The organism is Pseudomonas sp. NY15354, assembly GCF_048068075.1.
In the GTDB taxonomy this organism is placed as follows: domain Bacteria; phylum Pseudomonadota; class Gammaproteobacteria; order Pseudomonadales; family Pseudomonadaceae; genus Aquipseudomonas; species Aquipseudomonas guariconensis_C.
Map to the genome: position 1 here is coordinate 171818 of NZ_JBLUPV010000006.1, position 56443 is coordinate 228260.

The 56443-nt window shown below is 63.6% G+C and carries 51 protein-coding genes, 1 other RNA gene and 2 pseudogenes (2 of these 54 cut by a window edge); 26 read left to right on the forward strand and 28 right to left on the reverse strand.

The window, feature by feature from the left end:
- Positions 1–4: the end of a cupin domain-containing protein gene (locus tag ACNFCH_RS08890; protein ID WP_337157069.1), read on the forward strand. The gene continues 338 nt to the left of window position 1, outside the view; 4 of the gene's 342 nt are visible here — the last part of the coding sequence; the start codon falls outside the window, past its left edge; its stop codon occupies positions 2–4.
- 3 nt (positions 5–7) lie between these two features.
- On the opposite strand, the gene ACNFCH_RS08895 is transcribed toward ACNFCH_RS08890, so the two are convergent.
- Together ACNFCH_RS08895 and ACNFCH_RS08900 are read right to left on the reverse strand one after the other, a co-directional pair.
- Complete coding sequence (locus ACNFCH_RS08895) at positions 8–373, reverse strand: YbaN family protein (protein WP_043214361.1); 366 nt, start codon at positions 371–373, stop codon at positions 8–10.
- A 7-nt stretch (positions 374–380) separates the two neighbouring features.
- The gene (locus ACNFCH_RS08900; RefSeq protein ID WP_196163542.1) at positions 381–968 is read right to left on the reverse strand and encodes a YecA family protein; all 588 of its coding nucleotides are present in this window, start codon (positions 966–968) and stop codon (positions 381–383) included.
- A gap of 257 nt (positions 969–1225) precedes the next feature.
- Between ACNFCH_RS08900 and recQ the strand changes: the two genes are divergently transcribed.
- On the forward strand, positions 1226–3364 hold the full coding sequence (gene recQ, locus ACNFCH_RS08905; RefSeq protein WP_416742640.1) for a DNA helicase RecQ: 2139 nt from the start codon (positions 1226–1228) through the stop codon (positions 3362–3364).
- A 116-nt stretch (positions 3365–3480) separates the two neighbouring features.
- On the forward strand, positions 3481–3918 hold the full coding sequence (locus ACNFCH_RS08910) for a MarR family transcriptional regulator (RefSeq protein ID WP_337157067.1): 438 nt from the start codon (positions 3481–3483) through the stop codon (positions 3916–3918).
- 89 nt (positions 3919–4007) lie between these two features.
- Here ACNFCH_RS08910 and ACNFCH_RS08915 read toward each other — a convergent pair whose 3' ends face one another.
- A complete protein-coding gene (locus tag ACNFCH_RS08915) occupies positions 4008–6194 on the reverse strand; it encodes a patatin-like phospholipase family protein (RefSeq protein ID WP_416742641.1) in 2187 nt (728 codons plus the stop codon).
- A gap of 69 nt (positions 6195–6263) precedes the next feature.
- Between ACNFCH_RS08915 and ACNFCH_RS08920 the strand changes: the two genes are divergently transcribed.
- Entirely contained in the window at positions 6264–6545 is a 282-nt protein-coding gene (locus ACNFCH_RS08920; RefSeq protein ID WP_337157065.1) for a SelT/SelW/SelH family protein, read from the forward strand.
- On the opposite strand, the gene ACNFCH_RS08925 is transcribed toward ACNFCH_RS08920, so the two are convergent.
- Together ACNFCH_RS08925 and ACNFCH_RS08930 are read right to left on the reverse strand one after the other, a co-directional pair.
- Positions 6546–7436 (reverse strand): DMT family transporter, encoded by an 891-nt coding sequence (locus tag ACNFCH_RS08925; protein WP_416742642.1) that lies wholly within the window; start codon positions 7434–7436, stop codon positions 6546–6548.
- A 158-nt stretch (positions 7437–7594) separates the two neighbouring features.
- Positions 7595–8359, reverse strand: a complete 765-nt coding sequence (locus tag ACNFCH_RS08930) for an AraC family transcriptional regulator (RefSeq protein WP_337157063.1) — start codon at positions 8357–8359, stop codon at positions 7595–7597.
- Positions 8360–8568: 209 nt separating this feature from the next.
- Between ACNFCH_RS08930 and ACNFCH_RS08935 the strand changes: the two genes are divergently transcribed.
- Positions 8569–9381: a UDP-2,3-diacylglucosamine diphosphatase gene (locus tag ACNFCH_RS08935; protein WP_070092123.1), complete on the forward strand. Its 813-nt coding sequence runs from the start codon at positions 8569–8571 to the stop codon at positions 9379–9381.
- A gap of 15 nt (positions 9382–9396) precedes the next feature.
- Here the strand turns inward: ACNFCH_RS08935 and ACNFCH_RS08940 are convergent, their stop codons facing one another.
- Positions 9397–9708: a DUF962 domain-containing protein gene (locus tag ACNFCH_RS08940; RefSeq protein WP_337157062.1), complete on the reverse strand. Its 312-nt coding sequence runs from the start codon at positions 9706–9708 to the stop codon at positions 9397–9399.
- A gap of 155 nt (positions 9709–9863) precedes the next feature.
- On the opposite strand from ACNFCH_RS08940, the gene ACNFCH_RS08945 reads away from it, so the two are divergent.
- Positions 9864–10919, forward strand: coding sequence for an AraC family transcriptional regulator (locus tag ACNFCH_RS08945; protein ID WP_337157061.1), 1056 nt, complete (start codon positions 9864–9866; stop codon positions 10917–10919).
- On the opposite strand, the gene ACNFCH_RS08950 is transcribed toward ACNFCH_RS08945, so the two are convergent.
- On the reverse strand, positions 10876–12330 hold the full coding sequence (locus ACNFCH_RS08950; RefSeq protein ID WP_337157060.1) for a TrkH family potassium uptake protein: 1455 nt from the start codon (positions 12328–12330) through the stop codon (positions 10876–10878). The genes ACNFCH_RS08945 and ACNFCH_RS08950 overlap by 44 nt on opposite strands.
- A 158-nt stretch (positions 12331–12488) precedes the next feature.
- On the opposite strand from ACNFCH_RS08950, the gene ACNFCH_RS08955 reads away from it, so the two are divergent.
- On the forward strand, positions 12489–13046 hold the full coding sequence (locus ACNFCH_RS08955; protein WP_337157059.1) for a nitroreductase family protein: 558 nt from the start codon (positions 12489–12491) through the stop codon (positions 13044–13046).
- Between the two features lie 92 nt (positions 13047–13138).
- Here the strand turns inward: ACNFCH_RS08955 and ACNFCH_RS08960 are convergent, their stop codons facing one another.
- The 6 genes from ACNFCH_RS08960 to ACNFCH_RS08985 form a co-directional block, all read right to left on the reverse strand.
- Positions 13139–14476 carry a HAMP domain-containing sensor histidine kinase gene (locus tag ACNFCH_RS08960; RefSeq protein WP_337157058.1) on the reverse strand — a complete coding sequence of 446 codons (1338 nt, stop codon included), beginning with the start codon at positions 14474–14476 and terminating at the stop codon, positions 13139–13141.
- Between the two features lie 60 nt (positions 14477–14536).
- Positions 14537–14953, reverse strand: coding sequence for an LTXXQ domain protein (locus ACNFCH_RS08965; RefSeq protein WP_337157057.1), 417 nt, complete (start codon positions 14951–14953; stop codon positions 14537–14539).
- 167 nt (positions 14954–15120) lie between these two features.
- Positions 15121–15798, reverse strand: a complete 678-nt coding sequence (locus ACNFCH_RS08970) for a response regulator transcription factor (protein ID WP_337157056.1) — start codon at positions 15796–15798, stop codon at positions 15121–15123.
- A gap of 7 nt (positions 15799–15805) precedes the next feature.
- Positions 15806–16192 carry a translation initiation factor 2 gene (locus ACNFCH_RS08975; RefSeq protein ID WP_337157055.1) on the reverse strand — a complete coding sequence of 129 codons (387 nt, stop codon included), beginning with the start codon at positions 16190–16192 and terminating at the stop codon, positions 15806–15808.
- Between the two features lie 97 nt (positions 16193–16289).
- Positions 16290–16589 carry a YciI family protein gene (locus ACNFCH_RS08980; RefSeq protein WP_070092114.1) on the reverse strand — a complete coding sequence of 100 codons (300 nt, stop codon included), beginning with the start codon at positions 16587–16589 and terminating at the stop codon, positions 16290–16292.
- A 1-nt stretch (position 16590) separates the two neighbouring features.
- Complete coding sequence (locus ACNFCH_RS08985) at positions 16591–17187, reverse strand: septation protein A (protein WP_196163557.1); 597 nt, start codon at positions 17185–17187, stop codon at positions 16591–16593.
- Between the two features lie 67 nt (positions 17188–17254).
- Between ACNFCH_RS08985 and ACNFCH_RS08990 the strand changes: the two genes are divergently transcribed.
- The 6 genes from ACNFCH_RS08990 to ACNFCH_RS09015 all read left to right on the forward strand — a co-directional run bounded on the left by ACNFCH_RS08990 (position 17255) and on the right by ACNFCH_RS09015 (position 23702).
- The gene (locus ACNFCH_RS08990; protein WP_416742643.1) at positions 17255–18115 is read left to right on the forward strand and encodes a PHP domain-containing protein; all 861 of its coding nucleotides are present in this window, start codon (positions 17255–17257) and stop codon (positions 18113–18115) included.
- A gap of 13 nt (positions 18116–18128) precedes the next feature.
- Positions 18129–18758 carry an L-threonylcarbamoyladenylate synthase gene (locus ACNFCH_RS08995; RefSeq protein WP_070092138.1) on the forward strand — a complete coding sequence of 210 codons (630 nt, stop codon included), beginning with the start codon at positions 18129–18131 and terminating at the stop codon, positions 18756–18758.
- 125 nt (positions 18759–18883) lie between these two features.
- A complete protein-coding gene (locus ACNFCH_RS09000) occupies positions 18884–19582 on the forward strand; it encodes a segregation and condensation protein A (protein WP_170831758.1) in 699 nt (232 codons plus the stop codon).
- 23 nt (positions 19583–19605) lie between these two features.
- Positions 19606–20367, forward strand: a complete 762-nt coding sequence (gene scpB, locus ACNFCH_RS09005; protein WP_416742644.1) for an SMC-Scp complex subunit ScpB — start codon at positions 19606–19608, stop codon at positions 20365–20367.
- Positions 20368–20579: 212 nt separating this feature from the next.
- Positions 20580–21656: a 23S rRNA pseudouridine(2605) synthase RluB gene (rluB, locus tag ACNFCH_RS09010; protein ID WP_337157052.1), complete on the forward strand. Its 1077-nt coding sequence runs from the start codon at positions 20580–20582 to the stop codon at positions 21654–21656.
- Positions 21657–22283: 627 nt separating this feature from the next.
- Complete coding sequence (locus ACNFCH_RS09015) at positions 22284–23702, forward strand: amino acid permease (protein ID WP_196163561.1); 1419 nt, start codon at positions 22284–22286, stop codon at positions 23700–23702.
- Positions 23703–23797: 95 nt separating this feature from the next.
- Here the strand turns inward: ACNFCH_RS09015 and ACNFCH_RS09020 are convergent, their stop codons facing one another.
- Positions 23798–25147, reverse strand: coding sequence for an NCS2 family permease (locus ACNFCH_RS09020; protein ID WP_070092106.1), 1350 nt, complete (start codon positions 25145–25147; stop codon positions 23798–23800).
- A 358-nt stretch (positions 25148–25505) separates the two neighbouring features.
- On the opposite strand from ACNFCH_RS09020, the gene ACNFCH_RS09025 reads away from it, so the two are divergent.
- Together ACNFCH_RS09025 and aqpZ are read left to right on the forward strand one after the other, a co-directional pair.
- The gene (locus tag ACNFCH_RS09025; RefSeq protein WP_070092105.1) at positions 25506–26261 is read left to right on the forward strand and encodes a GntR family transcriptional regulator; all 756 of its coding nucleotides are present in this window, start codon (positions 25506–25508) and stop codon (positions 26259–26261) included.
- Between the two features lie 239 nt (positions 26262–26500).
- Positions 26501–27200: pseudogene (gene aqpZ, locus ACNFCH_RS09030) on the forward strand (aquaporin Z).
- 115 nt (positions 27201–27315) lie between these two features.
- On the opposite strand, the gene guaD reads toward aqpZ, so the two are convergent.
- The 4 genes from guaD to xdhA all read right to left on the reverse strand — a co-directional run bounded on the left by guaD (position 27316) and on the right by xdhA (position 33396).
- Complete coding sequence (guaD, locus tag ACNFCH_RS09035) at positions 27316–28620, reverse strand: guanine deaminase (protein ID WP_070092103.1); 1305 nt, start codon at positions 28618–28620, stop codon at positions 27316–27318.
- A gap of 10 nt (positions 28621–28630) precedes the next feature.
- Complete coding sequence (xdhC, locus tag ACNFCH_RS09040) at positions 28631–29476, reverse strand: xanthine dehydrogenase accessory protein XdhC (RefSeq protein WP_337157050.1); 846 nt, start codon at positions 29474–29476, stop codon at positions 28631–28633.
- Between the two features lie 73 nt (positions 29477–29549).
- Entirely contained in the window at positions 29550–31949 is a 2400-nt protein-coding gene (gene xdhB, locus ACNFCH_RS09045; protein ID WP_337157049.1) for a xanthine dehydrogenase molybdopterin binding subunit, read from the reverse strand.
- On the reverse strand, positions 31942–33396 hold the full coding sequence (gene xdhA, locus ACNFCH_RS09050; RefSeq protein WP_416742645.1) for a xanthine dehydrogenase small subunit: 1455 nt from the start codon (positions 33394–33396) through the stop codon (positions 31942–31944). Before xdhA ends, xdhB begins: the two co-directional genes overlap by 8 nt.
- Before the next feature lie 266 nt (positions 33397–33662).
- Here xdhA and ACNFCH_RS09055 point away from each other — a divergent pair, with 266 nt between their 5' ends.
- The 7 genes from ACNFCH_RS09055 to ACNFCH_RS09085 all read left to right on the forward strand — a co-directional run bounded on the left by ACNFCH_RS09055 (position 33663) and on the right by ACNFCH_RS09085 (position 44083).
- Positions 33663–34322 carry a GntR family transcriptional regulator gene (locus ACNFCH_RS09055; protein WP_070092099.1) on the forward strand — a complete coding sequence of 220 codons (660 nt, stop codon included), beginning with the start codon at positions 33663–33665 and terminating at the stop codon, positions 34320–34322.
- A gap of 3 nt (positions 34323–34325) precedes the next feature.
- Positions 34326–37814 carry a chromosome segregation protein SMC gene (smc, locus tag ACNFCH_RS09060; RefSeq protein ID WP_337157047.1) on the forward strand — a complete coding sequence of 1163 codons (3489 nt, stop codon included), beginning with the start codon at positions 34326–34328 and terminating at the stop codon, positions 37812–37814.
- 202 nt (positions 37815–38016) lie between these two features.
- The gene (gene zipA, locus ACNFCH_RS09065) at positions 38017–38886 is read left to right on the forward strand and encodes a cell division protein ZipA (protein WP_337157046.1); all 870 of its coding nucleotides are present in this window, start codon (positions 38017–38019) and stop codon (positions 38884–38886) included.
- A 99-nt stretch (positions 38887–38985) separates the two neighbouring features.
- Entirely contained in the window at positions 38986–41340 is a 2355-nt protein-coding gene (ligA, locus tag ACNFCH_RS09070) for an NAD-dependent DNA ligase LigA (protein ID WP_416742646.1), read from the forward strand.
- 119 nt (positions 41341–41459) lie between these two features.
- Positions 41460–41556: signal recognition particle sRNA small type (ffs, locus tag ACNFCH_RS09075), an RNA gene on the forward strand.
- A gap of 164 nt (positions 41557–41720) precedes the next feature.
- Positions 41721–42131: a hypothetical protein gene (locus ACNFCH_RS09080; protein ID WP_337157044.1), complete on the forward strand. Its 411-nt coding sequence runs from the start codon at positions 41721–41723 to the stop codon at positions 42129–42131.
- 17 nt (positions 42132–42148) lie between these two features.
- Positions 42149–44083, forward strand: a complete 1935-nt coding sequence (locus tag ACNFCH_RS09085) for a hypothetical protein (protein ID WP_416742647.1) — start codon at positions 42149–42151, stop codon at positions 44081–44083.
- On the opposite strand, the pseudogene ACNFCH_RS09090 reads toward ACNFCH_RS09085, so the two are convergent.
- Both ACNFCH_RS09090 and ACNFCH_RS09095 read right to left on the reverse strand, forming a co-directional pair.
- Positions 44077–44331 (reverse strand): annotated as a pseudogene (locus ACNFCH_RS09090) (MerR family DNA-binding protein); the annotation flags it as partial. The gene ACNFCH_RS09085 and the pseudogene ACNFCH_RS09090 overlap by 7 nt on opposite strands.
- A 100-nt stretch (positions 44332–44431) precedes the next feature.
- Complete coding sequence (locus ACNFCH_RS09095) at positions 44432–45220, reverse strand: substrate-binding periplasmic protein (protein WP_337157042.1); 789 nt, start codon at positions 45218–45220, stop codon at positions 44432–44434.
- A gap of 131 nt (positions 45221–45351) precedes the next feature.
- On the opposite strand from ACNFCH_RS09095, the gene dnaX reads away from it, so the two are divergent.
- The 4 genes from dnaX (at position 45352) to recR (ending at position 49433) form a co-directional block, all read left to right on the forward strand.
- Positions 45352–47427, forward strand: a complete 2076-nt coding sequence (gene dnaX / locus ACNFCH_RS09100) for a DNA polymerase III subunit gamma/tau (RefSeq protein WP_337157041.1) — start codon at positions 45352–45354, stop codon at positions 47425–47427.
- A 64-nt stretch (positions 47428–47491) separates the two neighbouring features.
- Positions 47492–47818: a YbaB/EbfC family nucleoid-associated protein gene (locus ACNFCH_RS09105; protein ID WP_043212277.1), complete on the forward strand. Its 327-nt coding sequence runs from the start codon at positions 47492–47494 to the stop codon at positions 47816–47818.
- A gap of 776 nt (positions 47819–48594) precedes the next feature.
- Positions 48595–48735 carry a hypothetical protein gene (locus ACNFCH_RS09110; RefSeq protein WP_416742648.1) on the forward strand — a complete coding sequence of 47 codons (141 nt, stop codon included), beginning with the start codon at positions 48595–48597 and terminating at the stop codon, positions 48733–48735.
- Between the two features lie 95 nt (positions 48736–48830).
- On the forward strand, positions 48831–49433 hold the full coding sequence (gene recR / locus ACNFCH_RS09115; RefSeq protein WP_070574258.1) for a recombination mediator RecR: 603 nt from the start codon (positions 48831–48833) through the stop codon (positions 49431–49433).
- Between the two features lie 43 nt (positions 49434–49476).
- Here the strand turns inward: recR and ACNFCH_RS09120 are convergent, their stop codons facing one another.
- The 8 genes from ACNFCH_RS09120 to ccoG form a co-directional block, all read right to left on the reverse strand.
- Complete coding sequence (locus tag ACNFCH_RS09120; RefSeq protein ID WP_070092090.1) at positions 49477–50025, reverse strand: adenine phosphoribosyltransferase; 549 nt, start codon at positions 50023–50025, stop codon at positions 49477–49479.
- A 49-nt stretch (positions 50026–50074) separates the two neighbouring features.
- The gene (gene fnrA, locus ACNFCH_RS09125; protein WP_070574256.1) at positions 50075–50809 is read right to left on the reverse strand and encodes a Crp/Fnr family transcriptional regulator FnrA; all 735 of its coding nucleotides are present in this window, start codon (positions 50807–50809) and stop codon (positions 50075–50077) included.
- Between the two features lie 187 nt (positions 50810–50996).
- Positions 50997–52379: an oxygen-independent coproporphyrinogen III oxidase gene (gene hemN / locus ACNFCH_RS09130; RefSeq protein ID WP_196163585.1), complete on the reverse strand. Its 1383-nt coding sequence runs from the start codon at positions 52377–52379 to the stop codon at positions 50997–50999.
- A 107-nt stretch (positions 52380–52486) separates the two neighbouring features.
- Complete coding sequence (locus ACNFCH_RS09135) at positions 52487–53170, reverse strand: sulfite exporter TauE/SafE family protein (protein WP_416742649.1); 684 nt, start codon at positions 53168–53170, stop codon at positions 52487–52489.
- A complete protein-coding gene (ccoS, locus tag ACNFCH_RS09140; RefSeq protein WP_416742650.1) occupies positions 53163–53375 on the reverse strand; it encodes a cbb3-type cytochrome oxidase assembly protein CcoS in 213 nt (70 codons plus the stop codon). The genes ACNFCH_RS09135 and ccoS overlap by 8 nt, the downstream gene beginning before the upstream one ends.
- Positions 53354–55825, reverse strand: coding sequence for a heavy metal translocating P-type ATPase (locus ACNFCH_RS09145; RefSeq protein ID WP_416742651.1), 2472 nt, complete (start codon positions 55823–55825; stop codon positions 53354–53356). The genes ccoS and ACNFCH_RS09145 overlap by 22 nt, the downstream gene beginning before the upstream one ends.
- 65 nt (positions 55826–55890) lie before the next feature.
- Positions 55891–56421, reverse strand: a complete 531-nt coding sequence (locus tag ACNFCH_RS09150) for a FixH family protein (protein ID WP_337157035.1) — start codon at positions 56419–56421, stop codon at positions 55891–55893.
- A 14-nt stretch (positions 56422–56435) separates the two neighbouring features.
- Positions 56436–56443, reverse strand: partial view of a cytochrome c oxidase accessory protein CcoG gene (ccoG, locus tag ACNFCH_RS09155; protein ID WP_196163590.1) — the 3' end only. Its footprint extends 1408 nt past the window's final position; 8 of the gene's 1416 nt are visible here — the last part of the coding sequence; the start codon falls outside the window, past its right edge — the gene reads right to left on this strand; it ends in the stop codon at positions 56436–56438.

The window sequence follows — 56443 nt, forward strand, 5'->3', positions numbered from 1 at the left end:
TTGAGCGTCAACCAGGCCGGCGCAAGGTCTTTTGCTTGAGGATGTACAGGCTGACCAGCACGGCGCTGGTGAGCATGAAGGCCCGTGCCCAGAACAGAGGCACCAGGTAGCAGGACAGGCCGATGCTCGCCCACATCAGGCCGATGGCGTAGACCTTGCCCTTGAGCGGGATGCCTTCGCCGCTGAGGTAATCACGGATCCACGGACCTAGCTTGGGGTGGTTGATCAACCAATGGTGAAAGCGCGGCGAGCTGCGCGCGAAGCAGGCTGCGGCCAGGAGCAGGAAAGGGGTGGTGGGCAGTACCGGCAGGAAAATCCCCACCACCCCCAGCGCAACGCTGAGCCAGCCGATGGCCAGCAACAGGTAGCGCATGGCCACCTTAGTGGTGGCGCGGCTTGAGCAGGGCAGGCTTCTCGTCAGGGGCGTGCAGCAGCAGGAACAGCGCGGTCAGCGCCTCGGGGATCTGCACGATCATGTCGTCCTGCAGGCTGGCGTTGCGGGCGATGTCCTCGAACTCCGGCTGCTCGTCGAACAGGCCCGAGCCGACCATGATCGGCAGCAGCATTTCGCTGACTTCTTCCTCGGCGTTCTCGAACCAGGCTTCTTCGCGCAGGAAGACCCCTTCCATGAAGCCGATGCACCAGCCGCGCAGGTCGGAATCGTCCGGCTCGTCGGTCAGGTCCAGGTCGCAAGGCAGCTCGAACTCGTCGTCGCTGGCCAACTGACGGCCGATATGCGCCTTGAGAGCCACCAAGGTCGCCTCGATCTCGGTGCGCTGGGCGTCACTGGCATAGTGGGGTTCTTCAGCGAACAGGGCGTCGATCCATTCGCGCTCGGGAACGTCCTCGGAGCAGATCGACAGCGCGGTCAGGTAGCCATGGGCGGCGACGTAGTCCAGCGCTTCTTCGTGCAGCTCGTCGGCGTCGAGGAAGGCTTGCAGGCGGGTCAGTTGCTCGGCGAAGGACATTACAGGGCTACCTTGGGGAATAAACGATAACGAATTCTAGCACCTTGCGGCGGCTGGGGGGCAAAGGGAACGTCTGTCGCGGGGAAGCTGCCAAGGCATCCTGCATGAACGGGCAGTGGGGTATAATCCGCGATTTTTCATCCAGGGGTGCCGTTTCCCGGCACTCCGGCAAAAGCCGCTTACGGATTGGCAAGTGTGTCCGGCGGATTTTTCGTCCAGCCTGTGTCCAGGATGGTACGGCGATTTTGGAGTTTCCAATGCTCGAACAGGCTCAGCGCGTCCTCAAGGACATCTTCGGCTACGACAGTTTCCGGGGACGCCAGGCAGCGATCATCGAATGCGTGGCCAGTGGCGGCGATGCCCTGGTGCTGATGCCTACCGGCGGTGGCAAGTCCCTGTGCTTCCAGGTGCCGGCCTTGCTGCGCCCGGGCCTTGCGGTCGTGGTGTCACCGCTGATCGCGCTGATGGACGACCAGGTAGCTACCCTCGACGAATTGGGTGTGGCCGCCGCCGCACTGAATTCGACCCTGAGTGCCGAGCAACAGCGTGAGCTGGCCGGGCGCCTGCGTAGGGGCGAGGTGAAGATGCTGTACCTGGCGCCCGAGCGCCTGGTGCAGCCACGCATGCTGGAATTCCTGCGTACCCTGGACATCGCCCTGTTCGCCATCGACGAAGCCCACTGCGTCTCGCAGTGGGGCCACGACTTCCGTCCTGAGTATCTGCAACTGGGCCAACTGGCCGAGCTGTTCCCCCAGGTGCCACGCATCGCCCTGACCGCAACGGCCGACATGCGTACCCGCGAAGAGATCGTCCAGCGCCTGCACCTGCAGGGCGCCGAGCGATTCCTGTCGAGCTTCGACCGGCCCAACATCTTCTACCGCATCGTGCCCAAGGAGGCACCGCGCAAGCAGCTGATGGCGTTTCTCGGCGAGCGCCGGGGCAACGCCGGCATCGTCTATTGCCTGTCGCGCAAGAAAGTCGACGAGACCGCTGCGTTTCTCTGCGAGCAGGGTTTCCCGGCCCTGCCTTATCACGCCGGTCTTGCCGCCGAGACCCGTGCGGCCAACCAGCACCGCTTCCTCAACGAGGAGGGCTTGATCATGGTTGCCACCATTGCCTTCGGCATGGGCATCGACAAGCCCAACGTCCGCTTCGTCGCCCATCTCGACCTGCCCAAGTCGATGGAAGCCTACTACCAGGAAACCGGCCGTGCCGGTCGTGACGGCCTACCGTCGGACGCCTGGATGGCCTACGGCCTGCAAGACATGGTGATGCTCAAGCAGATGCTGCAGAACTCCGAGGGTGACGAGCGCCACAAGCGTGTCGAGCAGCACAAGCTCGACGCCATGCTGGCCCTGTGCGAAGAAACCCGCTGCCGCCGCCAGTCGCTGCTGGCCTACTTCGACGAAGTGCTCGAACAGCCCTGCGGCCATTGCGACAACTGCGTCGACCAGGTACAGACCTGGGATGCCACCGAGCCTGCCCGCCAGGCGCTGTCGGCGGTGTACCGCACCGGTCAGCGCTATGGCGTGGGCCACCTGGTCGATGTGCTGGTGGGCAAGGACACCGAAAAGGTGCGCAATTTCGGCCACGAAAAGCTTTCGGTGTTCGGTGTCGGCAAATCCTTGAGCGAGCACGAGTGGCGGTCGTTGTTCCGCCAACTGGTGGCACGCGCACTGGTTGATATCGACCTGGAAGGTTACGGCGGGCTGCGGTTGTCCGACAGTTGTCGCCCGTTGCTGCGGGGTGAAGTCACCCTGCAACTGCGTCGTGACCTCAAGCCACAGACCGTGGCCAAATCCTCTGGCGGCGGCAGCCCCGCCAGTCAGCTAGTGCGGGCCGAGGAGCGCGAGCTCTGGGAGGCGCTGCGAGCCCTGCGGCGCAAGCTGGCCGAGGAGCACAGCGTGCCGCCCTATGTCATCTTCCCCGATTCGACCCTGCTGGAAATGCTGCGCAGCCAACCGACCAGCCTCAGCGACATGGCCCAGGTCAGCGGCGTGGGTGCGCGCAAGCTGGAGCGTTATGGCGAGGCCTTCCTCGAGGTGCTCAATGGCGGCTCGGGGGATGAGGCGCCCAAGGTGGTGCTCGACCTGCGCCACGAGCTGGTCAGCCTGGCCCGGGCCGGCATGACCCCGGCGCAGATCGCCGGCCAGCTCAATTGCAGCGAAAAGAACGTCTACAGCCTGCTGGCCGAGGCCCTTGGCCGTCAGGAGTTGAGCCTGGAGCAAGCCTTGGACCTGCCCGAAGACCTGCTGATGGAAGTGCAGGATGCCTTCCTTGACGGCGAGGGCGAACTGCCGCCGGTATCGGTGGTGTCGCCGTTGTTCGGCCAGCGCGTACCGGAAGGCGTGCTGCATTGTGTGCGTGCGGCACTGGCCGCAGAGTTCGAGCTGTGACTGACCCTTGTCACGCTTTTTGACGAATATCGGAAATTCCCGCGCGCCGCAGCCTTGCCTGTTGGCGTCGGGCATGATTAGCTGGCTAATAATTAGTTCTGTTCATAGAGTCGCTTATGCCCCTGACCGATAACCAACACCGCTTCGGCATGCAGCTGGCCCAGATGTCCCGTGGCTGGCGCGCCGAACTGGACCGCCGCCTTGCCGGCCTCAACCTGTCCCAGGCGCGCTGGTTGGTGCTGTTGCACCTGGCCCGCTTCGAAGAGGCCCCGACCCAGCGTGAGCTGGCCCAGAGCGTAGGGGTCGAGGGACCGACGCTCGCGCGGTTGCTCGACAGTCTGGAGAGTCAGGGGTTAGTGCGGCGTCAGGCGGTGATGGAGGACCGGCGGGCGAAGAAAATTTTGCTGTGCCCGCCGGCCAAGCCGCTGATCGACCAGATCGAGACCATCGCCAACGCCCTGCGCCTGGAATTGTTCACGGGGGTCGACGAGGCCGACCTGGAAGTCTGCATGCGGGTGCATGCGAAGATTCTCGCCAACCTCGAAAAATCCTGAATTCATGCCACGTGGGGCTGCCCTGTGGCTCATCGCAGCGTTGCCAGCGTGTGGGAGCCTGCGATGGGCCGCAGGCGGTCCCACTGGCTTTAGAAGGTATGTCCCAGATTCAGGTACACCGCCTTCTGATGCTCATCGTTGGCTCCATAGCTGATGTTCAACGGCCCCAACGGTGTCTCCAAGCCCAGGAAGATGCTCGCTGCATTGATGTACCCGCTGTCGAATTCGTTGTCGTTGTTCCAGGCCCGGCCACGTTCGAGCGAGCCGCCCAGGTACAGCGGGAAGTCTAGCGGCAGGTAGGCGCGGGGCGTGAGGCGGCGGTAGTAAACCATACGCATCAGGCTGATGTTTTGCCCCGACACCGAGTCTTGGCGAAAGCCCGACAACTGCCTGGCCCCGCCGAACACGAAGCTTGAGGTCACTACCTGGGCGTCATCCAAGGTGCGCCCGTAGCGCCCGCCCAGCACCAGGCTGTGCGGCCCGCTGCTGAAGGCTTTGTCCAGCTTGAGCTCCCACTGACGGTAGTCGTCGTCCGAGTCCAGGGACTTGTCGTACTTGCGCAAGGCCAGCCCGATGTCTTCACCGCTGTGAGGGAAGTACACATTGTCGAAGGTATCGAATGAGTACTTCAGCTCATAGAAGCCTTCGTTGAAGCTGACGCTGGGCAGGTCCTGGTCGCCGATGCGCACCTCGGCCTCGCCCCAGGCTTTGCCAACCCCCACCCGTACTTCGCCGTAGGTGCCGATCTGTCGACCGAGGTTGAGGCCGAAACCGTAGCGCTCCAGGCGGTATTCTGCGACCGGATCGTTGTCCAGGGTCGCCTCGATGTTCTGTGAGCCGAAGTCCAGATAGGGCGCGACGAAGTAGCGTGAGCCCACATCCAGCGGCTGGTAGAACTCGCTGTAGAGCTCCTGCTGGTCGCCGATCTGGGCGCGGGTCAACCACTCGGCGCCCAGCCGGTTGATGCCATTGACCCGATAGCTGGCGCCGAGGTTGAAGGCACTGTCGCCACGCATGTCGTCCGACAGGTTCAGGCCCAGGCGCAGGTAATCGGTGCCGCCACGCTTGCCGCGGGCGTTGATCACCAGGGTGTTGTCGTCGCCCTTGTGCACCACGCGATACTGCACCCGGTCGAAGTAGTCCAGGCCGTAAAGGGTGCCCATGTCGGTCTGCAGGCGATCCAGTTCAAGGGGTTCGCCCAGGGGTTGGCGGATGTAATAGCGGATCACGTCGTCGCTGACCTTCGAATCGTTCTCCACCTTGATCGCGGTGATGATCGGCCGGCGCTGGCGTGGCGAACGGGCCACTGCAAGGCCTGTGTCGCCCTCGTCACGGCGCAGGCTGGCCAGGCGGTTGTCCATGGCCCGGGCGGCGCGATAGCCGGCATCGATCATGTCCTGGGCACGGCCGAAGTCGGTCACGCCGAAGGCGGCGAGCGAAGGCTGGATGAGGACGTCGTCCTGATGCAGGCTGGCCAGTTGCTCCTCGGAGTTGCGCCGGGTCATCAAGGTGATCGACTGGTTGAGCACGTCGACCACCGTGGCCAGCTGTTTGCGATCACGCAAGGGGGTGCCGATGTCGACCACGATGGCCAGGTCAACCCCCATGTCCCGCGCGACATCGACGGGAATGTTGTCGACCATGCCGCCATCCACCAAGAGACGGCCGTCGAGTTCGACCGGGGCGAACACGGCCGGGATCGACATGCTGGCGCGGATCACCTGTGGCAGGTGCCCGCGGCTGAACACCACCTTCTCGCCGCTGGCGATGTCGGTGGCCACGGCGCGGAAGGGGATCGGCAGTTTGTTGAAGTCGCGCGTGTCGGCAGTGTGGGCCAGCTTGCTTTCTAGCAGCAGGGAGAGGTTCTGGCCCTGGATCACGCCCAACGGCAGGCCGAGGCTGCCGTCGTCGCGAAAGCTGAGCTTTTGCTTGACCAGGAAATCGCGGTCGTCCTGCTTGCGGCGGAACGGCACGTCCTTGCGTGGCGGGGCATCGGACAGCGCCTGCTGCCAGTCGAGGGTGGTGGCGAGCTTTTCGAGCTCCTCGACACTGTAGCCGGAGGCATACAACCCACCGATCACCGCGCCCATGCTGGTGCCGGCGATGGCGTCGATGCGTACGCCTTGCTCCTCCAGGGCCTTGAGCACGCCGATATGGGCAAGGCCCCGGGCAGCGCCACCGGACAACACCAGGCCAACCTTGGGCCGGGCGACTTCAGTGGCCAGGGCGGTGAAGCTGGTGAGTGTCAGCAAAAGGCAGAACAGCAGGCGGCGCATCGTGAGTCTCAAAACCGTGGTCAAAGACCGCTAGTATAAGCGGCTCATCCCCGAAGGAGACGCATTGCCATGCCCCAGGCCAAGCCCGAAATCGTCATCACTTATTGCACGCAATGCCAGTGGCTGCTGCGTGCCGCCTGGCTGGCCCAGGAGCTGCTCAGCACCTTTGCCGACGACTTGGGCCGCGTGGCCCTGGAGCCGGGCACCGGTGGCGTGTTCCGTATCACCTGCGATGGCATGCAGCTTTGGGAGCGCAAGGCCGATGGTGGTTTTCCCGAGGCCAAGGTGCTCAAGCAGCGGCTGCGCGATCAGATCGACCCGCAGCGCGACCTGGGCCATAACGATCGCTGATCAGGCGCCTTCGGCCAGGGGGCGCTGCTTGGGCGGTTGCTCGGCGGCCATGCGGCTGGAGAGCACGATCGCGAAGATGATCAAGACACCGCCCGCCAGCATGCGCAGGGTCGGCGTTTCGGCGAACACCACCCAGGCGACGGCGATGCCATAGACCGGTTCCATGCCGAACACCACGGCGGCAGTGCGCGCCTTGATCACGCTCAGGCTGGCGACGAACAGGCTGTGGGCGACGCCCGTGCAGAAGATGCCGAGCAGGCCGATCCACAGCCAGTCCATCGTCGCTACCTGGTTCAGGCCTGGGCCGGCGAAGGGCAGCAGGCACAGGCCGACCACCAGGTTCTGCCACAGCGCCGCCTGTACCGCCGGCAGGCGCCCAGAACCGGCGCGATTGGTCAGCGACAGCAACGAGAACAGCAACCCTGAAAGCAATGCCCACAGCAGGCCACCTGTCGCTTCGCTTTGCAGGTCGAACGCAGGGGTGACCAAGACCAGACCGATGCTCACCAGCACCACCAGCACAGCCTCGTTGCGGCGGATGCGCTCGCGGAACAACACGCCTTCGAGGATCACCGTGAAAGCAGGGAAGCTGGCGAAGCCGAGGGTGGCGATGGCCACGCCGCCGACTTTGACTGCGATGAAGAAACTGACCCAGTGTCCGGCCAGGAGCACGCCGCCGAGCAGCAGCCTGCGCACGTCTTGCGCGCCGAGGCGTTGCCAGCCGGGGCCGGCGAGGCTGGCGAACAGCGCCAGGGCGAGCACGGCGAAGGCGGCGCGCCCGAAGACGATGATGGTGGGGCTTGCACTGGCCGCCAGCTTGCCGAAAACGCCGGTGAGGCCGAAGAAAAGGGCGCCGATGTGCAGGGCGCCAAGGGCAGTGCGGTGGTTCATGGTAGTCCTTGTGATGACAGTGGCCCACGCGCATTGGCGTACCGGTGGGCGCGAGCTTGCCGCGCGACAGGCCAGGGGGCCAGCGAGCATCCCGCAGGCTCGATATTCAAGGGTCAGTCTACGAGGGCTGTCGCGTGCTGTCTGTCGCCATCCTTGCGTCAGTTGTCGTCAGGCTCGCGTCGCACGGCCATGGGCGAGCGGCCAAAGTCACGGCGCATGGCGGCCGAAAACGCACTCTGGGAACTGTAGCCAACCTGCGCGGCGATTTCGCCGATCGGCAGGCCGGTCTGCTGCAGCAAACGTCGCGCCTTGAGCAAGCGCCGCTGGCGAATGTAATCCATCGGCGTCATGGCACATTCGCTGGCGAAGCGCGCATGCAGGCGGGCGCAGGACAGACCGGCCAGGCGCGCCAGGTCCGCCACCTGCAGCGGGTGGGCGGCATGCTGCTCGATGTGTGCGTCGAATGCCGCGTAGGGCAGGTGCCGCTGGAGGGGCGCCGGCACGGGTTGCGAATTGAGGCTGGCCAGCAGCAGGACCGCGCCTTGCTGGGCGATCAACGGGTCATCCACCGGGCTGCTGGCGAGCCAGTCGACCAATTGCTGCTGACGGTTGTCCAGGCTCAGGGGGCCAGGTCGATCGAGCAGGCGGCGGCTGGCATCGGCATGGCGACCCAATTGCTCGTGCAACCAGCCTGCGTCGGGAACATCCAGTACCAGGCAGTCGCTACCGGCTGGACTGCCACAGGTGTGATGGGCGCCGGCCGGCACCACCATCAGGCCCTGGCGCTGGACCTGCGCGCCATGGCCCTGAACCTCGAAATCCAGGCGTCCACCCAGGCCAAACACCAGCTGTGAATGGTCGTGACTGTGGGCGATCAGGTCATGGCGGTAGTGGCGCAGAGAGAGGATGGGGCCGGCGGTCATGGGTATTTCCTCGCGGGGCAGGGCGCCAGTGTACACATCTGTAGCCCGACTGCGGGACATGCCCGCTCTCGCAGTGCCGCGCCATTTTGTGGGCGGCTGCGATCGGCCCCTGATCGCCAAGGGCTGGCAGGCGATCAGCCGTCACGCCGCTGCCACCAACCTGTCATCCACAACTGCCAGTCTCCAGCAAACAGCGCAGGAGCCTGCCCATGACCCATGCCGAACTCGCCCGCCCATCGCGCAAGCAACGTGTGCGCACTTTATGGATTTCCGATGTGCACCTGGGCACCCGCGATTGCCAGGCCGAACACCTGTCGCAGTTCCTCAAGGGGTATCAGGCCGACCGCATCTATCTGGTCGGTGACATCATCGATGGCTGGAAGCTGCGCGGCGGCATCTATTGGCCCCAGGCCCACACCAATGTCATCCGTCGGTTGCTCACCCTGAGCAAGCGCGGCACCGAGGTGATCTACGTCACCGGCAACCACGACGAGTTCCTGCGCCGCTACTCCAAACTGATGCTGGGCAACATTCACCTGGTGGACGAAGCCGAGCACCTGACCGCCGATGGCCGGCGTCTACTGGTGATCCACGGTGACCAGTTCGATGTGATCACCCGCTACCACCGCTGGCTGGCGTTCCTGGGAGACCGGGCGTACGAATTCACCTTGGTGCTCAACCGCTGGCTCAACCATTGGCGAGCTCGCTACGGCTACGGCTATTGGTCGTTGTCGGCGTACCTCAAGCACAAGGTCAAGGGGGCAGTGAACTTCATCAGCGACTTCGAGGATGCCATCGCCCATGAATGCACCCGGCGGGGCTTCCAGGGGGTGGTCTGCGGGCATATCCATCACGCCGAGATCCGCCAGGTGGGGGAGGTGCAATACCTCAATTGCGGCGACTGGGTGGAGTCATGCACGGCGCTGATCGAGCACTGGGATGGGCAGATCGAGCTTTATCGTCTGGCCGAAGCCCAGGCCCGCGAGGCTGACCGCTTGGCTGCGCTGCGCGAACCGGCCTAATCGCCTCGGCGCTCCCTAGAGGCTGATCTTGCCGCGCAGGATGTCGCGGAACATGGCGAAGTCGCCCAGCAGGCTGTACAGCGGATAAGTGAAGGTGGCTGGGCGGTTTTTCTCGAAAAAGAAATGACCGACCCAGGCGAAGCCATAACCGGCGAACGGCACGGCCAGCAGCAATTGCCAGCGCCCGCTGGCGAAGGTGTAGGCGAGCAGGGCGATGACCAGGCTGGTACCGACGAAATGCAGGCGGCGGCAAGTGGGGTTGCTGTGTTCACCCAGGTAATAAGGATAGAACTCGGCAAAACTTCGAAACTGCGCGGCAGGGATCATGGCTGTACTCCCGTTAGGTTCGCGTTGTGAACAGATACACGGCGCGGAGCCTGAATCGAGTCTAGAGTCATTGTCGGGGCCGGCCAGTGACCAAAGGCGCCAATTGAATATCTTTTCGATTCGCCGCATGAAGCGGTCAGCACAAGAAGCCTGCCATGAGCGAGAGAACCACGTCAGCCAGCTGGGCATCAGGGATTGTCAAAGCGCTCGAGCTGGAAGGGCTCGACTGCCAGGCCATGTTCAAACAGCTCGGGCTGGATTTCTCAGCCCTCGACGATCCTGACGCGCGCTTTCCTCAGGACGCCATGACCCGTCTGTGGCAACTGGCGGTGGAGCTTTCGGGCAACGAGGCGATCGGGCTGAACATGGCCCGCGTGGTGCGCCCGGCGTCGTTCCATGTGGTGGGTTACGCGCTGATGTCCAGTCGCACCCTGGCCGAGGGCTTCGAACGCCTGGTGCGTTATCAGAGGATCATCGCCGAGAGCGCCGACCTCAGCTTCCGCCTGGGGCCGGAAGGCTATTCGCTGGTGCTGACCGTGCATGGCGACCACCTGCCGCCCACCCGCCATAGCGCCGAGGCGTCGCTGGCCTGTGCGTTGTCCTTGTGCACGTGGCTCAGCGGCCGCTCGATCCAGCCGCGCCGCGTGTTGATCCAGGGGCCTCAGCCGAAGAACATCGAGCCGTACAAGGCTGCGTTCCACTCACCTTTGGTGTTCGGTGCGCCCCATGACGCGCTGGTATTCGAGCGGGCTGACATGGAGGCCCCGCTGCCGACGGCCAACGAGGCCATGGCCGTGCTGCACGACCGCTTTGCCGGGGAATATCTGGCACGCTTCTCGGAAAGCCGGGTGACCCATAGGGTCCGCCAGGTGCTGTGCCGCGTTTTGCCCCAGGGCGAGCCCAAGCGCGAAACCCTCGCCCAGGCGCTGCACCTGTCACAGCGCACTTTGCAGCGTCGCTTACAGGAGGAGGGCACCAGCTTCCAGACCTTGCTCGACGACACCCGCCGGGAACTGGCCGAGCAGTACCTGGCCCAGCCTGGCATGACCTTGCTGGAAACCGCCTACCTGCTGGGGTTTGCCGACCCGAGCAACTTCTACCGGGCGTTCCGCCGCTGGTTCGATGTCACGCCCAGCGAGTACCGCGCCCGTCTGGAGGCAGAGCCGGTCAGTGACGCCAGAACGCCGGCATACACAACACCAGCACCGTGATGATCTCCAGTCGGCCGAGCAGCATGCCGCCTGAAAGGATCCACTTGGCCGCGTTCGGCAAGGTCGCATAGTTGCCGGCAGGGCCAATCACCTCGCCCAGGCCCGGCCCGACACCGGAGACGGTGCCCGCAGCGCCGGTGAGGGCGGTCATCCAGTCCACGCCCAGCAAGGACAGCAGCAGGGCGATGACACAGATGGTGACGGCGAAGAAGAACGAGAAGGTAAGGATCGAGCGCACGATCTCTTCGTCGAGACGGTGGCCGTTGTACTTTTGCTTGATCACCGCACGGGGGTGAATCAACTGGTTGAGGCTCGCCTTGAGCAGGATGTAGGCGACCTGGAAACGGAAGATCTTGATGCCGCCGGCGGTGGAGCCGGAGCAGCCACCGATGAAGCCCAGATAGAAAAACAGCATCAGCGAGAAATTACCCCACAAGCTGTAATCGCCCAGGGCGAAGCCGGTGGTGGTGACCACCGACGTGACGTTCAGTGCCACGTGGCGCAGGGCGTCCAGCCAGTGCAGGTTGGTGGTGGCCCAGTACCAGGTGCCCAGCACCAGCCAGGTGGCCACCAGCAAACCGAGCAGGCCCTGGACCTGCTGGTCGCGGAGCAACGCCTTGCGGTTGCCGCGCAGGGTGGCTACGTACAGGGTGAACGGCACGCTACCCAGGATCATCACCACCACCGCCACCCAGTGCACGGCCGGGATGTCCCACTTGGCCAGGGACTGATCGGAGGTGGAAAAGCCGCCGGTGGAAATCGCCGACATGGCATGGTTGATGGCATCGAACGGCCGCATGCCCGCCCACCAGAACGCCAGGCTGCCGAACACGGTGATGCCGACATACACCGCCACGATCGACTTGGCGACCATGTGCGAGCGCGGCATGACCTTTTCCGAACGGTCCGAGGATTCGGTCTGGAACAGGCGCATGCCACCGATGCGCAGCAGCGGCAGGATCGCCACCGCCATACCGATGAAGCCGATACCGCCGAGCCAGTGCAGCATCGAGCGCCACATCAGGATGCCGGGTGACATGGTGTCCAGCCCGCTGAGCACCGTGGCGCCGGTGGCGGTGATGCCGGACATGCTTTCGAAGAAGGCGTCGGTGTAGCTGATGTGCTGGGTCAGCAGGAACGGCAGGGCGGCGAACACGCACACGACCAGCCAACTGCTGACTGTCAGCAGGTACATGTCGCGAGGGCGCAAGTGGACGTGCTCGGGCCGTCCCTGGACGACCAGTGCCAGGCCGGCGATGAAGGTGATCAGGCTCGACCAGAGGAACGAAGGCATGTCGCCGGTGCGTTCGAAGACCACCAGGGTCGTCATGGGCACGACCATGCTGACCGCCAGGGTGATCAGGAAGATGCCGATGATGAAACCAATGATCCTTAAGGTCGGCAACGCCATGTGATCTGCTCTGACTCGAAACGGAAAGGGCGCCATTTTAAGCCGCAGGCGCCAAGCTGCAAGCGCTAAGCGTGAGAGGACGTTTTCTTGCGGCTTGCAGCTTGTGGCCGGCAGCTTGAGAATGGCCGCACTTTTTCAATCTGCCAGGAGGGTAGCCCATGGAGGCTCTCGACGCATTGCTCAACCGTGTTTCCGTGCCACGCCTGACCGACCCGGCGCCCAATGCCGCCCAGCGCGAAGCGCTGTTTCAGGCGGCCTTGCGCGCCCCGGACCACGGCCAGCTGCGCCCATGGCGCTTCCTGACCATCGAGGGCGCGGCCCGCGAAAAGCTCGGTGAGCTGTTCGCCGAAGCGGTCCAGAAAAAGGGTGATGCCAGCCAGGCGGCGCTGGACAAGGCGCGGGCCATGCCGCTGCGAGCGCCCTTGCTGATCGTGGTGGTGGCGCGCCTGCAGGAGCATTTCAAGGTGCCCAAATCCGAGCAGCGCCTGGCGGCCGGTTGCGCAGCCCATGGCATTCTCATCGCCGCCCACGCCCAGGGGATCGGTGCAGTCTGGCGCACCGGCGATATGGCATTCGATGCTCATGTGCATCAGGGGCTGGGGCTTGCCGAGAATGAAGAGCTGATTGGCTACCTGTATGTCGGTACGCCCATGACCGAGCCGCGTACCGCGCCTGTTCTGGAGACCGCCGACTTCGTCAGCGCCTGGGGCGAGTGATTCATTGGGGCCGCTGCGCGGCCCTTTCGCGGCACAAGGCCGCTCCTACAGACCGTGTAGGAGCGGCCTTGTGCCGCAAGGGGAAAGACCTGTCAGCCGGCAACGATCTCGCAGGGCAATTCCAGGGTCGCCACGAACCCGCCCTGCGGGTGATTGCCCAGCACCAGACGGCCGCCATGTCGCTCCGCCGCTCGCCGGGCGATGGCAAGGCCCAGCCCATGCCCGGGCGCTTCCTGCCCAGGCGCGCGGAAAAACGGCTCGCCCAGCTGCGCCAGGTGCTCTTCGGCCACGCCAGGGCCGTGGTCTCGCACACTCAAGACGATGCGCCCTTGCTCGCGCTCGGCATGAATCTCGATCGATTGACCGACCGGGTTGAAGCGCAAGGCATTGCGCACCAGGTTGTCCACCGCACGCTCGATCAGTGTGGGCCAGCCTTGCAAGGTCAGACCGGGTGCCGCCTGCAGACGTATCTCCTGCTCGGGGGCGCTGAGCTGGGCGTCCTTGCGCACGCTGCCGAGCAGCGCGTTGAGGTCCACCGGCTCGGCATGGGATTGCTCGGCGTCGACCCGGGCCAGGGCCAGGATCTCGCTGATCAGGTCTTCCAGGCGGTCGCACTCGCGGGTCAGGCGTGGCCACAGGGCCTGGCGTTGCTCGGGTTCGGCGCGCTCGGCCAAGGCCAGGGCGATGCGCAGCCGCGCCAACGGTGAGCGCAGTTCATGGGAAACGTCGCGCAGCAGTTGGCGCTGGCTGCCGATCAGGCTTTGCAGGCGCGCGCCCATCTTGTTGAAGTCATTGGCCAGTACGCCGAACTCGTCACGCCGGGACGCCAGCCGCGCCAGGCTGTTCTGCTGGTAGCTGGTCTGTCCCAAGTCGTGCACCGCACCGCGCAGCCGGCTCAGCGGGCGCGTAATGGACAGCGTGACGAACAGGCTGAACAGCGTCAGTACCACCAGGGCGATCCCCAAGGCGCTCAGCGGCCACAGCAGGCTCTCGCGGTGCCAGGCGTTGAGCGCCGGGTGTGGAATGCGGTAGATCAGCAGGTAGGTCTCGCCACTGTCAGGGCTGGTGTATTCCTGGGTCAGACGACGCCAGGGCAGGCGGCGCTGGTCGTTGTGCTGACGCGCCTCGAAGGCGGCGGCACGACGAGGGAAAGTGCCCGGCACCACGGCCTCGCCACTGTCGTTGAGCACCTGCACATCGATGCCGAAGCGGTGCTTGCGCCGCTCCAGAAAGCGCTGGGCGGACTCCAGGCCTTCCTGCTCATAGTGCTGGGTCCAGCGGCTGGCCAGGGTATTGAGGCCCGGATGGCGACTGAGGATCCAGGCATCCTGGTTGAGCATGTGGCCGAGCAGGATCGACAAACCTGCGACCAGGGCGATGGCCAGCCAGAAGCTGGCCAGGATGCGCCAGAACAATGACCGCAAGAGCACCTCCTGAAAACAAGAAAAGCCCGGCCCGCTGGGAGGCGGGTCGGGCGCGGGGCTGTCAGCTTACTGGGCCTTGGTGCCTTTTTCAGCTTTCCAGGCCTGGAACTCCTGCCACTCGGCCTTGCGGGCGGCGCGTTCCTTTTGCAGTTCGTCGAACTTCTTCTGCTGATCAGGCTTGAGCAGGGCGCGGATATCGGCCTGGGTCTTGTCGTGGCTGGCCTTGATCTCGTCTTTCATGGCCTTCTGGTCGGCAGCCGGCAGCTTGGCGATGTAACGCTCGGTGATGTCGCGGCGGTGCTTCATCTGCTCGCCCATCAGCTTGCCGATCTGCTGGCGCTGGTCGCGGCTCAGGTCCAGTTGGGCGAAAGGCGCGTCACCGCGATGATGCCAGCCACCGTGGTGCGGACCGCCTTCGGGCATGGCCATGGCCACGGTCGGCAGGGCGGCGGCGAACATCAGGGCGATAAGGGTCTTGCGCATGGTGTTTCTCCTTTCATGGGCCGGTGGTTACCGGATGAGCCCAGTCTAGGGAAAGCAAGGTCAAGGGCGGTCAGGTGAGCGTAAAGACTTGGTAAAGCTGTGAGCCTCAAGCAGCGAGCTAAAAGACAGAGCCGTGGTGGTGCGGCTGCCTTCTTGCCGCTTGGCGCTCAGAGGCTGTAGTAGTAACCGCGGCTGCGCAGGGCAACGATACGGGGACGGCCGTCAGGGTGTGGGCCGACCTTCTTGCGCAGGTTGCTGACATGCATGTCCAGGCTGCGGTCATAGAGGGTCAGCTTGCGGCCCAAGGCGATCTGCGCCAGCTCCTGTTTGTCCAGTGGATCGCCAGGTTGGCGCAGCAATGCTTCGAGAATGCGGCTTTCGGAAAGCGTGAGGGTCATTTCACGAGCATCGACACTGACCACGCCCCGCACAGGGCTGAAGGTCAGGTCGCCGACTTCGAGCTGGGTGCTGGCGGCTGCCGGGTGGCTACGGCGCAACACCGCGCGCAGTCGGGCGGTAAGCTCGCGCGGGTCGCAGGGCTTGGCCAGGTAGTCATCGGCGCCCAGCTCCAGGCCCAGGATGCGGTCCAGAGGCTCGCCGCGGGCCGAGAGCATCAGCACCGGCAACTCCGCATGCTCGGTTCGCAGTTGCTTGAGCAGCTCCAGGCCGCTGCCGTCAGGCAGCATCACATCCAGCACCACGGCCGCCGGCGCGTGGGCGGCCAGGGCCTGGCGCGCGCTCTGGCCGTCATGGCAGGCGCGTACGGCGAACCCTTCCTGGCTCAGCCAGCTGCCGAGCAGCTCGCAGAGTTCCTGGTCATCATCAATCAGTAACAGCTCGCTCATGACTCACTCAATTCAACCATTGACGGCGTCTTCTGTGTCCGCCACTGGCTAAGATACCGCAGACAGCCGAAAACAGTGCAACGGCCGAACCGATCACGAACCACAACTGCTGATCGCTGAGCAGCGGGACCGGGGCGCTGGCCTGCAACTCCTTGAGCGAAAGCTTCAGGCGCTGGTTTTCCTGGCGCAGCCGTGCGAGCTGGGCATTGTCCTGCTCGCTCTGGGTGTCTTGCAGTTGTTGGTTGAGCGCGGCACGTTGCTGTTCACTGTCCTGCAGACGTTGCTGCAGCTCGGTGATCTGCGCGGCAGCGGTCAGCGACAGTGGTTCTTCGGCAAGGGCAAAAGGGGACAGCGACAGCAGGCAAAGCAGCAGGGACATCGGACCTCGGCGCATTGGAACTCCTGATTCCTATCGGTTCAGAAGGTTGTCGGCCGCAGGTCGCAATAGATGAGCGCGGGCCTCATGATCACGCCATGAGGCCCGGCCTCAATCAAGGCAGGACTTGCTTGAAAGGCTTGACCACGACCTTGTCGTACACGCCGGCAGCGATGTACGGGTCGGCATCGGCCCAAGCCTGGGCGGCGGCCAGGGAGTCGAATTCGGCGACGATCAGGCTGCCGGTGAAGCCTGCGGCGCCCGGGTCGTTGCTGTCGATCGCCGGGTGCGGGCCGGCCAGGACCACGCGGCCTTCGGCCTTGAGCTGCTGCAGGCGCTCGATGTGCGCCGGACGGGCCGCCAGGCGTTTTTCCAGGGAACCTTCGACGTCGCTTGCGATGATGGCGTAGAGCATGTCAATCCTTAGGTTTGGAAGTGGAGGGGTCGCTGTCATGCAGGTGGCGCGACAGGTACACGCCCTGGGCCACCAGGAAGATCACGGTCATGCCCAGGCTGCCGAACACTTTGAAATCGACCCAGAAGTCCTGGAACGTGAACGCGACGAACAGGTTGGCGGCGCCGCACACCAGGAAGAACCCGATCCACGCCAGGTTCAGGCGCGTCCAGATGGCATCCGGCAGGCTCAGGGCGTGGCCCATGATGCGTTTGATCAGGACTCGGTCACCGACAAAGTGACTGCCGGCGAAGGCCAGGGCGAACAGCCAGTTCACCACCGGCGCTTTCCACTTGAGGAAGGTTTCGCTATGGAAGGCCAGGGTGAGGCCACCGAACACCAGGCAGGCGACCAGGGTCAGCAACTGACCTTTCTCGAGCTTGCCGTGGCGCAGGAACAGCGCGCCGTAGACCACCAGGGAGCTGAGGATCAGCACCGCCGTGGCGCTGTAGATGCCGCCGAATTCGAAGCCATGGCCAGCGATTTCGACCGCGCGCGGGTCGAGTTTGTAGACGATGAAGAACAGCAACAGCGGAATGAAATCGATGAATTGTTTCACAGTGGCAGCCAGAAGCGGGATGTGACGGCATAATAACAAACATCGATTCCAGCGAAAGCGCTCCTCCATGAATGTTGATCTGCACTGTCACAGCACGGCCTCCGACGGCGCCCTGTCGCCTTCGGCCCTGGTCGCCCGGGCCCATGAGCACGGGGTGCAGACATTGGCCCTGACCGACCACGACACCATCGAAGGCCTCATCGAGGCACGCCAGGCTTGCCACGCCAATGGCATGCGCTGGGTCAGTGGGGTGGAGCTGTCCTGCACCTGGGGCGGCGCCACGATCCATGTGCTGGGCTATGACTTCCCGCTCGATGCGCCGCCGCTGCTCGAGGCCATCGAGACCTTGCACCGTGGTCGTTGGCTGCGCTCCGAGGAAATCGACCGACGGCTCGCAGCCAAGGGTATGCCCGGTACGTTAGAGGGGGCTAGGGCGGTGCAACAGGAACTGGGTGACAGCGGCAACGCTCCGGCGCGTCCGCACTTTGCCGAGTTCCTGGTGCGTGCCGGTCACGTCAAGGACCGGGGGGAGGCGTTTCGCAAGTGGCTGGGTGCCGGCAAGCTGGGCGACGTCAAGCTGCATTGGCCAACCCTGGAAGAAACCGTCGCCACATTGCGCCGGTCCAACGCTTGGGTGAGCCTGGCCCATCCCATGCACTACGAGTTGACCCGCAGTAAGCGCAGACGGCTGATTGCAGACTATATTCAGGCAGGCGGGCAGGCGTTGGAGGTGGTCAACGGGATGATGCCGGCCGAGCAGGTGGGCACGATGTCCATCCTCACCCGTGAGTTCGGCCTGCTGGCGAGCGCTGGCAGTGACTTCCACGGCCCCGGCACCTGGGGCGAGATCGGTGCCTATCGGCCATTGCCCGAGGATCTGCCACCTTTGTGGCGCCGATTCAGCCATGAACAGCCTATGGCGGTATGAACAGGACGACTACGTGAGCCAATTTTTCCAGATTCATGCGGAAAACCCGCAGGCGCGCCTGATCAAACAGGCCGTCGAGATCATCCGCAAGGGCGGTGTCGTGGTCTATCCGACCGACTCGGCCTATGCGATGGGCTGTCAGATCGGTGACAAGACCGCTGTGGAGAGGGTCCGACGGCTGCGCCAGCTGGACAAGAACCACAATTTCACGCTGCTGTGCTGCGACCTGTCGCAGATGGGGTTGTTCGCCAAGATCGACACAGCCACCTTTCGTCTGCTCAAGGCGCACATTCCCGGGCCCTACACCTTCATCCTCAACGCCACGCGGGAAGTACCCAGGCTGTTGATGCATGAAAAACGTCGCACCATCGGCCTGCGGGTCCCTTCCAACCCCATTGCCCGGGCACTGCTCGAAGAGCTGGGCGAGCCCTTGATGAGCGTGAGCCTCATCCTGCCCGGTGACGAAGAGCCGATGACCGACCCCTACGAGATCCGTGCGCGCCTTGAACATCATGTGGACCTGATCATCGATGGCGGCTTCGGTGACCTCAAGGCCTCCACGGTGATCAGCCTGGAAGGCGATGAGCCGGAAGTCATCCGCGTTGGCTGTGGCGATCCTGCGCCCTTCCTGGCGCCCGCGTGAGCCAGGTGCAGGACGCCGAGGCCCCGGTTGCCGACAGCGAGGCGCCGCAACAGCTGCAATTGGCGCTGGTCTATGGCGAGGCCCTGACCGAGCTGCCGCTGGATCTGTACATTCCCCCCGATGCCCTGGAAGTGTTCCTCGAGGCCTTCGAAGGCCCGCTGGACCTGCTGCTGTACCTGATCCGCAAGCAGAACATCGACATCCTCGACATCCCCGTGGCGGAGATCACCCGCCAGTACATGTCCTACGTCGAGCTGATGAAGAGCGTGCGCCTGGAGCTGGCCGCCGAGTACCTGGTGATGGCCGCCATGCTTGCCGAGATCAAGTCGCGCATGTTGCTGCCACGCTCCAGCGAGGTCGAGGAGGAAGAGGGCGACCCGCGTGCCGAGCTGATCCGCAGACTGCAGGAGTACGAGCGCTTCAAGGCCGCCGCCGAAGGTCTCGACGAGCTGCCGCGGGTGGGTCGGGAGATCGTCGTGCCGCGCCTGGAAGCGCCGCAGGCCAAGGTCCGCAAGCTGCTGCCCGATGTTTCCCTGGAAGAAATCCTGCTGTCCATGGCCCAGGTAATGCGGCGCAATGACCTGTTCGAAAGCCATCAGATCACCCGCGAGACCTTGTCGACCCGCGAGCGCATGAGTGAAGTGCTCGAACGCCTCAAGGGTGGCGGCTTCGTGCCATTTATCGAGCTCTTTGCCGTCGAGGAAGGCAAGTTGGGGGTGGTGGTCACCTTCATGGCGATTCTCGAACTGGTGAAGGAATCGCTCATCGAACTGGTGCAGAATGAGCCTTTTGCCCCGATCCATGTCCGCGCCCGGGCCGAGTGACCACGAGCAAGCCTTTCCTACCGATGAACCTGAACGAACCCCGTGACCTGGCCTCGCTGATCGAAGCCTTCCTCCTGGCCTCTGGCAAGCCACAGTCGCTCGAGCGCCTGTACGAGCTGCTCGAAGAGGCCGAGCGCCCCGCGCCTGCGGTCTTCAAGAAGGCGCTGGAAATCCTGGCCAAGTCTTGCAATGGCCGCGCCTTCGAGCTCAAGGAGGTGGCGACTGGCTATCGTCTGCAGATCCGCGAGGATTTTGCGCCCTGGGTCGGCCGGCTGTGGGAAGAGCGTCCTCAGCGCTATTCCCGCGCGCTGCTGGAGACCCTGGCGCTGATCGCCTATCGCCAGCCGATCACCCGGGGCGAAATCGAGGATGTGCGCGGTGTGGCGGTGAACAGCAACATCATCAAGACCCTGATGGAGCGTGAGTGGATCCGTATCGTCGGTTATCGCGAGGTGCCCGGCCGGCCAGCGATGTTCGCCACCACCAAGGCATTGCTCGATCATTTCAACCTCAAGAGTCTTGACGAGTTGCCGGCCCTGGCCGAGCTGCGCGAGATGGACACCGAGCCGTTGCTGGATCCGGATGACGCGCCGGTGCCTGCGCACTTGCAGGCGCTGGCCGATGCGAGCCTGGGCGAGGACGAGGAGGGCGAGGCGCCGCCGCGGGAGGAGACCAGTTTCCGCACGCTGCTGGTGGAGCTCGATGCGATGGAGGAAGGGCTCAAGACCGATTTCGATGATGTGCGGGATGAGGCCGCCAATGTCGAGGATGAGCCTGAACCGTAGACCGTTCTGGCCCGTTCGCGGGTAAATCCGCACAGGTACAGCGAGATTAGTCGCGAATGGGATGCAGCACCTTCGGGCGGAAACTCACAGCCCCGTCGAGAAAACCCGCTAGTCTCCAGTGCGTTCGTCCACCGAACCGCGTATGATGCGCGCCCCTTTGGCGCATCCGTCGCCGAAAAACGATTTTCACTACTACACCGGGAGGTGCCCAGATGAGTGACCAAGACCTGCAAGAAACCCAACCCACCCCGCCGTCCGGCGAAAAGCTGCAGAAGGTGCTGGCGCGTATCGGCGTCGGCTCGCGCCGTGACGTCGAGGCCTGGATCAGCCAGGGTCGCATCAAGGTCAACGGCGTCGAGGCCACCCTTGGCCAGCGCGTCGACCTGCACGATGCCATTGCCGTCGACGGCAAGCTGATCAAGCGCGTGGAGGCCGCCGAGGCCACCCGCCGAGTGATCATGTACAACAAGCCCGACGGCGAGATCTGCACCCGCGACGACCCGGAAGGCCGTCCGACCGTGTTCGACCGCCTGCCGCGTCCGAAAGAAGGGCGCTGGATCAATATCGGTCGTCTGGACATCAACACCACCGGTTTGCTGCTGTTCACGACCGACGGTGAACTGGCCAACCGCCTGATGCACCCCTCCTACGAGATGGACCGTGAGTACGCGGTGCGTGTGCGCGGCGAGGTCGACGACGACATGGTCGATCGTCTCAAGGCGGGCGTGATGCTCGAGGATGGCCCGGCGAAGTTCACCGACATCCAGAAGGCCCCGGGCGGCGAAGGTTTCAACCACTGGTACCACTGCGTGGTGATGGAAGGTCGCAACCGTGAGGTGCGTCGCCTGTGGGAATCCCAGGGTGTGGTGGTCAGCCGCCTGAAGCGCGTGCGCTTCGGTCCGGTGTTCCTCAATTCCGACCTGCCGATGGGGCGCTGGCGTGAAATGACCCAGGGCGAGATCGACATCCTGGCAGCCGAAGTCGGCCTGCAGCCGGTGGCATTGCCAGCGCTGAACCTTAAGGCCAAGGACAAGCTCGAGCGCATGCAGCGCAAGTCCACCCGCCCGCTGGGTCGTGGCGAGCGCGTGCGGACCCTGCGTCCCGCCCAGGGTCAAGAGGGTCAGGCCGAACGTCCGGCACGTGAGCGTCCGGCGCGTGAAGACGCCGCGCCACGTAAAGGCGGACGCAGCAGCACGGTTGCCGAGCGTCCGAGCGAGATGCGCAAGCGCCCAGCCAAGCCTGAAGCGGAAAAACCGGCAGGCCGTGGCCGCGGTAAGCCGCGCGGCTGATTGCTCAGCGTCATCTACAAGGGGCCGCATCGCGGCCCCTTTTTTATGTCTTGAGAAATCTAACGTGTTGATCCGGCGTGATTTTCCTTGCGATATGGAAACCCTGTCGACCGGGTTGTAACAATTTCTTTACGAAATGTGGCCTTTTTGGCCGTTGCTTCTCTGGGTGTAAACAGATTTTGCCAAACACCCCGTTCCAGAGCGGCTCCCTCGCCACTTACCCCCTTGTCCAACCCTTCGCCGCACGCTGATATAGCGCCCATGCCGTGTGCAGGGCCTGGCCGCAGAGCTGGGCATCGAAAACAACAAATGGAGGCGCCATGTACGCCGATCACTCTGCCTTTTCAGGCCATCCCCCCAGGATCGCTGCGTTTTTTCATCAGGAAATGACGCAACGCGTTGACGCCTGCGCGTACGCAGGGGTATACAATGCGCCGCGTTTTACCTGTGACCCCAATGCGTACCGCGCACTCTTGCTGACGCCTGGTTGAGTCACCCGGGGCCTGCCCCTCGGTGTCATCACCCCCGTCCAAGAAACCCAAGGTAATCACCTTGCCCATTCCGCTGCGCCACGAGCGCGGTGGGTCCGATTCCGTCACAGATAAAAACAAGCAGGTGACTTCGTTCATGAGTGGACAAAACATGCCTTCAGGCGAGCTCAAGCGTGGCCTGAAGAACCGCCATATCCAGCTGATTGCCCTGGGTGGCGCAATTGGTACCGGATTGTTCCTGGGCTCGGCCGGCGTGATGAAGTCCGCTGGTCCGTCGATGATTCTCGGCTATGCGATCTGCGGCTTCATCGCCTTCATGATCATGCGCCAACTGGGCGAAATGATCGTCGAAGAACCGGTTGCCGGCTCCTTCAGCCACTTCGCCCACAAGTACTGGGGCGGTTTCGCGGGCTTCTTGTCCGGCTGGAACTGCTGGGTGCTGTACATCCTGGTTGGCATGTCGGAGCTGTCTGCGGTTGGCAAGTACATCCACTACTGGTGGCCGGAGATCCCGACCTGGGTTACTGCGGCGGGCTTCTTCATCCTGATCAACGCGATCAACCTGATGAACGTGAAGGTGTTCGGCGAGGCCGAGTTCTGGTTCGCGATCATCAAGGTGCTCGCCATCGTCGGCATGATTGGCCTGGGTGCCTATCTGCTCACCAGCGGCAGCGGTGGTCCTGAAGCCTCGGTGACCAACCTGTGGGCCCATGGCGGCTTCTTCCCCAATGGCGTGAGTGGTCTGGTGATGGCGCTTGCGATCATCATGTTCTCCTTCGGCGGCCTGGAAATGCTGGGCTTCACCGCGGCCGAGGCTGACAAGCCTAAGACCGTGATTCCGAAGGCGATCAACCAGGTCATCTACCGTATCCTGATCTTCTATATCGGCGCGCTGGTGATCCTGCTGTCGCTGACCCCGTGGGACAGCCTGGTCGCCAGCATCGACGCCTCCGGTGGCAGCTATGGCAGCAGCCCGTTCGTTCAGGTCTTCTCGCTGCTCGGCAGTGATGTGGCCGCCCACCTGCTGAACTTCGTGGTCCTGACCGCGGCGCTGTCGGTATACAACAGCGGCACCTACTGCAACGCCCGCATGCTCTACGGCATGGCTGAGCAAGGCGACGCTCCGGCGGGCCTGGCCAAGATCGACAAGCGCGGCGTGCCAGTGCGTTCGATCCTGGCTTCGGCTGCCGTGACCCTGGTCGCGGTGCTGCTGAACTACTTCATGCCGCAGCACGCGCTGGAGTTGCTGATGTCGCTGGTGGTGGCTGCCCTGGTGATCAACTGGGCGATGATCAGCTACTCGCACCTGAAGTTCCGTCAGCACCTTGATCGTACTGGCCAGAAGGCGCTGTTCAAGGCCCTGTGGTACCCGTACGGCAACTATGTGTGCCTGGCCTTCGTGGTGCTGATCCTGGGGATCATGCTGCAGATTCCGGGCATTCAGGTCTCGGTGTACGCGATTCCGGTCTGGCTGGTGGTGATGTATGCCTTCTACATGCTCAAGAGCAAACGTAGTGGGCAGGCATCCGGTACCGCCGGCTCCGTAGCCAAGTAAGGCGAATACCTACAAAAAAACCGATGGCAGGAGACTGCCATCGGGTTTTTTGTTTGTGCAATGAAGGGCGCCAGGCGCCCTCGGCAGCGCCAGGCTCAGAGGAACACGAACTTGGCGATGAAGATCACGCAAAGGACCCAGAGGCTGGCGGAGATTTCCTTGAACTTGCCAGTCCCGGCCTTGAGCGCCACATAGCTGATGAAGCCCAGGGCGATACCGTCGGCGACCGAGAAGGTCAGCGGCATCATGATCACGGTGACGATCGCAGGGATGCTGTCGGTCGCCTCGTCCCAGTGGATGTGCGCCATGCTGCCCATCATCAACATGGCCACATAGATCAGGGCACCTGCGGTGGCGTAGGCGGGGATCATCCCGGCCAACGGTGCGAAGAACATGGCGGCGACGAACAGCAAACCGACGACCACGGCAGTCAGGCCTGTGCGGCCACCAGCGGCAACGCCTGCGGCACTTTCCACGTAGCTGGTCACAGGCGGCACGCCGACCGCGGCGCCGAACACGCTGGAGGCGCTATCCGCCTTCAGTGCCCGAGACAGGTTCTCGATGCGGCCGTCCTCACCGACCAGGTTGGCTCGCTGGGCTACGCCCATCAGGGTGCCGGCGGTGTCGAACATGTGCACGAACAGGAACGCCAATACCACGCTGATCATGCTGACGTTGAACACGCCCGCCACATCCATGGCCATCCAGGTCGGAGCCAGGCTCGGCGGCAGCGAGAACACCCCGCCATACTGGACCAGGCCCAGGCCCCAGCCAGCCAGGGTAACGCTGATGATGCTGATGAGGATCGCGCCGAATACGCGGTGATAGCTGAGCACCGCGATCATCAGGAAGCATACCGCCGCCAGCAGTGGGCCAGGCTCGTGCAGAGAACCCAGCTTGATCAGCGTGGCAGGGCTGTCGACGACGATACCGGCGGTTTTAAGGCCGATCAGCCCGAGGAACAGGCCGACCCCCGCGCCCATGGCGTGGCGCAGGCTGACCGGAATGCTGTTGAGCAGCCATTCGCGCACGCGTGAGAGGGTCAGGGCCATGAACAGCACGCCGGACACGAACACTGCACCCAGTGCCGCTTCCCAGGTGTAGCCCATGGTGCCGACCACGGTGTAGGTGAAGAAGGCGTTGAGCCCCATACCGGGGGCCAGGCCCACCGGCCAGTTGGCGTAGAGGCCCATCAACAGGCAGCCCAGGGCCGCGGCGATACAGGTGGCAACGAACGCCGCACCATGGTCGATACCGGCATCGGCCATGATGTTGGGGTTGACGAAGATGATGTAGGCCATGGTGATGAAGGTGGTCACCCCGGCGATCAGCTCGGTCCTGACGGTGCTGCCGTGTCGCTTGAGTTTGAAAATCCGTTCCAGCCAACTCGTTTCGAGCGGTGGAGCGAGATCCAGCGTAGGGGCTTCGGATTTGCGGCTTTCCACAGCGAGTACTCCTCAAGTCTTTCTTGTTGTTTCGGAACCTTGGTCCTGCGCCAATGCACTTGGGCGGCTCCGCGAGGGGATTGGCAGACGTCTGACCGATTTGTTGACTTTCGGGTCAGAAAGTTGCTCGCTGGATTATGCTGTTGTGTACAAATAATGCAAATAATGTTTTATTTTTTGTGTGCGCGATCTGGCACGTAGTGGCTATATGGGAAAGGCCACCTGCAGAAATCCAATGGCCTGTGTACAATAGGCCGATACCTTGGTCCCTTTATTTTCTATCCAGGACTTGCCAGCCACCTTCTGACAGGCATTACAGTCAAGGCTCCGACTGGTAGATCCTCGTGCTCGAGAACCCATGAACGAACAGCTGCAACCTCTGAAGAAACCTGCGCGCAACGGCAAGGCCGGCCGCAGCGGTACCCAGGACGACATCGTCTATGCGCATATTTTCGAGGCCATCCTCGAGCAGCGCCTGGCACCGGGCACCAAGTTGAGCGAGGAAGCGCTGGGCGAGATCTTCGGCGTCAGCCGCACCATCATCCGTCGTGCCTTGTCGCGCCTGGCCCACGAAAGCGTCGTACTGCTGCGACCCAATCGCGGTGCGGTAGTGGCGAGCCCCACGGTGGAAGAAGCGCGCCAGGTGTTCTTCTCGCGTCGCATGGTCGAGCGCGCCATCACCGAGCTTGCCGTGCAGCACGCCACGATCGAGCAACTGAACGAGCTGCGCCAGATGGTCCGTGAGGAGCGCGACAGCTTCTCCCGTGGTGACCGGGGTGCGGGTATCCGCCTTTCCGGCGAGTTCCACCTCAAGCTGGCTGAGGCGGCCGGCAATGCCCCCCTTATCAGCTTCCAGCGCAGCCTGGTTTCGCAGACCTCGCTGATCATCGCGCAATACGAAAGCGGAAACCGTTCGCACTGTTCCTACGATGAACACATGCAACTGATCGACGCCATCGAAGCCCGTGACGCGGAGCTGGCGGTGAACCTGATGATGCACCACATGGATCACATCGACACCAAGCTGAACCTGGACGAGGAGGGCGCCTCCGACGACCTGCACGCCGTGTTCTCGCACTTGCTGAAAAAACCCAAGGTGCCTGTCAAAGGTTGATCGTTTGCCCACTCCCTGGGCAGGCCGTACCGCTCAACGCCACCGCTTCCAGTAGGGAAACGGTGGCGTTTTTCATTTAAGCCCCGCGATGACTGCTTTTGGGGCGGGAGGTCAACGCCGACGCGGGGTACGAGGGCTACTGGCCATTGGCCAAGGCTCTGCTAGATTGTTTTTTGCAAACCTTCATCAAGCAGTTGGGCTTGCGCATCCAGTGCGTTCCACTACTTGAGGAGAGGTCCATGAGTATGTCCCTGGGCAAGCGCATGGGTGCCGAGCTGGTCGGCACCTTCTGGTTGGTCCTTGGTGGTTGCGGCAGCGCGGTGTTGGCCGCGAGCTTTCCGACCGGCATCGGTATCCTAGGTGTCGCCTTCGCATTTGGCCTGACGGTGTTGACCATGGCGTTTGCCATCGGCCACATTTCCGGCTGCCACCTCAACCCTGCGGTATCGTTCGGGCTTGTGGTGGGGGGGGCGGTTTCCAGCCAAAGAATTCGTGCCCTACGTGATTGCCCAAGTGATCGGGGCGATCCTGGCGGCGGCGGTGATCTACTTCATTGCCAGCGGCAAGGCGGGGTTCGAGTTGTCATCGGGGCTGGCCTCCAACGGCTACGCCGATCATTCGCCGGGTGGGTACTCGCTGGCGGCAGGCTTTACCAGCGAGGTGGTGATGACCGCGATGTTCCTGGTGATCATCATGGGCGCCACCGACACGCGTGCGCCAGCGGGCCTGGCACCCATCGCCATCGGCCTGGCGCTGACGCTGATTCACCTGATCTCCATTCCGGTGACCAATACCTCCGTCAACCCCGCACGCAGCACCGGCCCAGCCCTGTTCGTCGGGGGCTGGGCATTGCAGCAGTTGTGGTTGTTCTGGGTGGCGCCGCTGATCGGCGCGGCGATCGGCGGCGCGCTGTACCGAGGGCTGGCGCGCGAGCCCTAGGCTTTGTACGAGCGGTATCGGCAAGTGCGTTGAAAAACGGGGCTTGGCTGCTCAGGTACGCCAGTACGCTGCGCTTGCTCGCCCCGTTTCGGCTTGTGTGGCCTTCGCGTAGACCCTAGCGCTGGTGCACGCAGCGACCGGCGGCGTAGGTTTCACGCACTGTGCGGTCGTCGCCCAGGGTAGTGAGGACGAACAAGGTTTCTTCGATGCTGTTGGACTGCTGGATGCGGTAGTCCAGTAGCGGGGTGGCCTTGTAATCGAGCACCACGAAGTCGGCATCGTTGCCCGGGCGCAGGCTGCCGATGCGATCGTCCAGGCGCAGGGCGCGGGCCCCGCCGAGGGTCGCCAGGTACAGGGACTTGTACGGATGCAGGCGTGCGCCCTGCAGTTGCATGACCTTGTAGGCCTCGTTCAGGGTGTTGAGCAGCGAGAAACTGGTGCCGGCGCCCACGTCGGTGCCCAGGCCCACGTTGACCTTGAAGCGCTCAGCCTGAGGCAGGTTGAACAGCCCGCTGCCCAGGAACAGGTTGGAGGTGGGGCAGAAGGCGACAGCCGAACCGGTCTCGGCCAGGCGCTGGCATTCTTCGTCGCACAGGTGCACGCCATGGGCGAACACCGAGCGCTCGCCCAGCAGCTCGTAATGGTCATAGACGTCCAGGTAGCCCTTGCGCTCAGGGAACAGCGCCTTGACCCAGTCGATTTCCTTGACGTTCTCCGACAGGTGGGTGTGCATGTACAGCCCCGGGTATTCCTTGAGCAACTGGCCGGCCAGGGTCAGTTGTTCCGGGGTGCTGGTGGGCGCGAAACGTGGGGTCACCGCATAGTGCAGGCGGCCCTTGCCATGCCAGCGCTCGATCAGCGCCTTGCTTTCGGCATAGCCGGACTCGGCGGTGTCGGTCAGGTAGTCAGGGGCGTTGCGATCCATCATCACCTTGCCGGCGATCAGGCGCAGGTCCAGGCGCTGGGCTTCTTCGAACAGGGCATCGACCGACTCGGGATGGACGCTGCCGAACACTAGCGCGCTGGTGGTGCCGTTGCGCAGCAGTTCCTTGAGGAAGATCTTGGCCACTTGGTCGGCATGGGCCTTGTCGGCGAACTGCTTTTCGCAGGGGAAGGTATAGGTGTTCAGCCAGTCCAGCAGTTGCTCGCCGTAGGAGCCGATCATGCCGGTCTGTGGGAAATGGATGTGGGTATCGATGAAGCCCGGGGTGATCAGGGCGTCCTGGTGGTGAATCACTTCGACGTCGGCACCGAGGCTCGGCAGCAGGTCGCTGGCGTGCCCCAGCGCACTGATGCGGCCTTCTTCGACCACCAGCAGGCCGTCTTCGTAATATTCGTGGGAAGCGTCGAGGCCCACCTCGGCCGGGTCGGCGATGCTGTGCAGGATGGCGGCTCGGTAGGCTTTGCGGGTTGCGCTCATAACGTTCTCGTCAATTGGCTTGGCTGCGCCGGGAGGGGGGCAGCAATTGGGCGATTGGGCCTGAGTTGGCGGCAGCGTCGTGCTGGCCGAAGCAGGCGTTGTAGGTGGCAATGATTTCCGCGGCGATGGACACGGCGATCTCAATCGGCAGCTTGCCCTTGACCTCGGCCAGGCCCATCGGGCAACGCATCCGCGCCACGACGGCGTCGTCGTAGCCGCGTTCGCGCAGGCGGTGCTCGAACTTCACCCGTTTGGTCTTCGAGCCGATCAGGCCGAACCAGGTGAAATCATTGCGCTTGAGAATGGCGGCAGTCAGTTCCAGGTCGAGCTGGTGATTGTGGGTCATGACGATGCAATAACTGCCCGCTGGCAGCTCGGCGACTTCGTCGACCGGCTCCTCGCTGACGACTTTGGTCACACCATTGGGGATGACCTCAGGGAACTCCTGCTCGCGCGAATCGATCCAGCGCACCCGGCAGGGTAGCGCGGCGAGCAAGGGTACCAGAGCGCGGCCGACATGGCCCGCGCCGAACACCGCGATCTGCGCCTGCACAGCAGCCATTGGTTCGAACAGCAGCACCGTGACGCCGCCACAGCATTGGCCAAGGCTCGCTCCTAGGCTGAAGCGCTCGAGATGCGGGGTGGAGCGTTGTTCCTCTAGCATCTGCCGGGCAATGTGCAGCGCCTTGTACTCCAGATGGCCGCCGCCGATGGTGTCGAACAGGCCGGTGGCGCTGACCACCATCTTCGAGCCGGCGTTGCGGGGCGTCGAGCCGCGCTCCTCGATGATAGTCACCAGAACGCAAGCTTCGCCGCGGGCCTGGTGGTCGGCGAGGGCGTTGATCCATTGGTGCATGATTCAACCTCTCTAAATTGCGCCACGGACCCTGCGGGAGCGGGTGAACCCGCTCCCACTGGGTTTCGCGTTGTCAGTGGGTGACGGTTTCCAGTTCCTGCTCGGCAGGCTGCTCGGCGGCCACCGCCTTGCGCATCTGCTCACAGCCCCATAGCACTCGCTCAGGCGTCGCCGGTGCATCGACCTGCGGTTGCACGCGGTAGTCGGCGATGCTCGCCACGGCATCCTTGATGGCGCACCAGGCGGCGATGCCGAGCATGAACGGCGGCTCGCCCACGGCCTTGGAGTGGAACACGGTGTCTTCCGGGTTCTTGCGGTTTTCCACCAGCTTCACGCGCAAGTCCAGCGGCATGTCCGCCACGGCTGGGATCTTGTAGCTCGCTGGGCCGTTGGTCATCAGCTTGCCCTTGGCGTTCCACACCAGCTCCTCGGTGGTCAGCCAGCCCATGCCCTGGATGAAACCGCCTTCTACCTGGCCGATGTCGATGGCCGGGTTCAGCGAGGCACCGACGTCGTGCAGGATGTCGGCCCGCAGCATCTTGTATTCGCCGGTCAGGGTGTCGACCACTACCTCGACGCAGGCGGCGCCGAAGGCGAAGTAGTAGAACGGCCGGCCGCGGGCCTGGTCGCGGTCGTAGTAGATCTTCGGTGTGCGATAGAAACCGGTGCTCGACAGCGACACCTGGGCAAAGTAGGCCTGCTGCACCAATTGCTCGAAGCTCACGATCTGGTCGCGCACCCGCACATGGCCGTTGCGGAACTCCACATCTTCCTCGGTGACCTTGTAATGCCGTGCGGCGAACTCGGTCAGGCGTTTCTTGAGGATCTCAGCGGCGTTCTGCGCGGCCTTGCCGTTGAGGTCGGCGCCACTGGAGGCGGCGGTCGGCGAGGTGTTGGGCACCTTGTCGGTGTTGGTGGCGGTGATCTGGATGCGCTCGAAATCGACTTGGAACACCTGGGCTACCACCTGGGCGACCTTGGTGTTCAGGCCCTGGCCCATCTCGGTGCCGCCATGGTTCAGGTGGATGCTGCCGTCGGTATAGATGTGGATCAGCGCGCCGGCCTGGTTGAGGAAGGTCGCGGTGAACGAGATACCGAACTTCACCGGGGTCAGCGCCAGGCCTTTCTTGAGCACCGGGCTGTGTTCATTGAAGCGGCGGATCGACTCGCGGCGCTCGGCATAGTCGGCGCTGGCCTCGAGTTCGGCGGTCATCTCCTCGAGCATGTTGTGCTCGACGGTCTGATAGTAGTGAGTGACGTTGCGCTCGGTCTTGCCGTAGTAGTTGGCCTTGCGCACGGCCAGGGGGTCGAGCGCCAGATGGCGGGCGATATGGTCCATCACCTGCTCGATGGCGACCATGCCCTGTGGACCGCCGAAACCACGGTAGGCGGTGTTGGACGCGGTGTTGGTCTTGCAGCGGTGGCCATGCACCGTGGCGTCGCCCAGGTAGTAGGCGTTGTCGGAGTGGAACATGGCGCGGTCGACGATCGAGCCGGACAGGTCAGGCGAGTAACCGCAGTTGCCGGCCAGGTCCAGGTTGATGCCGTGCAGGCGGCCGGTGTCGTCGAAGCCTACGTCGTACTCCACGTAGAACGGGTGACGCTTGCCGGTCATCATCATGTCTTCGACGCGCGGCAGGCGCATCTTGGTCGGCTGACCGGTTAGGCGCGCAATGACCGCGCACAGGCAGGCCGGGCTGGCGGCCTGGGTCTCCTTGCCGCCGAAGCCGCCGCCCATGCGGCGCATGTCCACGACGATCTTGTTCATCGGCACGTCCAGCACTTCGGCTACCAGCTTCTGCACCTCGGTGGGGTTCTGGGTGGAGCAGAAGACGATCATGCCGCCGTCCTCGGTGGGCATCACCGAGGAGATCTGGGTTTCCAGGTAGAAATGCTCCTGGCCACCGATGTGCAGGGTGCCTTGCAGGCGGTGGGGGGCGGTGGCCAGGGCGCTGTCCGAGTCGCCGCGTTGGTGGGTGTGACTGTCCAGCACGAAATGCTTCTTGCGCAGTGCCTCGACCACGTCCAGCACCGGTTCGAGGTCTTCGTACTCGACGATCGCCGCCATCGCGGCGCGGCGTGCGGTGTCCAGGTCGCGGGCTGCGACGGCCAGCACCGGCTGCCCGAAGAACTCCACCTTGTCGATCGCCAGCAGCGGGTCACCGGCGACCACCGGGCCGATGTCCTTCAGGCCTGGGATGTCTTCATGGGTGATGGCGATGCGCACGCCCTCGAAGGCGTAGCACGGCGTGGTGTCGATGCGCAGGATGCGCGCATGGGCGCGGTCCGCGGTGCGCGCGAAGACGTGCAGCTGGTTGGGGAATTCCAGGCGGTCATCGATGTACACCGCCTCGCCGCTGACGTGCTTGTCGGCGCTGTCATGCTTGATGCTGCGGCCGACCCCGGTGGTCAGGTCCTGGCTGAACAGTTCGGCCATCTCGGCCTGGCTCTTGGCTACGTGATGGTTAGACATAAGCGGTCACCCGGGTTTCGATGTACGGCGATTGCAGTTCGATGAAGTACTTGCGCAGCAGGTTCTGCGCGGTCAGCAGGCGGTATTCCTTGCTGGCGCGGAAGTCCGAGAGCGGGGTGAAGTCTTCGTCCAGGGCCTGGCAGGCCTGTTCGATACTGGCCTGGTTCCAGGTCTTGCCCACCAAGGCGGCCTCGCAGGCACGGGCACGTTTAGGAATGGCGGCCATGCCACCGAAGGCGATGCGGGCCTCGCGAACCACACCGTCCTCGATACGCAGGTTGAACGCAGCGCACACCGCCGAGATGTCGTCGTCCAGGCGCTTGGAAACCTTGTAAGCGCGGAACGTCCAGTCGGCGCTGGCGCGCGGGACGATGATCTTCTCGATGAATTCGCTGTCCTGACGTGCGGTGATGCGGTAATCGATGAAGTAGTCTTCCAGCGCCAGGGTGCGCTGGGTCTCGCCTTGACGCAGGACCACCTGGGCGTCGAGGGCGATCAGCAGGGGTGGCGAGTCACCGATCGGTGAAGCGTTGCCGATGTTGCCGCCCAGGGTGCCCTGGTTGCGGATTTGCAGCGAGGCGAAGCGGTGCAGCAGGTCGCCGAAGTCCGGGTACTCCTCGTTCAGGGCGCCGTAGCAGTCGGTCAGCGGGGTGGCGGCGCCGATTTCCAGATGGGTCGCGGTTTTCTCGATACGCTTGAGTTCGGCCACGTGACCGACGTAGATCATCACCGGCAGCGCCTTGTGGAACTGGGTGACTTCCAGGGCCAGGTCGGTACCGCCAGCCAGCAGGCGTGCCTCGGGGTGCGAGCTGTACAGGTCGGCAAGGTCGGCCACGGTCAGCGGCACCAGGCAGCGCTTGTCGCCGCTGTTGAGCTCACCGGTTTCGGTTGGCGCGATCGCCTTGAGGCGGGCGATGGTCTGGGCTTGCTGTTCGTCGAACTGGTCGCGGCAGGGGCGAGCGCAGCTCTGCTCGGCGGCGGCGAGGATCGGACGGTAGCCGGTGCAGCGGCACAGGTTGCCTGCCAGGGCCTCCTGGGCTTGGTGCAGATCGTGGCCGTCGCTGTTCTTTTGCAGGGCGAACAAGGACATGACGAAGCCTGGGGTGCAGAAACCGCACTGGGACCCATGGCAATCGGCCATGGCTTGCTGCACGCTGTGCAGTTCGCCCTGGTGCTTGAGGCCTTCGACACTGATCAGCTGCTTGCCGTGCAGCGACGAGACGAATGTCAGGCAGGAGTTGAGGCTGCGGTAGCGCAGGGTGTCGCGGCCCTGGTCGTCCTGGGTCAGCTCGCCGACCACCACGGTGCAGGCGCCGCAGTCGCCACTGGCGCAGCCTTCCTTGGTGCCGGGTTTGCCCAGGTGCTCACGCAGGTATTGCAGCACCGTCATGTTCGGGTCCAGGGCGTGCTCACTACGCAGCTCCTGGTTGACGAGAAACTGGATCACGGGGAAGGCCTCGCAATGGTTTTATTGTTGTTCGGTCGGACTCTAAGCACGCTTGACCATTTGGTCAATAATTTTCTGACTCAAAGGTCAAGAATTTGCGTGCGCCACGTCCCGACGGGACAAATCGTCATAGTCAAAGCATAGAACGCACCGGCTCTGCAGCACGTCCGCAGGTCGAATAAAGCGCAACGATCCCCTGCGCGGCAGTCAGGCAAGTAGGCTACAATCGCCCCCTTGTGCCCCGTTCAAGATTCTGAAGGAAAACCATGACGTTCAAGGCGCCGGACAGCCTCTCTGAGCAGATCGCCCACTACCTGGCCGAACGGATCATTCGCGGCGAACTCAAGCCGGGCGAACGGATCCAGGAATTGAAGGTCACCCAGGCACTCAACGTCAGTCGCGGCTCGGTGCGCGAGGCGTTGTTGATCCTCGAACGCCGGCATCTGGTGGCGATCCTGGCGCGCCGCGGTGCCCATGTCACCGAACTGGATGAACGTGGCGTGCGCAGCTTGTGCACGCTCATGGGCGAGTTCTACATCCTGCTGGGCAACGCAGTGGCCAGCCGTTGGCGCAACGAGCGCGACCTGGAGCCGTTCCTTGGGATCCAGCAGCGCCTGCAGCAGGCCCATGCCAACCAGGACATCGAGACGTTCGTCGCCGAAAGTTTCGCGGTGATGCGCGCTGCTTATCCGTTTGCCGACAATCCCTATCTGCAGGAGACCGTCGAGAACCTGCAGCCGGCCATGAGTCGTGCCTACTACCTGGCCCTGGACCAGCGTCAGGCCAACATGGTCGACTACCTTGAACTGTTCGCACGCCTGCTCGAAGCCGTGGTCGCCCGTGACCAGGCACGCATCCGCGAGGTTCTGGTCGCCTACAGCCAGCGCAGTTGCGAGCTGGTGCTGGCGGCCCTGGCGCAGGTCTGATCGATGCGCCTGAAGTGCATTCGACTGGCCGGATTCAAGTCGTTCGTCGACCCGACCACAGTCAATTTCCCCAGCAACATGGCCGCCGTGGTCGGCCCCAACGGCTGTGGGAAGTCCAACATCATCGATGCGGTGCGCTGGGTGATGGGCGAAAGCTCGGCCAAGAACCTGCGCGGCGAGTCGATGACCGACGTGATCTTCAATGGCTCGTCCGGCCGCAAGCCGGTGAGCCAGGCCAGCATCGAACTGGTGTTCGACAACAGCGAGACCACGTTGCTCGGTGAATACGCCGCCTACGCCGAGATCTCCATCCGTCGCAAGGTCACCCGCGACGGGCAGAACACCTATTACCTGAACGGCGCCAAATGCCGGCGACGTGACATCACCGATATCTTCCTTGGCACAGGCCTTGGGCCACGCAGCTACTCGATCATCGAGCAAGGGATGATCTCCAAGCTCATCGAGGCCAAGCCCGAGGAGCTGCGTAATTTCATCGAGGAAGCCGCGGGCATCTCCAAGTACAAGGAACGCCGCCGCGAAACCGAGAACCGCATTCGCCGTACCCAGGAGAACCTGGCGCGCCTGACCGACCTTCGCGAGGAGCTCGAACGCCAGCTTGAACGTCTGCACCGCCAGGCCCAGGCCGCCGAGAAATACCGGGAATACAAAGCCCAGGAGCGTCAGCTCAAGGCACGCCTGTCGGCCCTGCGCTGGCGCGAGCTGGACGAGCGCGTGCGACAGCGCGAAGTGGTCATCGGCGATCAGGAGGTGGCTTTCGAGGCCTTGGTGGCCGAGCAGCGCAATGCCGATGCCAGTATCGAGCGCCTGCGTGACGGCCATCATGAGTTGTCCGAGCGCTTCAACCAGGTCCAGGGGCGCTTTTATTCCGTCGCTGGCGACATCGCTCGGGTGGAGCAGAGCATCCAGCATGGCCAGCAACGCTTGCGGCAATTGCAGGACGATCTTAAAGAAGCCGAGCGCACCCGCCTGGAAACCGAATCGCACCTAGGGCACGACCGCACGTTGCTGGCGACCCTGGGCGAAGAGCTGGCGATGCTCGAGCCTGAGCAGGAACTGACCCTGGCGAGCGCCGAAGAAGCGACGGCCACCCTTGAGGAGGCCGAGCTGGGCATGCACGCCTGGCAGGAGCAATGGGACAGTTTCAATACCCAATCCGCCGAGCCGCGACGCCAGGCCGAGGTCCAGCAGGCCCGTTTGCAGCAGTTGGAGACGGGCCTGGAGCGCTTAGCCGAGCGTCAGCGCAAGCTGGAGGAAGAGCGCGAGCAGCTCGCGGCCGAGCCCGAAGACGCTGCCCTGTTCGAGCTGACCGAGCAAGTGGCTGGGAGTGAGCTGGAACTCGAAACGCTTCAGTTGAGCGAGCAGCAGGTGGTCGAACAGCTCGAGGCGGTGCGCGAGCTGTTGCAACAGGCCACCGAAACCCATCAGCAGTCCCAAGGCGAACTGCAACGTTTGGGCGGGCGCCTGGCATCACTGGAGGCATTGCAGCAAGCGGCGTTGGAGCCGGGCGCTGGTGCCAGCGATTGGCTGCGTGGCCAGGGGCTGGAGCACAAGCCACGACTGGCCGAAGGGCTGCGGGTCGAGCCAGGCTGGGAGCTGGCGGTCGAGACCGTGCTGGGCGCCGATCTGCAGGCGGTGCTGGTCGACGACTTCGCAGCACTGGACTTCACCGCCCTGGAGCAGGGCGAGCTGCGTCTGCTGCTGGCGAACCCGGAGCAGGCCCGAATGCCGGGCAGCCTGCTGGATAAAGTCGAGGGGCGCACGGACCTGGCGCCCTGGCTAGGCCAGGTACGGCCGGTGGAGAGCCTGGAGCAGGCCCTGGCTTTGCGTGCAGGTCTGACGCAAGGCCAGAGCTTGGTCAGCCGAGACGGGTATTGGGTCGGGCGGCACTTTTTGCGGATCAGCCGTGGAGGGGAGTCCCAGGGCGGCGTACTGGCCCGTGGCCAGGAGATCGAACGCCTGGGCCAGGAGCAGCTCGAACTTCAGGTGCGTCTGGAGCAACTGGATCAACACCTTCAGGGCCTGCGCGGGCAACAGCGCGATCTGGAGGCGCAGCGCGAACAACTGCGTCGGCGCAGCCAGGATGAAAACCGCCAGCTGGGCGAGCTCAAGGCGCGCCTTTCGGCTGGTCGAGCCCGCGCCGAGCAAGTCCAACTGCGCTGCCGACGCCTGCAGGAAGAATTGGCCGAACTCCAAGAACAGCGGGCCATCGAGCACGAGCAACTGGGTGAGGCCCGTCTGCTGTTGCAGGAAGCCCTGGAGCGGATGGCCCAGGACACCGAGCAGCGCGAGCAGCTGATGGCGCGTCGCGACACCTTGCGCGAAGGGCTCGATCGTGTCCGCCAGGAGGCCCGTCAGCACAAGGATCATGCCCATCAGTTGGCGGTACGCCTGGGTTCCCTGCGGGCCCAGCACGACTCCACCCGTCAGGCCCTGGAGCGCCTGGAGCTTCAGGCGGCGCGCCTGAGCGAGCGTCAGGAGCAACTGAGCCTCAATCTGGAGGAGGGTGAAGCGCCGCTGGAAGAACTTCGCCTGAAACTCGAAGAGCTGCTGGAACGGCGTATGGGCGTCGACGAGGAAATGCGTCAGGCCCGTCTGCACATGGACGAAGCCGACCGTGAGCTGCGCGATGCCGAGCGGCGTCGAACCCAGGCCGAGCAACAGGCTCAGTTGCTGCGCGGGCAGCTCGAGCAGTCCCGCCTGGAATCCCAAGGGCTGGATGTGCGTCGCAAGACGCTGCAGGAGCAGTTGCTGGCCGACGGCTATGACCTGCAGGGCGTGCTCGCCACCCTCGAGCCCGAGGCCAGCGAGCAGGGCACTGAACAGGAGCTCGAACAATTGGATGGGCGGATCCAGCGCCTGGGAGCGATCAACCTGGCGGCCATCGAGGAATACCAGCAGCAGTCCGAGCGCAAGCGTTACCTTGACGCACAGGACGCCGACCTGGTGGAGGCCCTGGAGACGCTGGAAAGCGTCATTCGCAAGATCGACAAGGAAACCCGCAACCGCTTCAAGGATACCTTTGATCAGATAAATGCCGGTTTGCAGGCACTTTTTCCAAAAGTTTTCGGTGGTGGCAGTGCTTACCTGGAACTGACGGGCGAAGATCTACTCGATACTGGGGTGACGATCATGGCGCGCCCACCGGGCAAGAAGAACAGCACCATCCATCTGTTGTCCGGTGGCGAGAAGGCGTTGACCGCCCTCGCACTGGTGTTCGCCATCTTCAAGCTGAACCCGGCACCGTTCTGCATGCTCGACGAGGTCGACGCGCCGCTGGACGATGCCAACGTCGGACGTTACGCAAGGTTGGTGAAGGAAATGAGTGAAAGCGTGCAGTTCATCTACATCACCCATAACAAGATTGCCATGGAAATGGCCGATCAATTGATGGGGGTGACCATGCACGAGCCAGGCTGTTCACGCCTTGTTGCAGTTGATGTGGAGGAGGCGCTGGCCATGGTCGATGCCTGATGAGCGAAGATAAGGCAGGATACGTGGGGAAATCCCCCGGCATGTGCGACAGACGGTGTAAAGTTGCCTTTGGTCGTGCTAGCTTTATGTCACTTGTTTTTTGCGTGGGTAAAACGCCTGTCAGAACATAGAGTTGGCGCCACGTGTTAAAGGGCTTTGAAGCCTTTGTTTTCAAGCATATTTTTTAGAGGCACGGGATTACATGGAAATCGGTCTGCGCGAATGGCTGATCGTCATCGGCGTCATTGTCATCGCCGGTATTCTTTTTGACGGCTGGCGCCGCATGCGCGGCGGCAAGGGCAAGTTGAAATTCCGTCTGGATCGCAGCTACTCCAACCTGCCGGACGAAGAGGGCAATGCCGAGGTGTTGGGCCCTGCACGCGTACTGGAAACCCAAAAAGAACCCGAGCTGGATGAAAGCGATCTGCCTTCGGTCAGCGCCCCGGCGCGTGAGCGTGAACCCAAGCCGGCCAAAGCCAGCAAACGCGGCAAGCGCGCCAGTGAGCCACAGCAGGGTGACCTGAACCTGGCTGCCGAGCCGCGTGAGCCGGACCTGTTCGCCGATGCCGACGATGACCATCCTGCCGAGCACAGCCGCCACAACGGTGCTGCGAACAACACGGTCAAGGAGTTGCCGCCGGCCGAGGAAGTGCTGGTGATCAGTGTCATTTCCCGCGATGAAGGCGGTTTCAAAGGGCCGGCCCTGCTGCAGAACATCCTCGAAAGCGGCCTGCGTTTCGGCGAGATGGACATCTTCCATCGCCACGAGAGCATGGCCGGTCACGGCGAAGTGCTGTTCTCCATGGCCAACGCAGTCAAGCCAGGCGTCTTCGATCTGGACGACATCGACCATTTCAGCACGCGTGCGGTGAGCTTCTTCCTGGGTCTGCCTGGCCCACGTCACCCCAAGCAGGCCTTCGACGTGATGGTCGCCGCCGCCCGCAAGCTGGCCCATGAACTCAACGGCGAGCTCAAGGACGACCAGCGCAGCGTACTGACCGCTCAGACCATCGAGCACTATCGCCAGCGCATCGTCGAATTCGAGCGCCGCGCGCTGACCCAGAAGCGTTGATGGCCCCAAGCGGGCGGATCCTGCCTCGATCCTGCCCGCGCGATTACAGCAAAAGAGCAGCCCAGGGCTGCTCTTTTGCGTTGCAAGAGAAGATGAACGATGAACGCCGAAAACCGTATCCATGAACTGCGTGCCGAACTCGACCAGCACAACTACCGCTATTACGTGCTGGATGAGCCGAGCGTGCCTGACGCCGAATACGACCGTCTGTTCAACGAGCTCAAGGCGTTGGAGGCCGAGCATCCTCACCTTGTGACTCCCGATTCGCCAACCCAACGCGTCGGCGGGGCGGCACTGGCGGCGTTCAGCCAGGTGCGTCACGAAATTCCCATGCTCAGCCTGGGCAATGCCTTCGAGGAAGACGACCTGCGCGACTTCGACCGTCGCGTGGTAGAAGGGCTGGACCTGCCGGCCGGCGACCTGTTCGCCGAGCAGACTGCAGTCGACTACAGTTGCGAGCCCAAGCTCGACGGCCTGGCGGTCAGCCTGTTGTATCGGGACGGCCAGCTGGTTCAGGGCGCCACCCGGGGTGATGGCACCACCGGTGAGGACATCAGCGCCAACGTGCGCACCGTGCGCAACATCCCGCTCAAGCTGCAGGGCGAGGGCTGGCCGGCGGTGCTCGAAGTGCGTGGTGAGGTGTACATGAGCAAGGCCGGTTTCGAGCGTCTGAACGCCGCTCAGGCCGAGAGCGGCGGCAAGACCTTTGCCAACCCGCGCAACGCCGCCGCCGGCAGTCTGCGCCAACTGGACTCCAAGATCACCGCCAGCCGCCCTCTGGAGTTCTGCTGCTACGGCCTGGGCCAGGTTTCCGAGGCCATCGCCGACAGCCATATCGGCATTCTGGAGAAGCTCAAGACCTGGGGGTTGCCTATCAGTCGCGAGCTGCGCCATGCCGCAGGCGTGGAGCAGTGCCTGGCGTACTACCGCGACATCGGCGCCCGGCGCAACGATCTGCCCTACGAAATCGACGGTGTGGTGTTCAAGGTCAACAGCCTGGCCGCCCAGCGCGAGCTAGGCTTCCGTGCCCGGGAGCCGCGTTGGGCCATCGCTCACAAGTTCCCGGCCATGGAAGAACTCACCGAAGTACTCGACGTGGAGTTCCAGGTCGGTCGCACTGGTGCCGTCACCCCCGTGGCGCGGCTCAAGCCGGTCAAGGTGGCCGGTGTCACGGTCTCCAATGCCACGCTGCACAACATGGACGAGATCGCCCGCCTGGGCCTGATGATCGGTGATACCGTGATCATCCGCCGGGCCGGTGACGTCATTCCGCAGGTCATGCAGGTGGTGACCGAGCGCCGTCCGGACAACGCACGGCCGGTGGCGGTGCCCACCCAGTGTCCGGTCTGTGGCTCGCAAGTCGAGCGAACCCAGCTGGTCAAGCGCAGCAAAGGCAAGGAGACCACCAGCGAAGGCGCGGTGTACCGCTGTGTGGGGCGCCTGGCCTGCGCCGCCCAGCTCAAGCAGGCGATCATCCACTATGTTTCTCGTCGAGCCATGGATATCGATGGCTTGGGCGAGAAGAGCGTCGAGCAACTGGTAGATGAGAACCTGATTCGCTCGCCGGCCGATCTCTATGACCTCAAGTTCGAACAGATCGTCGAGCTGGAAGGCTTCGCCGAAGTGTCCAGCAATAAGCTGCTGGACGCGATCCAGGCCAGCAAGCAGCCAAGTCTTGCCCGCTTCATCTTCGCCCTGGGGATCCCGGACGTCGGCGAGGAGACTGCCAAGGTTCTGGCCCGTTCCCTGGGCAGTCTGGCGCGGGTGCAGCAAGCCCTGCCGCAGGTGCTGACCTACCTGCCGGACATCGGCCTTGAAGTCGCCTACGAGATCCACAACTTCTTCGAGGACGAGCACAACCGCGATGTCATCAAGCAGTTGCTCGACAGCGGTATGCAATTGCAGGACGAGGGCGACCTGGCGGCCGAGTTCGCCGCCAGCACCACCTTGGCCGGCATGATCGCCAAGCTCGATATTCCTTCGGTCGGCCCGACAGGTGCCGAAAAGCTGGTGGCCAAGCTGGGCTCCCTGGACAAGATCATCGAAGCCGATGGCATCGACCTGCGCCAGGCCCTGAACACCAAGCAGGCTGAGGCGGTGCGGGAGTTCTTCAAGGTCGAGGCCAACCAGCGACTGGCTCGCGCCATCGAAGCGCAGCTACAGGACTTTGGCATGCACTGGGCCAGCGAGAAGAAGATCGCGCAAGGCCTGCCGCTGGCGGGGCAGACCTGGGTGTTGACCGGCACCCTGGAACGCATGAGCCGCGACATCGCCAAGGACAAACTGGAAAGCCTGGGCGCCAAGGTGGCCGGCTCGGTCTCCGGCAAGACCCACTGCGTGGTCGCCGGGCCCGGTGCGGGCTCCAAGCTCGCCAAGGCCAGCGAGCTGGGCGTCAAGGTGCTGGATGAGGATGCATTCGTCAGCTTCCTCGAAGGCCATGGTATTGCCGTCTGACCGGTAGCGGGGACAAGTCATTGAGAAATGATGGTTTTTTCTTGATGCAGAGGTTGTAACTTCGCCCCAGACCGGTACAATGGCGCGGCTCGTCACATGGCGAGCCGTCGTGGTGGCCCCATCGGTCCCCCCGCAACGATTACCCGTTAACCTGGTCAGGCCCGGAAGGGAGCAGCCATAGCGGGAACATCGTGTGCCGGGGTGTGGCTGGTGGGGCCGCCTCCATTTCTGGCGTCCGCCAAGCTATTCATCTGTCCTCTCCCGTCTCTGCCTGCACCAGCATCAACGTCTGGTAATACCGCGCGCCTTTCTCCCGCCCCTGCGAGCGCCTTATCATGCAAGGCATTCCACCAGCTGTTTCGCCCCGTGAGGTATCGATCATGGATCACGTAGACGACCAGACCCGCCACAAGATCCGTGATTGGCAAATCCGTCGCCTGGAAATCAAAGACCTGATGGCCGCTCATCCCGAGCGGGTCCTTGAGCTGTCGAAGGTGCTGGACCAGATGGAAGAGGAGCACGAGCGTATCCTCGGCGAAGCAGAAGTGATTACAGGCAGTGAACAGGACGTTGTCGCCCAAGGGGCTTTGAGCTTCGAGCTCAACGTTTCGGCGGGCAGTGCCCGGGACCTGCGCAAGCTGCTGGAAATGGCGCTCTATGAACTCGACGGCATGCTGGAAGCCGATCATCCAGAGGCACGAAGCTACCCGGGCGGCATGTCGGGCAGCCTTGGGGCGTACGAATACACCCTGACAGTGGCTAAGGCCGGCGGGCCTTGCCGTGTTGAATGATTTTCCCGTGAGCGCGTATGCAACCTGAACATTACGATTTCACCAACCCCGTGTTTCTGCCGGTCACCCTGGAGACTTGCCAGGGGTTGCTCGATGCTCCGGATCACGGTGCGCTCGATGCGCTGGGCGATGCGCAGCTGGCTGCGGTACTGGTCGTCCAGAATCTTGCCGAGGCCAAGGGGCAGGTGCTCGATCCAGCGGCGGCCGAGAAGGTGCTGGCCAAGCTTCTCGCCTGGTCGGTCGATGTTCGTCATTCCCCAGGGGTGGGATTGTTGTCGGAAGCGCGGCGGTTGTTCGATGCGCGAAAGCTGTATTTCGGTTTGGAAGCCATCAAAGGCTCGAAGCTGCATTTGCTGATGGCTGACGAAGTGGCGGCCGGCGAGTATCTGTTGCCTGATGGCAAATGGGATTTCGAGTTCAAGATTCGCCGTTACCTGCGCAACAACCCGTTTCGTCAGCAGGCGATCACGGGTTTCGACAGGGAGCGCTGGCTCACCGCCGAGCAGGACAAGCTGGTCAGGGTCGTGCGGGCCAATCCGGACGAGGACCTGCATGTCCAAGGCTATGCCGGTATCGGCAAGAGTTATTTGCTCGGCGCATTGATGGACTGCCTGCCAGCGGGGAGGGTGCTGCCGTTGGCGCGTACCCCGGGCAAATTGCACACCCTGCGCCGCCGCCTGGGTGTCGCTGCCGACAGCAAGCGAGGCAAGACGTTTGGTGAGTTCGCCCAAGAATTGTTGCAAGGTTCGCGGCGCGCGCCTGCCAAGGCCGTGAGGCTGCCGCGCAAACGTGCCTTGGCCGAGGAGCTGGGTATTCTCGGTTTTCGTCAGTACGGGCCAGAGAAAGCGCTGGAGATTTGCCTCGAACTATTGAAGAACTATTGCGAATCCTGGGACTACAGCATCACGGCCCGGCATCTGCCGTTCTTCGAGCAGCCCTTGTCCAACATCGACAGCCGGGTGTTGCTGGAGTACTCAAGCCGGTTGTGGACCTACCTGCAGGCCAATCCGGCGTGGGACAGCCATACGGGGTTTCTGGCACTGCTGTTGATCAAGCGTGCAAGCCTTGCCGGCTGCAGCGTGCCGGCGCGCTATAGCCATGTGATCATCGACGAGAGCCAGGACGTGCCGGCGTCCTTGCTGCAGATCATCGAGCGCGGCCGTCAGGTCCTGATTACGCTTGGCGATGAGTACCAGCGCGCCTGGGGGCCGGGATTGCGCAGGCAGCGAGAGGTGCGCCAGCGCGATATCACCTTCTCCGTGCGCAGTGGGCCTCAGGTGGAGCGCTTGATCAATCCGCTGATCAGCGTGCATTCGCAAAAGTCCAAGCTGGCGTTCGAGGGCGCGGGTAGCGCCGAGGTCGGCGTGGAGTTCTATCCCGAAGGCTTTGTGCCGCCGGAGGACTGCGTGGTGTTGGCCGCATCCCATTGGGACGCGATGAAGTGGGCCATGGAGCTGGCGGGCAAGCATTACGCAATCGCCCTTGCCGAGCAGATGAACCTGCAGGGTTTCATGGAAAGCGCGATCAGGTTGTTCAGAGGCGAGCAGGATAGGGACGAATCGCATCCGTACTTCGCTCACACCACGGACTGGCGGCAAGTTCGCGATATTCATCAGCACGACGGTGCATTCTTGTGGGTCGAGGCCAGGCTGCAGGAAGGCTTCCGGATCGCTGAGCTGAACAAGGTCAAGGCTCGGATATCGGGCCAGCCCGGCAGCATCTCGTTGATGCTGGCCCAGGACGCGGGAGGGCTGGAATTCGAGCGCGTGCTGTTGACGCCTGAACTGATGAGCACGGACCCCTTCAGGGACGCCTATGCGTTCGATGCCCGGGTCTGCGCGGTGTACATCGCGCTTTCACGGGCGCGGCGTCAGCTTTACCTGCCCTATGAAGTGGAGGAGTGGGTGGCCTATCACAAGAGCCAGCCGTTCCGGGAATCACATGGTTATTGAGGTTTGGCCTGCTTTTTCGCTCGTGTACCGGCGGCAGCAAGCTTCATCAGACGCTGGAAGGTCGGGCAGTTGAGGTGATCTTCTTCGGGGCACGCCGCTGCATGACGTAGGCCTTTGCTCATCGCTTGCAAGCGCTTGATTCGTTGATCTAGCTCCTCGGCCTTGTCCTGCAGCATCTGTCGATCGACCTGCTGCTCCACCAGCATCGCCCCCACTTCGTCCAATGAGAATCCCGCGGCTTGGCCCAGGTCGCTGGCCAGTTGCATGCGCAGCGTGGCGACGCATGGGGTGTTTGGAATGGGGTTGTTCTTGAGCGCTGTGGTAATGCAGGCGGGGTCGTGGTGAGGGTCAGTGATCGGAAATCTGGGACGACGTCACTGTCTGCGAACTGACCGGCTGTGTTGACGGCGTGCTGTAGCGCTGCAGGATTCGCTCGATCTGGCCCGATTGCTTCATGTGCGCCAGTGCGCGGAGTACTGCCTGGGCGGGAACTGCCGGGTCGTTGCGCACGATACAGCTCAGGTCCTGCTCTTCCAGTACGGCGAGGGCCTGTAATCGTTGCTCAGGGGGGAGTGTGCGGTTGAACCATAGCAGTGAGAATTCGTTGCTCACGGCATGGCGGTAGCGGCCGGCCTGGAGTTTTTGCAAGGCGAGTACCTGGTTGCGGCTGTCCTCGCGCAGTAGCCGACCTTGGGCAAACAGTGAGTCCAGGGCAGGGTAGCGGTAGCCCAGTACCGTGCCTACTGCTTGTTCGGGTAATTGTTCAAGACGGGTAGGCGTGTACTGGCCAGGGCTGCCGACCAGCAGGTCGCGCTGGTGAAGGAGGGGGACGCTCCACAGGAACCTGTCGAATCGGTCGTCGAACCACGCCGGGGTGACATGGCAGCGCACATCGACCTCTCCCGCGTCCATGGCCTGTTGCACCCGCAGGCGCGCCATCACGTGATACTCCGCCCGTATGCCCGCTTCTTGGGCCAGGGTCTGCATCAGGTCGTACAGGATGCCCTCCACGGGCTGGTCCTGCTCGATGCGAATCAGGGGCATGCTCCAGCTTTCGGCCACGGAAAATCGCAGCACGGGTTGCTCGGCCAGGGCATTGCCGGCCCAGAGCATGAGGATGAGCAGGGCTCGCTGCACGTCAATCCTCCTTGATCGCTGCCAATGCGTGCGCTTGTCCATAGCTTAGACGAGTTCGGCAGGGTGCAATTTTGCCCCCGCTCCGCTAGCATTAGCGATCTTCCGCTTGTTCAGGTTGCGATGGTTTTTTGATGAGTTATCAGGTTCTTGCACGTAAATGGCGCCCGCGCTCGTTCCGCGAAATGGTCGGCCAGGCCCATGTGCTCAAGGCTTTGATCAACGCCCTGGACAACCAGCGCCTGCACCATGCCTATCTGTTCACCGGCACTCGCGGCGTGGGCAAGACCACGATCGCGCGCATCATCGCCAAGTGCCTGAACTGCGAAACCGGTATCACCTCTACGCCGTGCGGTACCTGTTCGGTCTGCCGGGAGATCGACGAAGGGCGTTTCGTCGACCTGATCGAAATCGACGCCGCGAGCCGGACCAAGGTCGAAGACACCCGTGAACTGCTCGACAACGTGCAGTACGCGCCGAGCCGTGGGCGGTTCAAGGTCTACCTGATCGACGAAGTGCACATGCTCTCCACCCACTCCTTCAACGCCCTGTTGAAGACGCTGGAAGAGCCACCGCCCTACGTCAAATTCATCCTCGCCACCACCGATCCACAGAAGCTTCCTGCGACCATTCTGTCGCGTTGCCTGCAGTTCTCGTTGAAGAACATGAGCCCGGAGCGGGTGGTCGAGCACCTGAGCCATGTGCTGGGCGCCGAGAATGTGCCGTTCGAGGAAGATGCCCTGTGGCTGCTCGGCCGTGCGGCCGACGGCTCCATGCGCGACGCCATGAGCCTGACCGATCAGGCCATTGCCTTCGGCGAGGGCAAGGTGCTGGCCGCCGATGTCCGGGCGATGCTCGGTACCCTCGATCATGGTCAGGTGTATGGCGTGCTCCAGGCGTTGTTGGAGGGCGATGCCCGGGCGCTTCTGGAAGCGGTGCGCAACCTCGCCGAACAGGGGCCGGACTGGAATGGCGTGCTGGCCGAGATGCTCAATGTGCTGCACCGGGTCGCCATTGCCCAGGCGCTGCCCGAGGCCGTGGACAATGGCCAGGGCGATCGCGACCGAGTACTGGCCCTGGCCTCGGCATTGCCGGCCGAGGATGTGCAGTTCTATTACCAGATGGGCCTGATCGGTCGTCGGGACCTGCCGTTGGCGCCGGATCCGCGGGGCGGATTCGAGATGGTTCTGCTGCGGATGCTGGCCTTCCGCCCGGCGGATGCCGAAGATGCGCCGAAGCCGGCACTAAAGCCGGTGGGGATCAGCCAGGCCACAGCTGATCCGGCAAAACCGGTGGCAGCCGCGGCACCTGTCGTCGAGCCGCCTGTTGCCAGCGTTCCCGAGCAGTCCGCGGCTGTGGCCCAAGTACCTGCTGCTGTCGAGCCAGCCGTTGTGCCGGCGATCGAGCCGCCGCCAGCGGTTGTAGAACCGGCACCTGAGCCTGAGCCCGAGCCGCAGGTCGAGGTTTCTGCGCCGGAGCCGGACGTGGTGGTTGAGGACGTCATCGACTTGCCGTGGGAAGAGCCGGCCGCGCCTCCAGTGCCCGACGCCTCGCCCGCGCCGCAGGCTCAGCCTGTTCCAGTGCCCAACCAGAGCCAATCCAGCGATGACGAGCCGCCCTTCGATCCGTCTGCCTACGGCTTGGCCGGTATGGATCGTGACGACGAGCCGCCGCTGGATGAGGATTACTACACGCCGGACAGCGACCCGGCCGGTTTCAGCTACTTGGACGAGTTGGCCGAGCATGTACACGAAGCCGAACCGGCCAAGGCGCCGGAGCCTCTGCCGGCGGCCAAGCCGGCCACAGGTCTAGCCCTGCAATGGCTGGAATTATTCCCACAGTTGCCTGTCTCCGGTATGACAGGCAACATCGCCGCAAACTGTACGCTGATTGCCGCTGATGGTGACGATTGGCTGCTGCACCTGGATCCAGGGCAGGGTGCGCTGTTCAACACGACCCAGCAGCGTCGTCTGAACGAAGCGCTCAACCAGCACCTGGGGCGTACCCTGCGACTGAAGATCGAACTGATCCGCCCCGAGCAGGAAACTCCGGCCCAGGCCGCGGCCCGCAAGCGCGCGGAGCGCCAGCGCGAGGCTGAGGTGTCGATCGAACAGGACCCACTCATCCAGCAGATGATCCGGCAGTTCGGTGCGACGGTACGACAGGATACTATTGAGCCTGTGCAAGCCTTGGTCAGCCAGGGCGAATAAACGGATAACCATGCGTCCAGTCGCGAGCCAGGGCGCATCATATGACCCAATCGAGGTGTACCCCATGATGAAAGGTGGCATGGCCGGCCTGATGAAGCAGGCCCAGCAGATGCAGGAAAAAATGGCCAAGATGCAGGAAGAGCTGGCCAATGCTGAAGTGACTGGCCAATCCGGTGCCGGCCTGGTCAGCGTGGTGATGACCGGTCGTCATGATGTCAAGCGAATCAGCATCGACGACAGCCTGATGCAAGAGGACAAGGAAGTGCTGGAAGACTTGATCGCCGCTGCGGTCAACGACGCCGTGCGCAAGGTCGAGCAGAACAGCCAGGAGAAGATGGGCAGCATGACTGCAGGCATGCAGTTGCCGCCGGGCTTCAAGATGCCGTTCTAACGGTTGCTTGGCCGGCAAGACTGGTTGCACCTTGAAAAGCCGCTACCGATGATCGGAGCGGCTTTTTATTTGGCTTGTGAAAAGCCATGCTGACCCAACACATCAGTTACAACGCGTTCGTTGCCCATGTCCATGCCCGTGCCCGTAGTTTTTGCTCTTCATACGCGATAGTCCAGACACCGCCAATCGCGACTTCAGGAGGCCGAGTGGAGGTGCCTGTAGGGGCAGGCGCGCAGCGCCCTTCGGCGTAGCCGAAGTCGCGAGATGGAGACTTGCGTAGCAAGTCGGAGGCCGCGAAGCCCCGGAAGGCGCCGTAGCGGAGGGAACCCCGGAGCGAGGCGCAGGGGCCGGATGCAGGAGCAGGCGGTTTTTGCCTCCTTTTTTCCAAGAAAAAAAGGAGGTCGCCGTAAGGGCGAAAAGGTGAGTCTGCGCCGGTGCAGGGAACGGATATTTACGCTATTTCCAGGCCCCTAGAGGTGGTTTTCAGGGGGCTAATGGCGGTGAATATATCCTTTTGCGATGGGGGCGCTGATTCCCTTTTCCGCCCTTACGGCGGGTCACTTTTTGGCAAACGCCCCAAAAAGTAACCAAAAAAGGCTGGCTCCTGCATACGGCCCCTGCGCTGCGCTCCGGGGTTCCCTCCGCTGCGACACCCTCCGGGGCTTCGCGGCCTCCAACTTGCTGCGCAAGTCTCCATCTCGCGACTTCGGCTCACGCCGAAGGGCGCTGCGCGCCTGCCCCTACGGGTGCCTCCACTCGGCCTCCTGAAGTCGCGATTGGCGGCGTCTGGGCAATCGCGCATAAAGAGCAAGAGCAAGAGCAAGAGCAAGAGCAAGAGCAAGAGCAAGAGCAAGAGCAAGAGCAAGAGCAAGAGCAAGAGCAAGCACAAGCACAAGCACAAGCGCGTCGGGAGATGAGGTCGCTGCTTGTGGCCGCTTGAAGGAGGGTGTATTTGACGTATATGACCCCGGCCGGTATAAACCGCCTCCTATTGATCTGTCAGGCCTTTCCCATGAGCTTCAGCCCCCTGATTCGCCAACTGATTGACGCCCTGCGCACACTGCCCGGTGTCGGTCAGAAAACCGCCCAGCGTATGGCCCTGCAGTTGCTCGAGCGCGACCGCAGTGGTGGCCTACGCCTGGCCCAGGCCCTGAGCCAAGCCATGGAAGGCGTCGGCCACTGCCGTCAATGCCGGACGCTGACCGAGCAGGAGCTGTGCCCGCAATGCGCCGACACGCGCCGAGACGACACTCAACTCTGCGTGGTGGAAGGTCCGATGGATGTGTATGCCGTGGAGCAGACGGGCTACCGAGGCCGCTACTTTGTCCTCAAGGGGCACCTGTCGCCGTTGGACGGGCTCGGGCCGGACGCAATCGGGATTCCACAGTTGATGGCGCGGATCGAGGAGCAGGGGAGCTTCACCGAAGTGATCCTGGCGACCAACCCTACGGTGGAGGGGGAGGCGACTGCCCATTACATCGCTCAACTGCTGACCGAGAAAGGCCTGATCGCCTCGCGCATTGCCCATGGCGTGCCGCTGGGGGGGGAGCTGGAGTTGGTGGATGGTGGAACCTTGGCTCATGCCTTCGCCGGGCGTAAGCCGATTTCACTCTGAATCAATGAGCAGGGCCGCCTTGCGGCCCCGGCGCAGCACGACTTCAGTATTCGCTCAGCGAAAACTCGGTCAGGCAGAAGGTCGGCACACCTGCAGCCTGCAGGCGACGGGAGCCGTCCAGCTCAGGCAGGTCGATGATCGCCGCAGCTTCGAACACTTCGGCACCGGTGCGGCGGATCAGATTGGCAGCCGCCAGTAGAGTGCCGCCGGTGGCGATCAGGTCATCGAAGATCAACACCGAATCGCCTTCGCACAGGCTGTCGGCGTGCACTTCAAGGAACGCTTCGCCGTACTCGGTCTGATAAGCCTCCGACAGCACGTCGGCCGGCAGTTTGCCCTGCTTGCGGAACAGGATCAGGGGCTTGTTCAACTGGTGGGCAATGATCGAGCCGATCAGGAAGCCCCGGGCGTCCATGGCACCGATGTGGCTGAACTCGGCCTCGACATAACGCTCGATGAACTGGTCGGCCACATAGCGCAGCCCGCGCGGCGACTGGAACAGAGGGGTGATGTCGCGGAAGATCACGCCCGGCTTGGGAAAGTCCGGGACCGGGCGGATCAGGGCTTTGAGGTCGAAGGTATCGCTGTGCATGTGGCTTTCCTGGAAAACGGATGCGCCAGTATACCTTGCCGGTGCGGCTTCAGGCTTCTATCGCGCCACCCGCCAGCGCGCACAGCTGGATCGGGTCGAGGATGTGCACTTCCTTGCCCTCGGCCTTGATCAGGCCGTTTTGCTGGAAGCGAGTGAACACCCGCGACACGGTTTCCACCGCCAGGCCCAGATAGTTGCCGATTTCGTTGCGCGACATGCTCAGGCGGAACTGGTTGGCAGAATAACCACGGGCGCGGAAGCGGGCGGAAAGGTTGACCAGGAACGTGGCGATACGTTCGTCTGCGGTCTTTTTCGACAGCAGCAGCATCATTTGCTGGTCGTCACGAATCTCCCGGCTCATCACCCGCATCAACTGGCGACGCAATTGCGGCAGCTGGACCGACAGTTCATCCAGGCGTTCGAAAGGAATTTCGCAGACCGAGGTGGTTTCCTGGGCCTGGGCCGATACCGGATAGGTCTCGGTGTCCATGCCCGACAACCCGACCAGCTCGCTGGGGAGGTGGAAGCCGGTGATCTGCTCTTCGCCGCCATCACTGAGGCTGAACGTTTTCAGGGCGCCGGAACGTACGGCGTAGACCGAGCCAAAATTGTCACCCTGGCGGAACAGGAACTCACCCTTCTTCAGGGGACGGCCACGCTTGACGATTTCATCCAGTGCGTCCATGTCCTCCAGATTGAGTGACAGCGGCAGGCACAGGGGGGCCAGGCTGCAATCCTTGCAATGGGCCTGGTTGTGTGGGCGCAGTTTGACTGGCTCGGACATTTCTATCGATCCTTGTGGGAAAGCACACATAAGCTGTAAGGGTAACTCACAGCATAGGTTGTAGGCCAGCGCGCGCTATTGTGGTGCGACCTGGCCGGGCCTCGGCGGGAGTGTGCCGAGGCCTGTCAATTGCCCATAGTGTGCCTGACAAGGCGTTCTGTCCATGCGGTTGATCGACTCGGTCAGTTCATATCACCCGAGAGAAGCGCTGCTGGTTGTGCATGGCCAGGTAGGCGTCGAACACCATGCACACCGAGCGCACCAGCAGGCGCCCGGCCGGGAGTACCCGTATGCCCTTGGCATCCAGGCTGATCAGACCATCGCGCTGCATCACCTGTAACTGCGGCCACTGGTCCTTGAAGTAGCCACGAAAGTCGATGGTGAAGGCTTGTTCGATGGTGTCGAAGTCCAGTTCGAAATGGCAGATCAATTGCTGGATCACCGCGCGGCGCAGCCGGTCATCCGGGTTGCACAGCAGCCCGCGCTGGGTCGCCAGTTGGGCGGTGGAGAGCGTGTCCTGGTAGGTGGCCAGGTCGCTGCTGTTCTGGCAGTACAGATCGCCGATCTGGCTGATGGCCGATACACCCAGGCCGATCAGGTCGCAGTGGCCGTGGGTGGTGTAGCCCTGGAAGTTGCGCTGCAGGGTGCCTTCTTCCTGGGCAATGGCCAGTTCGTCGTCGGGCAGGGCGAAGTGGTCCATGCCGATGTAGCGGTAGCCGGCGCCGGTCAGTTGCTCGATGGTGGCCTGGAGCATTTCCAGCTTGGCCGAAGGCGTCGGCAGCTCAGTGCTGTCGATGCGTCGCTGGGGCATGAAACGCTCGGGCAGGTGGGCGTAGTTGAATACCGAGAGGCGGTCCGGCTGCAGGCGGATCACTTCCTCGACGGTGCGGGCGAAGCCTTCAGGGGTCTGCTTGGGCAGGCCGTAGATCAGATCGAGATTGACCGAGCGGAACTGCAGGGTGCGTGCGGCCTCGATCAGGGTGCGGGTCTGCTCCAGGCTTTGCAGGCGATTGACTGCGCGCTGGACGGCTGGGTCCAGGTCTTGTACACCCAGGCTGACACGGTTGAAGCCCAGTTCGCGCAGCAGGCCCATGGTCGACCAGTCCGCTTCGCGCGGGTCGATCTCGATACCGTAGTCGCCGGAATCATCGTCGAGCAGGTGGAAGTGCTGGCGCAGGGTGGCCATCAGTTGGCGCAGTTCGACATGACTGAGGAAGGTGGGCGTGCCTCCGCCGAAGTGCAATTGCTCGACCTGCTGCTTGGTATCCAGATGGCAGGCGATCAGCTGGATTTCCTGCTCCAGGCGTTGCAGATAAGGTTGGGCCCTGGCGCGGTCCTTGGTGATGACCTTGTTGCAGGCACAGTAGTAGCAGATGTTGGCGCAGAACGGCACGTGGACGTACAGCGACAGTGGGCGGACCGCGCGACGGCTCTCGCGCAGGGCGTGGAGCAGGTCGAACGAACCCACTTCGCCGTGCAGTTGCATGGCGGTCGGATAGGAGGTGTAGCGTGGGCCGGCCAGATCGTAGCGGCGGATCAGGTCGCAGTCCCAGCGTAGGTCGTCGAGCATGGTGGTCCCCGGAGAGAGCGGCAGTGTCCGGAGTCTAGGGCGGCCTGTCGGAGCCCGTCTTGATTTGCATCAACGGGGTCTGGATGCGCTGGCAGGGTGGTGCCGCGTCAGTGCCCCATCAACCAATGCTGGTGCGGCCCTGGCAGGGTCCACAGGCCGAACAGGATCACCAGCACCCCCCCGGCCATGCGCACACCGCGCCGACGAAGCAGGGCGCCGATGCGTTCGGCGGCCAGCCCCGTGGCCACCAGGACCGGCCAGGTGCCGATGCCGAACGCCAGCATCAGGGCCGCGCTATGAGCGGCATTGCCCTGGCTGGCGGCCCACAACAAAGTGCTGTAGACCAGGCCGCAGGGCAGCCAGCCCCATAGGGCACCAAGCAACAGGGCACGGGGCAGGCTGGAGACGGGCAGCAGGCGGGTGGTCACGGGCTGGATGTGCCGCCACAAGCCGCGACCCACTGCTTCGATGCGAGTCAGGCCACTCCACCAGCCCGCCAGGTACAGCCCCATGGCGATCAGCAGCAGGGCGGCGACCACTCGCAGCCCCTGGGCCAAAGGGCTGCTGGCCAGCGCCACGCCGGCCAGGCCCAGCAACAGGCCGGCGGTGGCGTAGCTCAGCACACGCCCCAGGTTGTAGGCCAGCAGAAGGCGCAGGCGACGGCTGCGTTGCTCCGGGGGGATGGCCAGCGTGAGGGCGCCCATCAGGCCGCCACACATGCCCAGGCAGTGCCCACCGCCGAGCAGGCCGAGGACCAGCGCCGAGCCGAGCAATGGAAGCAGGTCAGGCACGGGCGGGCGGATCCTTGTCGTCGGACTGGCTTTGGTCGGGTTTGACCGCGGCCTGGTGGCGGGGGTCCTGGTCGTCGAACAGGATGCTGTGGGCGGGGCTGTCGAGGTCGTCGTATTGGCCGCTGTCCACTGCCCAGAAGAAGATGTACACGGCCACGCCGACGATCAGCAGGGCCGCGGGGATCATGACGTAGAGGGCGGGCATAGCGGTTTCCTTTCGGTCGCGGGCGTCTCGCTCGCTGGCAGGCTCGCGCCTCTGGGCCGGGTCAGGCGCAGGGCATTGAGCACCACGATCAGCGAACTGACCGACATGCCGATGGCCGCCCAGACCGGCGTGATCCAGCCGAGGGCGGCGAACGGCAGCATGAGGCCATTATACAGGGTCGCCCAGAGCAGATTCTCGATGATATTGCGGCGCGTGCGCCGGGCCAGGTCGAAGGCTTGCACCAGCGCATCCAGGCGGTTGGACAGCAGCACCGCGTCGGCGCAGGTCTTGGCCAGGTCAGTGGCCGAGCCCATGGCGATGCTGATGTCGGCGGCGGCCAGTACCGGCACGTCGTTGACCCCGTCGCCCAGCATCAGCACCTTGCGACCCTGGGCCTGCAGGGTCTTGAGTCGTTCCAGCTTGTCATCCGGGCGCAGGCCACCAATGGCCTGGTCGATGCCCAGTTGCGCGGCCACTTCGGCGACCATCGGCGAGCTGTCGCCCGACAGCAGCAGGGTGTGCCAGCCGCGGGCTTTGCAGGCGGCGAGCAGGGCGGGCGCGTCATCGCGCAGCCGATCATCCAGGCCGAACCAGGCCAGTGGGCCTTGGCGATCGCCCAGCAGCAGCCATTGGCCACGGGCCTCTGGCACCGGCGGGAGCTGGGCACCGCTCAACGCGCAGACGAACGTGGCCTGGCCAATGCGCAACTGCTGCCCGTCGAAGTGCCCCTCCAGCCCTAGTCCAGGCACGGTCTGCACATCTTCGGCTGGCAGCGCGGTGCGACCGAAGGCGCGGGCGATAGGGTGTTCGGAGCGGTTCTCCAGTGCGGCGGCCAGCGCCAGGCAGCGATCGGCAGAGAGCGCCCCCAGGGGGTGGATGCTGCGCAGGGCCAGGCGGCCCTCGGTCAGGGTGCCGGTCTTGTCGAAGATCACCGTGTCGACCTGATTCAGCCCTTCCAGCACATGACCACGGGTCACCAGCAGGCCCAGCTTGTGCAGGGTGCCGGTGGCGGCGGTGAGGGCGGTCGGCGTGGCCAGGGACAACGCGCAAGGGCAGGTCGCCACCAGCATGGCCAGGACGATCCAAAAGGCCCGCGCGGCATCGAGCTGCCACCACAGCAGGCCGATGGCCGCGCTCGCCACCAATGTGAACAGCAAGAACCACTGCGAGGCGCGGTCGGCGATTTCGGCCAGGTGCGGTTTTTCCGACTGGGCGCGTTCCAGCAGGCGGACGATGGCCGAGAGGCGGGAGGCCTGACCCAGCGCCTCGACTTCCACGGTCAGGGGGCTTTCAACGTTCAGCGTGCCGCCAGTGACCCGGTCGCCGACTTGGCGCGCGAGCGGCAGGTATTCCCCGGTGAGCAGGGATTCGTCGACGCTGGAGCGACCATCGACGATGCGCCCGTCGGCGGGGATCACAGCGCCAGGCAATACCTGGACCCGGTCGCCCTGATTGAGCTCGCCCAGCAGGATGCGCTCGGCGTTTCCGGCGTCATCCAGACGCAAGCAGGAGGCGGGCAGCAGGTTGACCAGTTGGGCGGTGGCCGCTGCCGTGCGCTCCCGGGCACGGCGTTCCAGATAGCGGCCGGTGAGCAGGAACAGCGCGAACATGCCCACGGTGTCGAAATACAGCTCGCCGCTGCCGGTGATCGCAGTCCAGATGCCGGCGCCATAGGCCAGGGCGATGGCCAGCGACACCGAGACGTCCATGGTCAGGTGGCGTGTGCGTAGATCGCGGGCGGCCCCTTTGAAGAACGGTGCGCAGCTGTAGAACACGATCGGAGTGGTCAGGAACAGCGCGACCCAGCGCAGGATGGTGTGCAGCTCGGGGCTCAGGTCGATGTTGAATTCCGGCCAGGTGGCCATGGTCGCCATCATCGCCTGGAACCACAGCAGGCCCGCCACGCCGAGGCGGCGCAGGGCGCTGCGGTTTTCCTGGGCGAGGCGTTCGGCGGCCTGGTCCGGCTGGTAGGGGTGGGCGGCGTAGCCGATCTGGCGCAGCTCGGACAGCAGATGAGAAAGGGCCAGTTGGCGGTCGTCCCAGGTCACCAGCAGGCGATGATTGGACAGGTTCAGGCGTGCTTCGGTGACGCCGGCCAGGTTGCGCAGGTGCTTTTCGATCAGCCAGCCGCAGGCGGCGCAACTGATGCCTTCGATCATCAGCGTGGCTTCGGACAACTCGCCCTGGTGGCGCACGAAGGTCTGTTGCACATCGGTGCGATCGTACAGCGCCAACTCATCCTGCAACTGGCGCGGCAGGGCTTCGGGGTTGGCGCTGGTGTCGCTGCGGTGCTGGTAGTAGTGCTCCAGGCCGCCCGCGACGATCGACTCGGCCACCGCCTGGCAGCCGGGGCAGCAGAACTGACGCGACTCGCCCAGGACCACCGCGGTGAAGCGGCTGCCGGCGGGGACGGGGAGGTCGCAGTGGTAGCAGGGGATGGGTTGGGTCATGTTGGCGCGGTCTTAATGTCTTGTGCCGCGAAAGGGGCGCAAAGCGCCCCCAAGCATGCGACGGTTCATTCTTGGTGCTCGGCACCCTGCAGGGCTTCGTCACCCAGCTCCAGGGTGACACCATGGGCGACCTTCTCCTCCTCGAACAGGCGCCAGACGTGGCCATCCTCGCTGCCCAGCAGCTCGACGAAACGCCGGCCTTCGACCCGGTCGTCGAGCTGGCCGAGGTAGCGGCCGGGCTCGCTGCGGGCCAGCTGGACCTTGCGGTCCTTGTCTGGCTGTGTGGGCGAGATCAGGTTCAACTCCAGCGTCTGCGGGTCGCTGTTGCCGGTCAGGCGTACGTCGACTTCGCCGGTCAGCTCGTCCAGGTGCACGCTGGCCTTGAGGTTGAGGGTCTGGGCCAGCAGCTCACGGTCCAGAGAGCGGTTGATCCCCTTGCCGGCCTCGTAGTAGTTGTCGTTCACCAGGTTGTCGGGGTTGCGCACGGCGATGCTGACCATGGTCAGGCTCAGGCACACCGAGGTGGTCAGGATGCCGATGATGATCCAGGGCCAAAGGTGCTTGTACCAGGGGCTGTCGGCGGTTGCGGCAGGCATTGTCGAGTTCTCTCTCAGCGGA

Coding starts and splice junctions, on each gene's coding strand:
- xdhC (WP_337157050.1), bottom strand. CDS start 29,476: ATGCACCAATGGATCAACGCCCTCGCCGACCACCAGGCCCGCGGCGAA.
- ACNFCH_RS09120 (WP_070092090.1), bottom strand. CDS start 50,025: ATGCACAGCGATACCTTCGACCTCAAAGCCCTGATCCGCCCGGTCCCG.
- fnrA (WP_070574256.1), bottom strand. CDS start 50,809: ATGTCCGAGCCAGTCAAACTGCGCCCACACAACCAGGCCCATTGCAAG.
- ACNFCH_RS08945 (WP_337157061.1), top strand. CDS start 9,864: ATGAGCGAGAGAACCACGTCAGCCAGCTGGGCATCAGGGATTGTCAAA.
- ACNFCH_RS09085 (WP_416742647.1), top strand. CDS start 42,149: ATGCAACCTGAACATTACGATTTCACCAACCCCGTGTTTCTGCCGGTC.
- ACNFCH_RS08925 (WP_416742642.1), bottom strand. CDS start 7,436: ATGAACCACCGCACTGCCCTTGGCGCCCTGCACATCGGCGCCCTTTTC.
- scpB (WP_416742644.1), top strand. CDS start 19,606: ATGAACCTGAACGAACCCCGTGACCTGGCCTCGCTGATCGAAGCCTTC.
- ACNFCH_RS08990 (WP_416742643.1), top strand. CDS start 17,255: ATGAATGTTGATCTGCACTGTCACAGCACGGCCTCCGACGGCGCCCTG.
- ACNFCH_RS09080 (WP_337157044.1), top strand. CDS start 41,721: ATGGATCACGTAGACGACCAGACCCGCCACAAGATCCGTGATTGGCAA.
- ACNFCH_RS08965 (WP_337157057.1), bottom strand. CDS start 14,953: ATGCGCAAGACCCTTATCGCCCTGATGTTCGCCGCCGCCCTGCCGACC.
- ACNFCH_RS08955 (WP_337157059.1), top strand. CDS start 12,489: ATGGAGGCTCTCGACGCATTGCTCAACCGTGTTTCCGTGCCACGCCTG.
- ACNFCH_RS08900 (WP_196163542.1), bottom strand. CDS start 968: ATGTCCTTCGCCGAGCAACTGACCCGCCTGCAAGCCTTCCTCGACGCC.
- recQ (WP_416742640.1), top strand. CDS start 1,226: ATGCTCGAACAGGCTCAGCGCGTCCTCAAGGACATCTTCGGCTACGAC.
- smc (WP_337157047.1), top strand. CDS start 34,326: ATGCGCCTGAAGTGCATTCGACTGGCCGGATTCAAGTCGTTCGTCGAC.
- ACNFCH_RS08980 (WP_070092114.1), bottom strand. CDS start 16,589: ATGCTCTACGCCATCATCGCAAGCGACGTCGAAGGTTCCCTGGAAAAA.
- ACNFCH_RS08915 (WP_416742641.1), bottom strand. CDS start 6,194: ATGCGCCGCCTGCTGTTCTGCCTTTTGCTGACACTCACCAGCTTCACC.
- ACNFCH_RS08935 (WP_070092123.1), top strand. CDS start 8,569: ATGACCCATGCCGAACTCGCCCGCCCATCGCGCAAGCAACGTGTGCGC.
- ccoS (WP_416742650.1), bottom strand. CDS start 53,375: ATGCCCGCCCTCTACGTCATGATCCCCGCGGCCCTGCTGATCGTCGGC.
- ACNFCH_RS08975 (WP_337157055.1), bottom strand. CDS start 16,192: ATGCGCCGAGGTCCGATGTCCCTGCTGCTTTGCCTGCTGTCGCTGTCC.
- ACNFCH_RS08895 (WP_043214361.1), bottom strand. CDS start 373: ATGCGCTACCTGTTGCTGGCCATCGGCTGGCTCAGCGTTGCGCTGGGG.
- ACNFCH_RS08940 (WP_337157062.1), bottom strand. CDS start 9,708: ATGATCCCTGCCGCGCAGTTTCGAAGTTTTGCCGAGTTCTATCCTTAT.
- zipA (WP_337157046.1), top strand. CDS start 38,017: ATGGAAATCGGTCTGCGCGAATGGCTGATCGTCATCGGCGTCATTGTC.
- rluB (WP_337157052.1), top strand. CDS start 20,580: ATGAGTGACCAAGACCTGCAAGAAACCCAACCCACCCCGCCGTCCGGC.
- hemN (WP_196163585.1), bottom strand. CDS start 52,379: ATGCTCGACGACCTACGCTGGGACTGCGACCTGATCCGCCGCTACGAT.
- recR (WP_070574258.1), top strand. CDS start 48,831: ATGAGCTTCAGCCCCCTGATTCGCCAACTGATTGACGCCCTGCGCACA.
- ACNFCH_RS08910 (WP_337157067.1), top strand. CDS start 3,481: ATGCCCCTGACCGATAACCAACACCGCTTCGGCATGCAGCTGGCCCAG.
- ACNFCH_RS09055 (WP_070092099.1), top strand. CDS start 33,663: ATGACGTTCAAGGCGCCGGACAGCCTCTCTGAGCAGATCGCCCACTAC.
- ACNFCH_RS09105 (WP_043212277.1), top strand. CDS start 47,492: ATGATGAAAGGTGGCATGGCCGGCCTGATGAAGCAGGCCCAGCAGATG.
- xdhB (WP_337157049.1), bottom strand. CDS start 31,949: ATGTCTAACCATCACGTAGCCAAGAGCCAGGCCGAGATGGCCGAACTG.
- ACNFCH_RS08950 (WP_337157060.1), bottom strand. CDS start 12,330: ATGGCGTTGCCGACCTTAAGGATCATTGGTTTCATCATCGGCATCTTC.
- dnaX (WP_337157041.1), top strand. CDS start 45,352: ATGAGTTATCAGGTTCTTGCACGTAAATGGCGCCCGCGCTCGTTCCGC.
- ligA (WP_416742646.1), top strand. CDS start 38,986: ATGAACGCCGAAAACCGTATCCATGAACTGCGTGCCGAACTCGACCAG.
- ACNFCH_RS08930 (WP_337157063.1), bottom strand. CDS start 8,359: ATGACCGCCGGCCCCATCCTCTCTCTGCGCCACTACCGCCATGACCTG.
- ACNFCH_RS09025 (WP_070092105.1), top strand. CDS start 25,506: ATGAACGAACAGCTGCAACCTCTGAAGAAACCTGCGCGCAACGGCAAG.
- ACNFCH_RS08970 (WP_337157056.1), bottom strand. CDS start 15,798: ATGAGCGAGCTGTTACTGATTGATGATGACCAGGAACTCTGCGAGCTG.
- guaD (WP_070092103.1), bottom strand. CDS start 28,620: ATGAGCGCAACCCGCAAAGCCTACCGAGCCGCCATCCTGCACAGCATC.
- ACNFCH_RS09150 (WP_337157035.1), bottom strand. CDS start 56,421: ATGCCTGCCGCAACCGCCGACAGCCCCTGGTACAAGCACCTTTGGCCC.
- ACNFCH_RS09015 (WP_196163561.1), top strand. CDS start 22,284: ATGAGTGGACAAAACATGCCTTCAGGCGAGCTCAAGCGTGGCCTGAAG.
- ACNFCH_RS09145 (WP_416742651.1), bottom strand. CDS start 55,825: ATGACCCAACCCATCCCCTGCTACCACTGCGACCTCCCCGTCCCCGCC.
- ACNFCH_RS08920 (WP_337157065.1), top strand. CDS start 6,264: ATGCCCCAGGCCAAGCCCGAAATCGTCATCACTTATTGCACGCAATGC.